35 protein-coding genes and 1 tRNA gene (1 of these 36 cut by a window edge) are annotated in these 40,813 nt (G+C 57.7%); 26 read left to right on the forward strand and 10 right to left on the reverse strand.

The window, feature by feature from the left end:
- Positions 1-927 carry the 5' portion of a 3-isopropylmalate dehydratase large subunit gene (gene leuC, locus WNY39_RS16300; RefSeq protein WP_342847220.1) on the reverse strand. The gene continues 471 nt to the left of window position 1, outside the view, so only the first 927 of its 1,398 coding nucleotides appear in the window; its start codon is at positions 925-927; its stop codon lies off the left edge, out of view.
- Positions 924-1,739, reverse strand: a complete 816-nt coding sequence (locus WNY39_RS16305; protein WP_342847222.1) for a GntR family transcriptional regulator — start codon at positions 1,737-1,739, stop codon at positions 924-926. Before WNY39_RS16305 ends, leuC begins: the two co-directional genes overlap by 4 nt.
- Positions 1,740-1,879: 140 nt before the next feature.
- On the opposite strand from WNY39_RS16305, the gene WNY39_RS16310 reads away from it, so the two are divergent.
- From WNY39_RS16310 to WNY39_RS16335, 6 genes are read left to right on the forward strand one after another with little or no spacing between them, the layout of a single operon-like run.
- On the forward strand, positions 1,880-2,446 hold the full coding sequence (locus WNY39_RS16310) for a tautomerase family protein (RefSeq protein ID WP_342847224.1): 567 nt from the start codon (positions 1,880-1,882) through the stop codon (positions 2,444-2,446).
- Positions 2,443-4,137 (forward strand): hydantoinase B/oxoprolinase family protein, encoded by a 1,695-nt coding sequence (locus WNY39_RS16315; protein WP_342847226.1) that lies wholly within the window; start codon positions 2,443-2,445, stop codon positions 4,135-4,137. The genes WNY39_RS16310 and WNY39_RS16315 overlap by 4 nt, the downstream gene beginning before the upstream one ends.
- Complete coding sequence (locus tag WNY39_RS16320) at positions 4,134-6,200, forward strand: hydantoinase/oxoprolinase family protein (protein ID WP_342847227.1); 2,067 nt, start codon at positions 4,134-4,136, stop codon at positions 6,198-6,200. The genes WNY39_RS16315 and WNY39_RS16320 overlap by 4 nt, the downstream gene beginning before the upstream one ends.
- A complete protein-coding gene (locus WNY39_RS16325; protein WP_342847229.1) occupies positions 6,197-6,799 on the forward strand; it encodes an isochorismatase family cysteine hydrolase in 603 nt (200 codons plus the stop codon). Before WNY39_RS16320 ends, WNY39_RS16325 begins: the two co-directional genes overlap by 4 nt.
- The gene (locus WNY39_RS16330) at positions 6,796-7,656 is read left to right on the forward strand and encodes an isocitrate lyase/phosphoenolpyruvate mutase family protein (RefSeq protein ID WP_342847231.1); all 861 of its coding nucleotides are present in this window, start codon (positions 6,796-6,798) and stop codon (positions 7,654-7,656) included. The genes WNY39_RS16325 and WNY39_RS16330 overlap by 4 nt, the downstream gene beginning before the upstream one ends.
- Positions 7,643-9,010 carry an FAD-binding protein gene (locus WNY39_RS16335; RefSeq protein WP_342847233.1) on the forward strand — a complete coding sequence of 456 codons (1,368 nt, stop codon included), beginning with the start codon at positions 7,643-7,645 and terminating at the stop codon, positions 9,008-9,010. Before WNY39_RS16330 ends, WNY39_RS16335 begins: the two co-directional genes overlap by 14 nt.
- On the opposite strand, the gene WNY39_RS16340 is transcribed toward WNY39_RS16335, so the two are convergent.
- Positions 9,007-10,101: a ParB N-terminal domain-containing protein gene (locus WNY39_RS16340; protein WP_342847235.1), complete on the reverse strand. Its 1,095-nt coding sequence runs from the start codon at positions 10,099-10,101 to the stop codon at positions 9,007-9,009. The two genes, WNY39_RS16335 and WNY39_RS16340, sit on opposite strands and share 4 nt — an antisense overlap.
- Positions 10,088-11,488: an AAA family ATPase gene (locus WNY39_RS16345; protein WP_342847236.1), complete on the reverse strand. Its 1,401-nt coding sequence runs from the start codon at positions 11,486-11,488 to the stop codon at positions 10,088-10,090. The genes WNY39_RS16340 and WNY39_RS16345 overlap by 14 nt, the downstream gene beginning before the upstream one ends.
- A gap of 528 nt (positions 11,489-12,016) precedes the next feature.
- Between WNY39_RS16345 and WNY39_RS16350 the strand changes: the two genes are divergently transcribed.
- From WNY39_RS16350 to WNY39_RS16375, 6 genes are all read left to right on the forward strand, one after another.
- Positions 12,017-13,198: a replication initiation protein gene (locus tag WNY39_RS16350; RefSeq protein ID WP_341235814.1), complete on the forward strand. Its 1,182-nt coding sequence runs from the start codon at positions 12,017-12,019 to the stop codon at positions 13,196-13,198.
- 42 nt (positions 13,199-13,240) lie between these two features.
- Positions 13,241-13,317, forward strand: a tRNA-Arg gene (locus WNY39_RS16355).
- A gap of 269 nt (positions 13,318-13,586) precedes the next feature.
- A complete protein-coding gene (locus tag WNY39_RS16360) occupies positions 13,587-15,224 on the forward strand; it encodes a glucan biosynthesis protein G (protein WP_342847239.1) in 1,638 nt (545 codons plus the stop codon).
- Complete coding sequence (locus tag WNY39_RS16365; protein WP_342847241.1) at positions 15,221-15,448, forward strand: hypothetical protein; 228 nt, start codon at positions 15,221-15,223, stop codon at positions 15,446-15,448. Before WNY39_RS16360 ends, WNY39_RS16365 begins: the two co-directional genes overlap by 4 nt.
- Entirely contained in the window at positions 15,449-17,257 is a 1,809-nt protein-coding gene (gene mdoH / locus WNY39_RS16370) for a glucans biosynthesis glucosyltransferase MdoH (RefSeq protein WP_342847243.1), read from the forward strand.
- Between the two features lie 13 nt (positions 17,258-17,270).
- Entirely contained in the window at positions 17,271-18,401 is a 1,131-nt protein-coding gene (locus WNY39_RS16375; protein ID WP_342847245.1) for an OpgC domain-containing protein, read from the forward strand.
- A 5-nt stretch (positions 18,402-18,406) separates the two neighbouring features.
- On the opposite strand, the gene WNY39_RS16380 is transcribed toward WNY39_RS16375, so the two are convergent.
- Positions 18,407-20,281 carry an FAD-binding monooxygenase gene (locus WNY39_RS16380; RefSeq protein ID WP_342847247.1) on the reverse strand — a complete coding sequence of 625 codons (1,875 nt, stop codon included), beginning with the start codon at positions 20,279-20,281 and terminating at the stop codon, positions 18,407-18,409.
- A gap of 93 nt (positions 20,282-20,374) precedes the next feature.
- On the opposite strand from WNY39_RS16380, the gene WNY39_RS16385 reads away from it, so the two are divergent.
- The 9 genes from WNY39_RS16385 (at position 20,375) to WNY39_RS16425 (ending at position 32,028) form a co-directional block, all read left to right on the forward strand.
- Positions 20,375-20,818 carry a MarR family transcriptional regulator gene (locus WNY39_RS16385; protein ID WP_342847249.1) on the forward strand — a complete coding sequence of 148 codons (444 nt, stop codon included), beginning with the start codon at positions 20,375-20,377 and terminating at the stop codon, positions 20,816-20,818.
- Between the two features lie 42 nt (positions 20,819-20,860).
- Positions 20,861-22,141, forward strand: a complete 1,281-nt coding sequence (locus tag WNY39_RS16390) for a flavin-dependent oxidoreductase (protein ID WP_342847251.1) — start codon at positions 20,861-20,863, stop codon at positions 22,139-22,141.
- A gap of 121 nt (positions 22,142-22,262) precedes the next feature.
- Positions 22,263-23,024 carry an SDR family NAD(P)-dependent oxidoreductase gene (locus WNY39_RS16395; protein ID WP_342847253.1) on the forward strand — a complete coding sequence of 254 codons (762 nt, stop codon included), beginning with the start codon at positions 22,263-22,265 and terminating at the stop codon, positions 23,022-23,024.
- A gap of 24 nt (positions 23,025-23,048) precedes the next feature.
- Positions 23,049-24,209: an acetyl-CoA C-acetyltransferase gene (locus WNY39_RS16400; RefSeq protein WP_342847255.1), complete on the forward strand. Its 1,161-nt coding sequence runs from the start codon at positions 23,049-23,051 to the stop codon at positions 24,207-24,209.
- Between the two features lie 105 nt (positions 24,210-24,314).
- Positions 24,315-25,292: a nitronate monooxygenase family protein gene (locus tag WNY39_RS16405; RefSeq protein WP_342847256.1), complete on the forward strand. Its 978-nt coding sequence runs from the start codon at positions 24,315-24,317 to the stop codon at positions 25,290-25,292.
- A gap of 91 nt (positions 25,293-25,383) precedes the next feature.
- Positions 25,384-26,949, forward strand: a complete 1,566-nt coding sequence (locus WNY39_RS16410; RefSeq protein ID WP_342847258.1) for a gamma-glutamyltransferase family protein — start codon at positions 25,384-25,386, stop codon at positions 26,947-26,949.
- Positions 26,950-26,957: 8 nt separating this feature from the next.
- Entirely contained in the window at positions 26,958-28,229 is a 1,272-nt protein-coding gene (locus WNY39_RS16415) for a glycerate kinase (RefSeq protein WP_342847260.1), read from the forward strand.
- Positions 28,230-28,484: 255 nt separating this feature from the next.
- Positions 28,485-31,577 (forward strand): CHASE domain-containing protein, encoded by a 3,093-nt coding sequence (locus tag WNY39_RS16420; RefSeq protein ID WP_342847262.1) that lies wholly within the window; start codon positions 28,485-28,487, stop codon positions 31,575-31,577.
- Positions 31,578-31,662: 85 nt separating this feature from the next.
- Positions 31,663-32,028: a response regulator gene (locus WNY39_RS16425; protein WP_341235832.1), complete on the forward strand. Its 366-nt coding sequence runs from the start codon at positions 31,663-31,665 to the stop codon at positions 32,026-32,028.
- Positions 32,029-32,037: 9 nt separating this feature from the next.
- On the opposite strand, the gene WNY39_RS16430 is transcribed toward WNY39_RS16425, so the two are convergent.
- Positions 32,038-32,358, reverse strand: coding sequence for a phosphorelay protein (locus WNY39_RS16430; RefSeq protein WP_342847264.1), 321 nt, complete (start codon positions 32,356-32,358; stop codon positions 32,038-32,040).
- Between the two features lie 56 nt (positions 32,359-32,414).
- Entirely contained in the window at positions 32,415-33,398 is a 984-nt protein-coding gene (locus tag WNY39_RS16435) for a response regulator (RefSeq protein WP_342847266.1), read from the reverse strand.
- A 169-nt stretch (positions 33,399-33,567) separates the two neighbouring features.
- Between WNY39_RS16435 and WNY39_RS16440 the strand changes: the two genes are divergently transcribed.
- The 3 genes from WNY39_RS16440 to WNY39_RS16450 all read left to right on the forward strand — a co-directional run bounded on the left by WNY39_RS16440 (position 33,568) and on the right by WNY39_RS16450 (position 36,424).
- Positions 33,568-34,554 carry an aldose epimerase family protein gene (locus WNY39_RS16440; RefSeq protein WP_342847268.1) on the forward strand — a complete coding sequence of 329 codons (987 nt, stop codon included), beginning with the start codon at positions 33,568-33,570 and terminating at the stop codon, positions 34,552-34,554.
- A gap of 131 nt (positions 34,555-34,685) precedes the next feature.
- On the forward strand, positions 34,686-35,159 hold the full coding sequence (locus WNY39_RS16445) for a MarR family transcriptional regulator (RefSeq protein WP_342847270.1): 474 nt from the start codon (positions 34,686-34,688) through the stop codon (positions 35,157-35,159).
- Positions 35,156-36,424, forward strand: a complete 1,269-nt coding sequence (locus WNY39_RS16450) for a multidrug effflux MFS transporter (protein WP_342847272.1) — start codon at positions 35,156-35,158, stop codon at positions 36,422-36,424. The genes WNY39_RS16445 and WNY39_RS16450 overlap by 4 nt, the downstream gene beginning before the upstream one ends.
- A gap of 75 nt (positions 36,425-36,499) precedes the next feature.
- Here the strand turns inward: WNY39_RS16450 and WNY39_RS16455 are convergent, their stop codons facing one another.
- From WNY39_RS16455 to WNY39_RS16465, 3 genes are read right to left on the reverse strand one after another with little or no spacing between them, the layout of a single operon-like run.
- Entirely contained in the window at positions 36,500-36,970 is a 471-nt protein-coding gene (locus tag WNY39_RS16455; RefSeq protein WP_341235750.1) for a MaoC family dehydratase, read from the reverse strand.
- 12 nt (positions 36,971-36,982) lie between these two features.
- A complete protein-coding gene (locus WNY39_RS16460; RefSeq protein ID WP_342847275.1) occupies positions 36,983-37,987 on the reverse strand; it encodes an NADP-dependent oxidoreductase in 1,005 nt (334 codons plus the stop codon).
- An 18-nt stretch (positions 37,988-38,005) separates the two neighbouring features.
- Positions 38,006-39,004, reverse strand: a complete 999-nt coding sequence (locus tag WNY39_RS16465; RefSeq protein ID WP_342847277.1) for an NADPH:quinone oxidoreductase family protein — start codon at positions 39,002-39,004, stop codon at positions 38,006-38,008.
- Between the two features lie 127 nt (positions 39,005-39,131).
- On the opposite strand from WNY39_RS16465, the gene WNY39_RS16470 reads away from it, so the two are divergent.
- Complete coding sequence (locus WNY39_RS16470; protein WP_342847279.1) at positions 39,132-40,307, forward strand: acyl-CoA dehydrogenase family protein; 1,176 nt, start codon at positions 39,132-39,134, stop codon at positions 40,305-40,307.
- 3 nt (positions 40,308-40,310) lie between these two features.
- The coding region (locus WNY39_RS16475) for an acyl-CoA dehydrogenase family protein (protein WP_342847281.1) at positions 40,311-40,813 on the forward strand (503 nt) is incomplete at its 3' end.

Genomic DNA, 40,813 nt, shown 5'->3' on the forward strand with positions numbered 1-40,813 from the left:
ACCAAGCTGGTCGGGGTCAGGCACATGGCCGGTAATAGGCAATGCATCCTCCGGCGATGTACCCCAGGTCACCGTCGGCACAACATCCGCTGCATCAAACGTCACCTCTTGATCAAAGGCGGCATCCGCATCTGTTTTCAGCTGGGTCCAATCGGCCACCGCCTGATCCCATGCCGCCCCTTTGGGTGCGAAATTACGCCCCTTCAAATAATCTAAAGTCACCTGATCCGGCGCAACCAGCCCCAAACGGGCACCGCCTTCGATGCTCAGGTTGCACAGGGTCAGACGCCCGTCCATGCTCAACCCCTCGACCGCAGCACCGGCATATTCAATCGCATGCCCCCGCGCGCCATTGGTCCCCAGCTGGGCGATCCAGTGCAGCGCCAGATCCTTGGCCGACACCCCCAAGCCCAAGGCACCGTTAAACGTAATGCGCATCGTCTTGGGCCGCTTCTGCCAGATCGTCTGGGTGGCCAGAATATGCGCCACCTCGGTCGCGCCCACCCCAAAGGCAAGCGAGCCAAACGCACCATGGGTCGATGTGTGGCTATCCCCGCAATTGATCAGCAAACCGGGCAGCGTTAGACCCTGTTCCGGTCCGATCACATGCACGATCCCCTGCCCCGGATCACGCAGATCAAACAAGCGCACCCCATGCGCCCGCGTATTGCGCCCCTGCATGTCGATCATCCGCGTAATATCCGGTGCCACCGCCCCCGCACGGGTCGGGGCATAGTGATCAACCACGCCAAACGTCAGCTCGGGAAACGCAACCTTCTTGCCGCGACCGTCCAGCTTGGCAAAGGCGTGATGCGATCCTTCGTGTACAAAATGCCGATCCACCCAAAGCAATGAAGTCCCATCTTCGCGCTGCATGATCTCATGCGCCGCCCAAAGCTTGGCCAACAAGGTTTGGGGCGTGGTCATTCCGCCGCCTCTTTACGGGCCGGCCTAATCACCGGCTCCCAATGGCGGGCCTTGCCATCGCCAACCCGTGTCAAATCCATCTCAAGCTTGAACATATCGGGGCGGTACAGCGCTGACAGGTATTCAACCCCGCGCCCCTCGGCGTCCTTCACCACGCGGTCCAGCGACAACAACGGCGCACCGACGCTCACACCCAGCACATCCGCCACATCGGGCGAGGCAAGTGTCGCACTCACCGTCTGATGCGCGGCGTCCACCTTGACGCCGGACCGCTCTAACAAGCGAAACAGCGGTGTCGTGGCCAATTCAGCCTCGGTATAGTTTTGCGCGATTTCCTCTGGCACCCATGTGGTCAGGTGGGAAAACGGCTCCCCCTCGACCAGACGCAGGCGCACGGCGGCTTGGACACGCGATTGCGCCGTCAAACCCAATGCGGTCGCCACCCCGCCCGGCGCAGCACCATAGCTGAACGACAACAGCCGCGCGGTGGTGTTCTGACCCATCTCAACCAGTTGCGGCATCAGCGCGTTGAAATCCGCCGCCATCGATGGAAATGCCTTGGGCGCACGCACCGTTGTCCCCGACCCCGCACGCCGTTCAATCAGCCCGTCACCTTCCAGCGCATCCAGTGCACGGCGTACGGTGACCCGCGACACATCCAGCGTCACCGCCAGCTTTTGCTCGCCCGGCAGCACCGCACCTGGGGCGTAAATACCGCGTGTGATCTCTTCGTGAAGGTGCAGATAGACACGCCGCGCCTTGCCCCCCTCAGGAAGCCCCCTGCCCTTCAAAGATGTGATTCCTTGCGCCATTGTCACCCTTTCAATTCAGTCCAACCCTAGCGACGGATTTTTCAAACGCAAGAAATCTATCTTACAAAACGCAAAATATTTGACCTATGCATATCAATTAATCTGTATTACAAAAAATACAGTTTGGCGAAGGAGACCCCATGCCCGTTATCGAACTTCATGTCATGCAAGGGTATAGCGACAGCGACAAATCCCGCCTCTGCGAGGCCCTGACCCATGCCGTTCGAATCGTGGTTCCCGCCCCGCCCGAGGCCGTCACCGTAATGATTCACGAGCTAGACCCCGCCGGGTACATGCGCGGCGGCCAGCATCGCAAACCAGCGCCTGCGCTGCCCGATCCGGCGGCGATTGTGCGGGAGTATCTATCCGCTATGGAAGCGCGCGACATCGACAAGGCCAGCGGCATGCTGGGGGCCGGATTTACCATGGTATTTCCCGGCACCGACCCCATGACCAACCTGGAACAGCTGATCGACTGGGCCGCACCCCGCTATAAATTCGTCACCAAAACCTACGAAGGGTTCGACGCGCTGCAAACGCCGGGCGACGCCGCCGTGGTGTATTGCCGTGGCACGTTATCGGGCGAATGGCCCGACGGGACGCCCTTTGACGGTATTCGGTTTATTGACCGGTTCGAATTAACCGATGGCCACCTCACAAGGCAGGACGTCTGGAACGACATTGCAGAGACAAAGGCAAACCCATGACCCAAGATATCGACCCGATCACCCTAGCCGTTCTGGCCGGACGGATGGAACAGATCGCAGACGAAATGGACGCAACCCTGTTTCGCGCCGCCTTTAACCCGATTATCGCCGAAGCACATGATGCCTCGCACGGCCTGTATCACGCTGTGTCCGGCGATACGTTGGTACAGGGCAAATCGGGGCTGCCGATCTTTGTCGGGGTCATGTCCTTTGCCGTAAAGGCCGTGATCGACAAGGCGGCCGAGAATGGCGATCTGGAAGACGGCGATATCTATATCTTTAACGATGCTCATCTTGGCGGCACCCATCTTAGCGATATGCGCCTTGTTAGACCCTATTTTCACGACGGAAAGCTGTTTTGCTACCTCGCCTCTGTCGGCCACTGGCACGACGTGGGCGGTGCGGTGCCCGGCAACTATAACCCTGCCGCGACCGATGCCTTTCAAGAGGCGTTTGTTCTCCCCCCCGTGCGTCTGGCCAAGGCGGGAACCATCCAGACCGACATCATCGATATCCTGATGCGCAACACCCGCCTGCCCCAATCTGCCCAAGGTGATTTGAACGGCCAGCTTGGCGCGCTTGATCTGGGCGTTAAACGTCTGGATGAACTGCTAGCCGAATATGGTGCCGACACGGTCCGCGCCGCCCTCGACGCACTTGGCGACCGGGCCGAGGTTCTGATGCGCTCAGAGCTGACAGACCTGCCAGATGGCCGTTGGGAGGCCGAGGATTTCCTCGATAACGATGGCATTACCGATACCCCCCTCAAGATCAAAGTAGCACTCGAGATCAGTGGCGATACTATGACGCTGGATTTCGCAGGCACCGCGGACCGCTGCGCAGGGCCCGTGAATATCGCGCTGCCCACCGCCGTTGCCACCGCCTATGTCGCGATTAAACATATCTTTCCCAGCCTGCCCGCCAATGCTGGCGTCATGCGCCCGATTGATGTGAAAATCCCTGATGGCTCGCTGCTCTCTGCCCCCTTCCCTGCCCCCGTCGGTGGCTATACCGAAACTATTTTGCGTATGATCGACGTGATTTTCGCCGCCGCCTCAAACGCGGCACCTGACCGCGTGGTGGCCAACGCCTATGGCACGATCAACGCGCTTTCAATCTCGGGCAAGCGCGCGAATGGGCAACCTTGGGTAATGTTCAGCTTTTATGGCGGCGGTCATGGCGGGTCGATTGAAACCGACGGGTTGAACCACGGCAATGCGCCCATTTCCACGGCAACAATCCCCCCGATGGAGATTCTGGAGGCCGCATACCCCGTGATGTTCAAGCAATGGGCCCTGCGCCCAGACAGCGCCGGTGCCGGAACGCACCGCGGCGGCATGGGGGCCACCTACGAGATTGAAGTGCTTGAGGAATCCGCGACCGCCTTTCTGTTTGGGGAACGCGGCCGCTTTGCCCCCAAGGGGGCGGCGGGCGGCGGCGATGCGGCCATGAACGTGTTTGCCTATGAACAGGCCGACGGGTGGCACACTCCGCCCATGGCCTCGAAAATGGTCGGCATCAAACTGCAACGCGGCCAATCCGTGCGGCTCGATACGCCCGGCGGGGGCGGTTATGGCCCCGCTGCGGGCCGTGCCCCAGCCGATGTTGCGCGTGACGTCGCGGGCGGGCTGCTTACCGACACTTACGCCACAGAAACCTACGGCCCCGCTTGGAAAGAGATCTCGCTATGACCAGTACAAACCGCATGATCGGCGTCGATGTTGGCGGCACATTCACCGATATTTTCGTGCTGGACGAAGCGACCGGCATTGCCGAGGTCGCCAAAGTACCCACCACGCGCCCCGATCAATCCGGCGGCTTCCTCAGCGGGATCAGCCAGCGCGTTGATGATCTATCCACCGTTTCGGTCGTCGTTCACGGCACCACCGCCGGCACCAACGCCCTGCTCGAACGCAAAGGTGCCAAAATCGGCGTCATCACCACCATGGGCCTGCGCGACGTGCTGGAAATGCGCCGCCGTGACCGGCCCCGCACATGGGGCTTGCGCGGTGATTTCACCCCCGTGGTGGATCGCGCCCTTCGGCTCGAGGTGCCTGAACGCACCCTTGCAGATGGCACCATCCGGACGCCCGTTGATCTGGACGCCGTGCGTCAGTCGGCACAGCAGCTGATCGACGACGGTTGCCTTGCCTGTGCGATCCTGTTCGCAAACAGCTATGCCAATGCCGAAAATGAGCGTCTCGCCGTCGAAGCGGTACGCGAGATGTGGCCAAACGCACATGTCTCCGCCTCCTCCGAGATTTTGCCAGAAATTCGCGAATTTGAACGGTTCTCCACCACGGCGCTGAATGCCTACCTCCAGCCCGAGGTTTCAGGCTATTTGGCTAGGTTAGAGACTGCTTTGAAAGCAGGCGGCTTTGCTGGTGAGTTCATGATCGTCCAGTCAAACGGCGGCGTCATGGATGTGGATACCGCCGCAAAACTGCCCGTGCGCACCGCGCTGTCCGGCCCTGCGGCGGGGGTGATCGCGGCAGGCTACATCGCCCAGGCGGCAGGGTATGCCGATGTGATCACCGGCGACATGGGCGGCACGTCATTTGACGTCAGCCTGATCGCCAAAGGTCAGTCAATGCTGTCGCCCCAAACCTCGATCGACTTCGGGATGGTTGTTCGCTCACCCATGATCGAGATTACCACCATCGGTGCCGGTGGCGGGTCCATCGCATGGGTCGACAAGGGTGGTTTGCTGAACATCGGCCCCGAAAGCGCGGGTTCAACCCCCGGCCCCGTCGCCTATGGCCAAGGCAATACCCGCCCGACCGTCACAGACGCCAACGTGGTTTTGGGCCGGATTGACCCCGATAACCCCATCGGCGGCAAACTCGACCGTCTGGATGTCGAAGCCGCTAAGGAAGCCATTCTAGAACATGTCGGCAAGCCCCTGAACCTTGATGCCCTTCAAGCCGCCGAAGCGATCTTGCGCGTCGCCAACAGCCGGATGGCCGGGGCGCTGCGACTAGTCTCTATTGAACGGGGTTTCGACCCTAAACGCTTTGCCTTCATGCCCTTTGGTGGCGGCGGTGCCCTGCATTCCGGCGCGATGATGAACGAGGTCGGGTTGGCCAGATCCATCGTGCCCCGCTATCCCGGCGTGACCTCTGCCATGGGCTGCGTGATTGCGGATATGCGGCAGGATTTCGTGCAAACCATTAACGCCACGCTGTCGGGTATCGACCTCCCCAGCCTTACCGGATTTATGCAAGCGCATGTGGACAGCGGCCTTGCCACCCTAGATGCGGCCCGCACCCATTTTGAGGGGCGCGATACCGAATTTACCCTTGATATGGCCTATCTCGGGCAGACGCACACGGTGTCGGTCCCCCTGCCCGTCTCGCTGACCGACGGCACGGTCACGCCGCCCACGGAACAAGACATCGCCGCCGCCTTTGATACCGCGTACCGCGCGACCTATGGCAGGTTGCTTGAAAACGGCACCAGACGGGTCATCAATCTGCGCTCCGCCATCACCGGTCGCCGCCCGCGGTTTGATCTGGCCACGCTCGCCCCCAAGGGCGGCAGTGTTGAGGCCGCGTTCAAAGGGGTGCGTCAGGTGCATTTTGGGGATAGCTGGTATGAAACAAAGCTGTACAATCGATTGGAGCTGCCGGTGGGCGCGGAAATCGCGGGCCCTGCCATCCTTGAACAGCCCGATACAACCGTGCTGATTGAACCCGGTCTGGTGGGCAAAGTTGACGCTTACGGGAACACATTGATCGAAAGGGCCCCTGCATGACCCCCTCATCAACTGCATTGCTGACCATCGATCTGCAGAACGACTTTTTGCACCCCGACGGGGCGTACGGTCGTGCCGGTCAGGGGGCTGAAAGCATCCTAGCCCTGCCCGACCGTATTGCGCCGCTAAAACAGACTCTAACCCGCGCCGGAGGGACATATATTTCGGCCCAGTTCACGCTGGTCCCCGGCCGCAATGATGAACCCTTGATCGCCGCGCATCTGAAAAAGCTGCGCCCGTTCCTGACCAAGGGCGATTTCGCGCCGGGCAAGTTTGGCCATGCCTTGGTTGATACCCTCGCCCCCGCTGACTTCACCATCGAAAAGGTCGCTTATTCCGCCTTTTACCAAACCCGTCTGGAATACATCCTGCGCGCGATGAAGATTGATACGTTGATTATTGGCGGCATCGTCACAAATGGCGGCGTGGCCAGCACGGTCCGCGACGCCCATCTGCGCGACATTCACACGGTTCTTTTGTCCGATGGCTGCGCTGCATTTAACGAAGATGTGCATGAGGCAACGCTAAAATCGCTTGGTTCAGTGACGGAAGTCATGACATGCGCCGGTGCCATGGAAATGATTGGAAAAGCGACATGACCCTTCGCAAACGTCTGGCCGCCTCTGATATTCTGATCGCGCCGGGCGTCTATGACGGTCTGACCGCGGCCCTTGCCACCGATGCGGGGTTCGAGGCGCTGTATCTGTCTGGTGCTGCTGTCGCCTATACCCGATTGGGGCGGCCCGATATCGGGCTTAGCACCGCATCGGAAATGACCGATACGATGGCACTGATTGCTGATCGCACAGATTTGCCCGTTATCATGGACGCCGACACCGGTTTCGGCAACGCCCTGAACGCCCGCCGCACCATGCAAAGCTATGAACGGGCCGGCGCATCTGCCCTGCAAGTCGAAGATCAGACCTACCCCAAGAAATGCGGGCATTTATCTGATAAGTCATTGATTAAAAAAGATGAAATGTGCGGAAAGATCGCTGCCATGGCAGATGCACGCCGTCACGACACGCTGATCATCGCCCGCACGGATGCCATTGCCGTCGAAGGGTTCGATGCCGCGATTGACCGCGCCGGCAGCTATATTGATGCTGGTGCCGATGTCTTGTTTATCGAGGCCCCGCGCGACAGTTCAGAACTGTCAAAGATCGCGGATACGTTCAAGGGTCGGGTGCCGCTGCTGGTCAATATGGTCGAAGGCGGTGCAACCCCCATATCGTCGGCAACGACGCTGCAGGACATGGGTTTTGATATCGTCATCTTCCCCGGTGGCATCGTCCGTGCCTTGGCCAAAACCGCGCAAGATTACTATGTCAGCCTGAAAAAGGCAGGCTCTAATAAGCCGTTTTCGGACAGAATGCATGATTTCGATGGCTTGAACGCGGCGATTGGTACACCTGAAATGCTTGCCTTGGGAAAGAAATTCGATGGCAACGCCTGACGTCACCGCGCCACCGGACAGCTTTGACCTCGAGGTTCAAACGCTCATCATCGGCGCAGGCGCATGTGGCTTGGTCGCGGCCCTTGCCGCCCATGAGGCGTGCCAAGACGTTTTGCTGATCGAAGCGGACGCCGTGCCCTCTGGCTCAACAGCGCTCAGCGCGGGGCTCATCCCCGCACCGGGAACCCGCTTTCAAAGCGACGCAGATATCGACGACACCCCCGATCTGTTTGCACAGGACATCCAAGCCAAGGCGCATGGCGAGAATGATGACGATCTGGTGCAGGTCATGGCCGATACGGCCGGACCGGTGATTGACTGGCTGGCGGATACCCACGCCCTGCCCTTCTCGCTGGTCACTGATTTTGACTACCCCGGCCACAGCCGTCGACGCATGCATGGCCTGCCCTCACGCTCTGGCAGAGAGTTGATCGACGCGTTGCGCACCCGTGTCGAAGCGCTAGATATCCCCCTGATCTGCGACCGCCGTGCGACGCGGCTGTTCGCCCAAGGATCGTGGCTTGCAGGCGCGCAGCTGACCCTGCCGGATGGCGGCACCGAAACGGTCGGTTGTGATCGCCTGATCCTTGCCTGCAACGGTTTTGGCGGCAATCGCGCGATGGTATCCGAACATATGGCCGAGATCGACAACGCCGTTTGGTTTGGCCACGACGGTAACCGGGGCGAGGCCGTGCAATGGGGCGACGCATTGGGGGCCAAAACGCGCCATCTAGGGGCCTATCAAGGCCACGGCAACGTCGCCCACCCCCATGGCATCCTGATCACCTGGGCCACCGTTACAGAGGGCGGTGTGCAGGTCAACGCCCAAGGCAACCGGTTCTGGAACGAAGCGCAAGGCTATTCCGAGGCTGCGCGGGCCGTATTGGCCCAACCGGACGGCATCGCATGGGTCATATTTGATGCGCGGATCGCCGACATTGCCCGCCAGTTCGAGGATTTCAAGAACGCCGAAAGCCAAGGTGCCGTGTTTCGCGACGAAACCCTCGTTGGCTTGGCACGCAAAACCGGGTTGCCATCGGATGCGTTGCGCAATGCTATCTCCGACATCCCCACCGATGGCCGTGACGCTTTTGGCCGCCAATGGGGCACCCCTGCCCTTTCCCCACCATTCTGTGCGGTCAGGGTGACAGGCGCGCTGTTCCATACGCAGGGCGGGCTTGAGGTTGACCCCAGCACGGCAAAGGTGCGCATGACCTCAGGCGGTACATTCGACAACCTGTATGCCGCTGGTGGGGCCGCTTGCGGCGTATCTGGCAAGGGCGACAGCGGCTATCTGTCTGGCAACGGCCTGCTGGCGGCCGTCACCTTGGGCTTTATCGCAGGGCGCGGTTAACCTTTTTCCAACTTCTCGCGAATGTCCTGCATGATCGCTTCGATCATGTCTGTCGACGTGCCCTTGCCACTGATCCGAATAAGAAACCCCTTATCGTCCAGCTCGCGTTTCAGGGTCACGCCCGTCGTGGTTGTCAGCGTGTCGTTGCCCTTCCAACCGGGCGCAGCCGGCGTGGCTTTAGGCCGCCCCCCGCGGTTGGTGTTGGGGGCTTCGCTTTGATATTCCAGCAACACTTTTTCGATCAGCGCCCATTCGCTTTTGGCATCACCGCCCTGCCCCGCGCCCAGCACGTCGCGCAAGCGCGCTTCGGCACCGGCGCGCAGACCGGCGGCCAAACGCAAGCCGTCTTTCTCGCGCATGTTTTCTGGAAACTCCAGCATATCGCCCAGCTCTTCAAAGATCATGGCGAAGGACCGGATCTTGCTCCGCTTGGCCTTTGACGCTGCCGCGAACATCTGCGCAACGGCGTCTTCGGTCGAGGCAAACGCGCCCTGCTGCGCGGCGATTGCTGCGATTCGCCCGCGCTCGTAATGGCTAAGATCCTGGCGGATTTCGTTTTCTTCCACCATCGCCACAAACGCGCCGCCCATCTGATTGGGGTCACGCAGAACGGCCTTGATCGCCTTGAACCGCCCGTCGCCTGTGCGGGCATAGAGGTTCTGTTGGGCGATCAGGCGACGGTAGCCAGACAGCAGCCCGTATTGCCGACCAGACGGCGCGCTCTTGAGGCTATACACCTCGATCGGCATCCGCAGGCCGTTGGCGCTGATCGAATGCTCAAGCTCGTCCATCGCCTCTTGGTCCAGCACGGTTCTGTCGCGCTGCATCGATAGCGGTTCAATCGCGTCGATTGGTATCTCAAAGATAATCAGACCGGCTGCATCGGCGTCGCGAAACCGCTGCGCCTCGGCGCTGTCGCGGGCACGGGCAGCGCGTTCTTCGGTCGTGCCAGCCTCGTAAGCGTCAGCGGTGTCTGCGGCGACCTGCGCGATGGGTGCAGCAGCGCGGGTAGGGGTTTCGCGGCGAAACTCCTCTTCGATACGATTCATATCATCCGCAGATGGGGCTTCTAACTTTCTACGCTTCGCCATTGCTTGCATCCTCTTGTTTCAGCGCCTGCAAATCACGCCACCACGTTCCCAAAACAACCTCTTTCACCTCGGCCCAGGTGCGGTCGAATGTCTCTCGGCCCCGCACATAGGTATCACGGTTGAACTCGCGATAATCGGCCTCGTAAATGCCGTTAACCTGTTCGCCGGCTTGGCCGACCATGGCCGTGACCTCTTGGCGGTAGGTGGTCATAAAGTCGCCGAAATAGGCCTGAATGACATTGGCCAGATCGGTCTGCTGGCCTGCGTCAAAGCGGGTGATCAGCGCGCGCACGGCGTCCCATTCGAACTTCATCTCTGACAGGCCTTCCTGACGGCGAATGCGGTTTTCGCCTTCCTCGATACTGGCAAAGGTCGAATAGAGCATGTCAAAAAACCGGCCCGTGGAATCAAATTCAAGGAAGGACGCACCAAGAGGGACCAACAAAATATCGGCAGCCGCCAAGGCGTTGATGGTCAGATATCCGAGGGCAGGGGGCGTATCGATGAAAATCAGATCGTAGTCATCCAGCGCCCCTTCGGAGGATAGCGCGTTGGTCAGGGCATCCCAGAGTGGCCATGATTTCACCTGCATGCGCCAGACGGGCACCTGAAACTCCGCCCAATACAGGTTCAGCTGCGCGCCGATCAGATCGATATTCGGCCAATGCGTCGACTGGATGAGGTTTCGCGGCGAAACCTTGAGGCTTTCGGTGAGGGTTTCGTCTAGAGGCAGCTCTGGCGCGCCGCGGGCTTGGCGGACAGCATTTTCGGCTTGTAAGTGGCGGGCAAAATCCTTGGCGAGCAGGGGGAAAGCGGTGGACCATTCATCAGGCACCTCACCACCCATGATGGATGTCAGCGACCCCTGGCTGTCCAAATCGATGACCAGAACCCGATAGCCGTCGAGGGCCGCAGACATTGCCAAATGCGCGCAGGTGGATGTCTTGCCGACACCGCCTTTGAAATTCGCGACTGAAATGATCTTGGCCGGTAGTCCTTCGGGCCGCCAAGATTTATACTGCTTGTTTGACGCCCCCTCGGTCGCGAAATGCTCGCGAAGCTGCAAGACCTCTTCGAGGGTGAACCACTTTGATCCGGCTTCGCCGCTGCCTTGAGGAAGGTCTGGATGCGCCTTCAGGACGCGGCGCAGATGGGCAGGGGCCACGTCCAGAAGATAGCGGCATATCTCCCATTTTGAAAACTTGCGAAGACGCTTTTTGCCATCGGGGGCATAACCACGACGGGCCAAATCATCCCGCCCCTTGCTGGCGAATGCAGCGGCTTTCGCGAATCGTGCGGTATCGATAGGATCAGAAAGACGGGCGGCTGCCGCTTCTGGATCGATATTGAAATACGAAGGTGTCGGTGCTTTGGGAGTTGATGACATATATCCTCGGCCATGTACGCGAAACAAGTGAGTATCCGCTTATCTATCGCACATCATAGCCCTTATGTGAATCTGAATCCGATGATTTCTGGAATGCCTAAGAAATTATACCAAAAGAACAGCACATATAGTGTAAGAGTCTTTAGTCTCTTTAAGATGTTTGCGGCAGATATTCTGATGTAAATCAATAATTTACGTGAATATCGGTGCCTGAATACGGGATCAAAGGTACCTTTAAACAGGGCTAAGGGTACCTGAATACGGGGGAATAGGCGCCGATTCGCAGGAAGAGGGGTGCCGATCTGCGGTAGTGTCAGGATTAGGGTCTAATTTGTCCTGATTAGGGTCTGTTCGCGAAATTCGCATTTCGACCGATCCCGTAAATTGGCACCTTTAACAGCGCCACTGTCCGGCTGAAGCTGCACCACTAAAGGCACCCATAGCCGTATTGCTTTGAGGTGCCTTTTAACGCAAACTAGCCCTGAGGCAACAGATCGGACCCGAATCCGACAGCCAAAGGGCAGAGCGATGAAGCGACAGGACATTGATATACCCAAAGACCGGCTGACCGGCGCGCTGCGGCGCGGGTCGGTGAAAAAGCACGTGGCGGCGATCCATGTGTCGGGAAAGCTGACATTGCTGCAACGCAAGCTTAGCAATGTTTTGCTGCTGAACGCCTATGACACCCTGACCAGCCAACAGGTGCATATGATCGATGCGCGCACCTTGTGCCTGATGATCGGGTATAATTCGAATGACATGGATACGTTGAAACAATCCCTGCGCGGGCTAGCCGAGACGGTTGCCGAATGGGATATGCTGGATGAAAAGGGCCAGCAGGAATGGGGCGTGTCAAGCTTGCTAAGCTATGCCAAGCTTAAGGGCGGTGTCTGTGAATATGCGTATTCCCCTGCATTAGCGTCGAAACTGAACGACCCCAAAGTTTTTGCGCTTATCAATTTGAACATCCAGCGGCGGTTCACCAGCGGTCACGCGCTGGCGCTGTACGAAAACTGCTATCGCTTTGTGCGCACGGGCAGCACCGGTTGGTGGTCGCTTGATCTGTTTCGCAGGTTGATGGGGGTCGAGGACAGCGCCTATTACGCGGTCTATAAACAGCTGAACGCCAAGATCATCAAACCGGCGGTGGCCGAGGTGAACAAAACCTCGAACATCGTTGTGGTGCCGGAAATTCGCAAACGGGGCCGCGCTGTCACGGATATCAGGTTCAAGATTTCCGAGAACCCGCAACTGGCCATTCTGGATCTGGACGATGGCGAAGGCGTGCGTAAATCGGATGTGTACAGCCGGTTGCTGGCGTTGGGGGTCAGCGACCGCTTGGCGCGCCAATGGATTGCACATCACGGCGAGGATCACGTCGGCGAAAAAATAACCTATGTGGCGGGGCAGGGGGGGGTGCAAAACCCTGTCGGCTATCTGGCCGCCGCCCTGCGCGACGATTTCACGACCGAGCCCGCGCCCACGAAACCGACCAGCGCCCGTGCCAAACTGTTGGAGCGGGTGCGTGATCTGGTGGCGGCGCGCACGCCCACGCAGCGCGATGCGGACCGACGGCTGTTTATGTCGATGATCGACAGCGCAGATGCGCGCGCAGACTTTGAACGCCACGGCTGGATGTCGGCCCTGAACACCGCCGCAATCAGGGCATTTTGGCAAGACCTGCACCCAGATGCGTTTGATGATATTTAGCTTTGATCATCCGCCTCAAAATAGGTATGAGCATTTCACAGCGGTCCCGTAGCTCAACTGGATAGAGCACCTGACTTCTAATCAGGGGGTTGGGGGTTCGAGTCCTCCCGGGATCGCCAGTTTCAATTTCAGACCACCGCGACCGGATAACGTTGCACGTTTCCCCGCGAGTTTAACCTCGGTGGTGTGGATACTTGCCCATACGTGCCGAAACTCGCCTGTTCAGACAGGGCGGATTTGCGAAAACTCGCTTGTTCTCAATCGGTTCTGCATATTTCTGTGGCGGCGCATCGAAACCGGACATAATGGATCATCTAACATGGATTTGTCCTGCGACTGAGTCGTTTGGGCTTGGGCCATCTTTCTTTAACTAAGTTATTGGGTTTCAATGTTAAATAATCCTGGATCCCCTAAGCAGGATCTGTTCCCTCTGACCCGCCGCAGCCTCTTGGGCGCGCTTGGCAGTTCTGTCGCTGTCATTGCGTTGTCGCGCGGTGCAATGGCGCAGGATATCGTGGCGGCCGAGACTGAGGAGGCTGTTGAACCAACAGCGCCTGCCGGTCCGCAACCGTTCTCGTTTGAATGGCTCGACACGCAGATGAAACGGGCGTCTGAGGCTGAGTATGTGCCAACCGGTGACGCGCCAGAGGTCATCGACAATCTTGATTATGATGATTACCGCAAAATCCAGTTCGACCCAAAACGGTCGCGGTGGCAGGATGATGGTGTGTTGTTCCGTTTGCACGCCTTTCACCCCGGGTGGCTCTACAAGCAAACTGTCGCCATTCACGAGGTCGTGGACGGGATGCAAACGCCGATGGGCTTTTCCACGGATGATTTCCTGTATTACGAAGACCTTGCCCCACGGGTGCCGCAGCATGCGCAATTGCCGGGCGTCGCCGGGTTTCGCCTAAATACGCCGCTGAACCGGGCCGATATGTTTGATGAGCTGATCGCCTTTGTCGGCGCATCGTATTTCCGCGCTTTGGCGCGGGATAGCAGCTATGGCCTGTCGGCGCGGGGCCTTGCGATCAACACAGGGCTTGGCCGCGAAGAGGAATTTCCACGGTTCACCGAATTCTGGCTGGAACGCCCGAAGGCGGGGCAGGAAAACGTCGTGGTCTATGCCGCGCTTGATAGCCCGTCTTGCACGGGGGCGTACCGCTTTGTCATCCGCCCGGGTGCTGAAACAACCATCGACGTCACGGCAAAACTGCATTTCCGCAAGGATGTGGAACAATTGGGCGTGGCCGCGCTGACATCGATGTTCCTGTTTGATGAAAAGAACAGCGACACATTCGACGATTACCGCCCCCAGGTCCATGACAGCAATGCGCTGATGGTCGTGCGCACCGATGGTGATGTCTTGTGGCGGCCCCTGAATAATCCGCCGCGTCTGGCCAGCACCTATCTGAACGAACCGAACCTCAAATCCTTTGGCCTGATCCAGCGCGACCGTGATTTCACCGAGTACCAAGACGCTGGCGCGCAGTATCAAGACCGCCCGTCCGTTTTGGTCGAACCAAAGGGCGAGTGGGGTGCAGGCGCAATACGGCTGGTTGAGATTCCGTCCGACCTTGAAGGCAATGACAACATCGTCAGCTTTTGGGTGCCGTCGGAAAAACCGCGCGCTGGCGAAAGCCGGGAATATTCATATCGCTTGCGGTGGGGCACGCTTGGCACCAACCGTGACGGCGACCGCGCGTGGATCGTGAACACGCTGGCGGGGCAGGGCGGGACGTCGGGCGTATCCGGTGCCAAAGCATCGCTGCGCAAGTTTGTGATCGATTTTGACGGTGGTCTGATGGCCGATCTGCCGGCGGATGCCGAGATGGAGCCTGTCGTGACCCTGTCGCACGGTAAAATCCAGCACATTGCCCTGTCCAAGATCGAAAACACCACCAAATGGCGGCTTGTGATCGATGTTGATGGCGGAAATGAACGTCTTGTGGAACTGGTTGCCCATGTCGCGGGTTTTGGTCGGAAGCTGACCGAAACATGGATTTATCAATGGATGCGCGCATGAGTACCCAGAGTGCTATGAATTCACGATCCGACCCCTCTGCGTTTGAAATCCGCAAAGCGGCTATTTTGCGCGATGGTGCCTTGCCGGATGCCCCGCTGGCGATGCCACGGCAGGTGATTGAACTGCCGCGCGTCACCGTTGTTGATAGCGCCGAACGCGGGTTGCGGCGGGTGATGTCTGTCATCGCGCACAGCTTTGGCTTTGTGGCGCGTGGCCGCTCGTAAATGAACGCTAAACCCTTTTCGGGCCGCGTGCTTTCGGCGCGTGTCTTTGCATTGGTGATGAGCATTGGCCTTGGCGCTGGTGCCGCCGCGCTGTTTTTGCAGTTCGGTTCGGCGGATGGCTATCAACTGGTCGACGGGGTGCGCGCCGCGTTGGTGTTTATCACGACGTTTTGGCTGGCTTGGGGTGCGATGCAATCGGTCGAGGGGTTGATCGCGATGCGCCGACCCGCCGCGCCGATGACAACGCCGATTACCACCCGCACCGCGATCCTAATGCCTGTCTATAACGAAGACCCCGGCGCGGTTTTCGCCCGCGTGGCGGCGATGGATGATGCCATCGCGCGGCTTGGGCTGACGGATCATTTTGATTTCGCGATCCTGTCAGATACCCAAGACGCTGCTGTGGCGGCTGAGGAGGAACGTTGGTTCGTTCATCTGTGGGAAGACCGCCAGCAAGACGCCCGCAAAGCTGACGGCAAAGCACAACGGTTTTTCTATCGGCGCCGCCATCGCAACACGGGGCGCAAAGCTGGCAATATTCAGGATTTCTTTGAAACATCCGGGGCGAAGTACGATTTTGCGCTGATCCTGGATGCGGACAGTTTGATGGAGGGGGCGACCATTGCGGAAATGGTGCGCCGGATGCAGGCCGCGCCAGAACTGGGGCTGTTGCAGACCTTGCCACGGATTATTGGCGCGCAGTCCCGTTTTGGCCGTGCGATGCAGTTTGCGGCCGGGTTTTATTCGCCGGTATTTGCCCAAGGGCAGGCCGCGATGCAGGGGGCCACAGGGGCGTTTTGGGGGCATAACGCCTTGGTTCGTGTGCGCGCCTTTGCCGAAAGCTGCGCATTGCCCGAACTGTCTGGCCCACCCCCTTTTGGCGGCCATATCCTAAGCCATGATTATGTCGAGGCCGCCCTTTTAGCGCGTGCGGGTTGGGTGGTGCGCGTTGATCCCGATCTTGAAGGCTCCTTTGAAGAAGGGCCGGAAAATATGATCGACTTTGCCAAGCGTGACCGGCGTTGGTGTCAGGGGAATCTGCAACATATCCGCGTGATTTCTGCGCCGGGGTTGAAAGCCTGGTCGCGGTTTGCGCTGTTCCAAGGGATCCTAAGCTATATTGCGCCGCTGTTCTGGATGATGTTCTTGGCGTCAAATCTATACGCCACAGCAACCGCGCCAGAGCCTGATTTTTTCCCTGAACCCTTTCAATTGTTTCCGGTTTTCCCGTCGGATCAAACCTCAAAAGCTGTCGGTGTTGCGGTTGGGGTGTTTGGTTTGCTGGTCCTTCCCAAGGTGTTGATCCTGTTGGACGCGGCCCTGCGCGGGCGGGTTTTGCAATTTGGTGGGGCGCTGACCGCCCTGCGGGGAATGCTGCGGGAATTGGTGATGTCGTCGATCAATGCGCCGATCATGCTGATGTGGCAAACCCGCGCTGTGCTTCAGGTGCTAAGCGGGCGTGATGGCGGTTGGCCCGCGCAAACCCGCGGCGACGGGCGGCTGACCCTGTCCGAGGCCTTTGCCGCCGGGTGGTGGATACAGCTTTGGGGGATCGCGGTCATTTTCCTGACCTATAGTTTTGCCGCTAACCTGCTGCTTTGGGTGTTGCCGATTGGCATCCCGCTGCTGCTGGCCCCTGTGATGATCTGGTTCACATCGCAGCCCTCGGACGGGGTGGTTTTTGCCACACCAGAGGAGCTGTCCCTGCCGCGTGTCATTGCGGATCATCATCGGATCATGGGCCACTGGGCGCAAACCCCGATTTCATTCGCGTCGCCCGGTGCGATTACCGCGCCTGTTCCAGCCTGAAGTGACTGTATCTATGCCCCCAGCCAGCCACCCTGTGTCCGCGCGCGACCCGCGTCTTGATTTCTTTCGGGGCTTGGCGCTGGTGATGATTTTCATCAACCATGTGCCGGGCAACCCGCTTGAGGTTTTTACCAACCGCAACTTCGGCTTTTCTGATGCGGCCGAAGGGTTTGTATTTATGTCCGGCATGGCGGCAGGCTTGGCCTATCCGATGGCATTTGTGCGTCTGCCGCTGTGGCGCGCCGTGGCAAAATGCTGGGGCCGTGCGTGGACGCTGTATTCGGTGCATCTGGTCATCACGATGATCAGCTTGGCGATTATGATGGGTGCCGCATACTGGTTCGGTGCAGATAAGATGTGGGGCATCAACAATGTTGCCCCGTGGATCGAGGCACCTGTTCAGGCCACCATCGGCATTGCCACCTTGGGGCATCAGTTCGGGTATCTGAACATCCTGCCGATGTATGCGGCGCTGTTGATAATGACGCCGGTCATGATCTTGGTCGCGCAACGCAATATGTGGGTCATGCTGGGCGGGTCGTTTCTGCTGTGGATTGTCACAGGCGAAACCCGGCTGAATATCCCTGCGTTTCCCAACCCGGGCGGGTGGTTTTTTAACCCGTTTGCGTGGCAGTTTCTGTTCGCGATTGGTCTGGCCACCGGGATGCGGCTGAAATCTGGCAGGCGGCTTGTACCTAATGTTGCGTGGGCGAAATGGCTGTCGCTGGCGTTTTTGATCTTTGTTCTGGCGTGGATGAAAATCGATATCGTTCAGTTCTACGGTCGGGCCGGGCTGTCGTTCCTGCGCGACCACGGGTTTCCCTTCTACATCACCAGCTTCGACAAAACCTTCCTCGCCGCGCCGCGTTTGTTGCATCTTTTGGCGTTGGTCTATTTCCTGTCCACGCAAACTTGGGTGCTGCGCCTGTCGGCGAGCCGTTGGGTCTGGCCCGTTGAATTGATGGGGCGGTTTGGGCTGGCTTGTTTCGCGCTCGGGACCGTGTTGTCTATTCTAGGGCAGTCGATCAAAGCGGCGTTGATTTATGATCCATGGATTTTTGACATGGGGTTCGTTTTCGTGGGGCTCGCGCTGCAAATGGGGTTTGTGCGGATCAAATGGCAATTGGCACAAAAACCCAGCTAAGGCACCTACGCCGTCAGAACCCTTTCAAAGAATTCCGACAACTCGCCATGAGCGTCCAAGGGCAGGATTTCAGCGATATATTGATCGGGTCGCACGATCACGATGCATCCCTTTGCCCGGTCGATTTCGCGCAGGTCGAAGATATCGGATGACGGATCAGCGCTGAATATCTTTTCATAATCGGTCAGGTGATGTTTGCCCTTTCGGGGCAGCAGCAGCGGGGGCAGATTGCGCAGGTCGAGATTGCGGTGCGGGGTTTGATAAATGGCCCGCAAATCAATAACGGAATCGATGTCAGCCCCATCGGGTGTCATTTTGACGATGGGGGAGAGTTTCGACCCTAAATCGCGACATAGGGCCTGCAGATTGTCGTCTTCTCCGGCGAAGGCCAGAATACGCCAGCGGCCATCCGCCTTTAACATATGCCCCAGATGCACCGGTTTTGCATCTGCAACGCGGATCACGGGTGCCGAATGAAAACGCATACCCACAACTAGACCTTTTGCCAGATGTTGGTGCCGCGCGTCGCCGATCAGTGCGGAGGGGCCATAATGCACGGAGGTTCCGGCGGTAAAGCGGCCCTGCTTTTGGAAATAGCGCTGAAATTCTGCGGGATCGACTGTATCCTGCCCGGTGTCCTGTGCGGTCTTGGGCCGCGCGCTGAACATCTTGGCAAAGGCTCGATCGAAATCGATCAACTCCTGCGCGATGGCCTGACGCTCCGCCGAATAGCTGTGCAAAAGTGAAGGGGCAGATTGCCCGCGCAACACTGCCGCCAGTTTCCAGCCCAGATTAAACGCATCGCCCATCGAGACATTCATGCCTTGCCCGGCTTTGGGGCTGTGGGTGTGACCGGCGTCGCCCGCGATAAACACCCGCGGGTCCATGCCATCGTCAGCATCATCAAACTGGTCGCACAGGCGTTGGCCGATTTCGTAGACGGACCACCACGCGATTTCTTTTACCTCCAGCGTATAGGGGGCCATGATCCGCTGGGCGGCGGCGATCAACTGGGGTGCGGTGATGTTTTTCTGCGAGACGCGTTCATCTGGGTTCAGCTTGTCCAGCTCGATATAGAGGCGCACCAGATAGCCGCCCTCGCGCGGGATGATCAGAACGGAGCCTTCGGTCGCGGAATGGATCACGGATTTCAGCCGGATGTCGGGAAAGTCGGTTTCGACCAGCACATCCATAACGCCCCACGCCTGATTGGCGGCATCGCCAGACAGATCCAGCCCAATCGCGCGGCGCACCCCACTGCGCGCGCCGTCGCAGCCGATGACATATCGGGCGTTGATCGTCTCAATAACGTGGGCTTTGCCATCGGGCATATGTTCGACGGTCACGGTGACGGGGTATTCCGCGTCATCATCGCGGGTCAGGCTGATGAATTTGCGATCATAATGCGGTTCCAACCGTCGGGGGCCTTGGCGCATCACATCAAGATAGAAATCATGCACCCGCGCTTGGCTTAGGATCACATGGGGCATTTCCGACAGCCCGTCTTCGGTGTCTTGGATACGGCCACTGCGGGCGATGTGATCGGGCTGCGCGGGGTCAGGCTTCCAGAACGTTGTTTCATTCACCCAATAGGCTTCGCGCAGGACCCGTTCGGAAAACCCAAAGGCCTCGAACATCTCGACCGAGCGGCAGGCAATGCCATCGGCCTGACCCATCTGTAGCGGGCCGGATTTCTGGTCGATGATGCAGGTCGATATATCACCAAAGGTAGACAGCTGCGCGGCAAGGGTCAGCCCGGCAGGGCCGCAACCAACAATCAACACGTCGACCTGCGCAGGGGGCGCGGGCGGATGGCCGGTGCCGATGGGGCGCGAGATGTCGGGGCTGCCGGTGCGAAAGCCATTTAGGTGGTACTGCATCTTGCCCCTCCAGTTTAATAAGTACACTTACTATAAGGGGTCTTTCATGATCACGTCAATATGGTAAGTATACATATCAATTAGAGGTGACACATGCCCTTAACCGCCATGCCCGGCCATCTGATCCGGCGGCTGCACCAGCTTTCGACCGCCACTTTTTCCGAAGGGATGAAAGCTGCGGGTATCGATATGACATCAGTGCAGTTTGCGGCCTTGCAGACGATTCACGACACGCCCGGCATCGATCAGGCCCGCCTTGCGCATCACATCGCCTATGATCGGGCGACCATCGGCGGCGTCGTTGACCGGCTTGAGCGTAAAGGCTGGGTCACCCGCAGCATTAACCCCGAGGATAAACGCGCGCGGCAGGTCGCGTTGACGGGGCGGGGGAGGGCGATTTTGCAAAAGGCCGCGCCGATTATCAGCGCGTTGCAGGGGGATATCCTGAGCGAGCTATCGGATGCCGAGCGTGCGCAGTTTATCGCATTGGCGAGCAAGGCAGTTGGCGTCGAGGGCGGGTTTGACCCGTCGCGGTGATCTGCTAACACATCTTAAATTTTTCCAAAGGCGGTAAGTATTATGTCCCAACCCCATGTCTTGATCGCTGGCGGTGGCATTGGTGGGCTGGCTCTTGCCCTGACGCTTGATCAGATTGGCGTGCGCTGCACGGTGTTTGAATCGGTGCGTGAATTGAAGCCCTTGGGCGTCGGGATCAATATCCAGCCAAACGCCGTGCGGGAATTGTTTGATATGGGCATCACCGCCGCCGATCTGGATCAGGTCGGATTGCCGGCGCGCGAATGGGCCTTGGTCGGGCAGCAGGGGCAGGAAATATACGCCGAGCCGCGCGGGACCGAAGCGGGCTATAGCTGGCCGCAATACGCCGCGCATCGGGGCAAGCTGCATATGCTGATGTATGACACGCTGATTGAACGCGCTGGCGGCGATGCTGTGCAATTGGGGGCTAAGGTCACCGGGTACACGCAAAATGACGACGGTACAGTCAGTGCGCAGATCGCCCACGCCGATGGCCGCGAGAGCGTTGAAACGGGCACGTTGCTGATTGGCGCAGATGGTATTCATTCGGCGATCCGCGCGCAGATGCACCCCGATCAGCCGCCGATCCATTGGGGCGGGGCATTGATGTGGCGCGGCACGACGCGGGCGAAACCCAGCCGGACGGGATCGTCCTTTATCGGGCTGGGCACGCATCTGCAACGGATGGTGATCTATCCGATTTCGCAGTTGGATGATCAGGGCTATGCCGATATCAACTGGATCGCGGAAGTCACGTTCGACGAGACTGAAGACCGCAAAAGCGGCTGGTACAAGCCCGCCAAGGTTTCGGATTTCATCCATCATTTCGAGGGCTGGACCTATGATTGGCTCGATGTGCCCGCGTTGTTGAACGGCGCCGAGATTGCCTATGAAAACCCGATGATCGACCGTGATCCAGTTGACACTTGGGTCGATGGACCCGTGGCGTTGATGGGGGATGCCGCCCATGCGATGTATCCGACTGGGTCAAACGGGGCCAGCCAGGCGATCATCGATGCCCGCACAATCGGGGCGCTGATGCTGGAACATGGTGTGACACCCGCCGCGTTGAAAGCATATGATGACGCGCTGTGCGGCCCTGTGTCAGAGCTGATCCTGCGCAACCGTGGGGCAGGGCCGTTTGGCCTGTTGAACATGGTGAATGATCGCTGCGGAGGTGAGTTTACCAACATCAATGATGTGGTCCCGGAGGAAGAGCGCAACGCCTTTATGGCGCGGTATAAAGCCGCTGCCGGTTTCGCGATTGAACAGTTGAACAATGCGCCGCCAACGATTGCCCAAGGGGCCAAGGTAGCCCAGTAAGCGGGCTACGTATTATTCTGCATCTTTCCGGCTTTTCGATTGAATTCCCCCGCGCCCCGCGCAACATTCCCGTGAAATTCAATATCGGGGGCGGCGCAGGCTGCCAGGGGGAAGACAGACTATGGAACTTCAAGGACAAGCGGCAATTGTAACCGGCGGCGCATCTGGTTTGGGCGGTGCGACAGCTGAAATGCTGGCCAAGGCCGGTGCCAAGGTCGCGATCTTTGACATGAACGCCGAGATGGGAGAGGCCAAAGCCGCCGAAATCGGCGGCACCTTTTTCAAGGTGAATGTGACGGATGAAAACGCCGTGGCGACTGCGATTGCAGATGCCGAAGGTGTGCATGGCAAGGCGCGTATCTTGGTGAACTGTGCGGGCATCGGACCACCGGCCAAGGTTGTCAGCCGCGAAGGCGACGCGCTGCCGCTGGAAAGCTTTGCCGGTGTCATCAACGTCAACCTTTTGGGGTCGTTCAACGTCTTGTCGAAATTCGCAGCAGCGTTGCACAAGGCCGACCCCATCGGGGAAGAGCGCGGCGTGATCATCAACACCGCATCGGTTGCAGCGTTTGACGGGCAGATCGGGCAAGCCGCCTATGCCGCGTCCAAGGGTGGTATTGTGGGCATGACCCTGCCGATTGCCCGCGAACTGGCGCGCTATGGCATCCGCGTAATGACAATCGCGCCGGGCCTGTTCCTGACGCCGCTGCTGGCCAGCCTGCCTGAAGAGGCGCAAACGTCGCTGGGCGCACAAGTGCCGTTCCCCAGCCGGTTGGGTGACCCGTCGGAATACGCCAAGATGGTTGGCGCAATCATTGATAATCCGATGCTGAACGGGGAAACGATCCGCCTTGATGGCGCGATCCGTATGGCACCGAAGTAACGATCTTTCTGGGAGGGGAAAACCATGGCTGACGCATATATCGTTGAAACAGTTCGCACCGCTGGCGGGCGACGCGGGGGTGCCCTGCGGGACTGGCATCCGGCAAATCTGGGGGCCGAAGTGTTGAACGCGCTGGTTGCGCGCAGTGGCATTGACGTGGCGGTCATCGACGATGTGATCATGGGCTGTGTGACCCAAGCGGGGGAGCAATCCTTCGCCTTTGGGCGCAACTGTGTGCTGGCGTCAAACCTACCGCAATCGGTGCCTGCCGTGACGATCGACCGGCAATGCGGCAGTTCGCAACAAGCCGTGCAATTTGCGGCCCAAGCGGTGATGTCGGGTACGCAAGATGTGGTCGTGGCCATGGGTGTTGAAAGCATGACGCGCGTGCCGATGATGTCGAACGTGACCTTGCACGCCAAGGCGGGTCTGGGCGAGGGGCCTTTTAGCGACCGTATCGCGGAACGTTATGGCACCAAGAACTTTAGCCAGTTTATCGGGGCCGAGATGGTCGCGCAAAAGCATGGGTTTAACCGCGAAGAGCTGGACAGCTTTGCCTTGGAAAGCCACCGCCGGGCAACGGCGGCCAGCAACGCAGGCGCGTTTGACGCTGAAATCGTGCCGCTGGCCGTCGAAGGCGGCATGCACACCCGCGACGAGGGCATTCGTGATGATGCAACGTTAGAGACTATTTCAAACGTAAAACTGCTGGACCCGAACGGTATGATCTCGGCCGCGAATGCGTCGCAGATTTGCGATGGTGCGGCAGGCGTGTTGGTCGTGTCCGAGGCGGCTTTGAAAAAATACAACCTGACGCCCAAGGCGCGGATCGTGAATTTGACGGTGACGGCGGGTGATCCGGTTATCATGCTGGAAGAACCACTGCCCGCCACGGACCGTGCATTGGAACGCGCAGGCATGAAGATCGGCGATATTGATCTGTTCGAGGTGAACGAAGCCTTTGCGCCGATCCCGATGGCATGGCTCAGGCATACGGGGGCTGATCCTGAAAAGCTGAACGTAAATGGCGGGGCTATTGCGCTTGGCCATCCGTTGGGTGCGTCAGGGGCGCGGCTGATGACGACGCTGGTGCACAGCCTGCATGCGCAGGGAAAGAAATACGGGTTGCAAACCATGTGCGAGGGTGGCGGTATCGCCAATGTCACGATCATCGAGGCCGTTTAGACGAAATGATGCGCTTGGGGGATAAGGGACGCAACGTTTGTCATTCCCTAAGCAGCCAAGCCCTGACAAGTTGCAGGCAAAAGAACGCTTCCCGGAGGAACCCCCATGACGCTACCCGCAATTTTCGACAATCTGCGCATTCCGCTGATTGGCAGCCCGCTGTTTATCATCTCGAACCCCGACTTGGTCATCGCGCAATGTAAGGCCGGGATCGTCGGTAGTTTTCCGGCGCTCAACGCCCGCGAAGCCGAAGGCGAACCGGTCGAGCTGGACCGCTGGTTGACCCGCATCAAAGAGGAACTGGACCGCCACAACCAAGCAAACCCCGACAATCCGGCAGCCCCCTATGCGGTGAACCAGATCGTGCATAAATCGAACGCGCGGCTGGAACGCGATGTCGAAATTTGCGTGAAGCACGAGGTGCCTTTGTGGATCACGTCGCTGGGTGCGCAAAACTGGCTGAACGATGCCGCGCATGGTGCGGGCGGCGTGGTGTTGCACGATGTGATCAACAACCGCTTTGCGCATAAAGCAATTGAAAAAGGGGCCGATGGCCTGATCGCTGTGGCGGCCGGGGCAGGGGGGCATGCGGGCGCGTTGTCCCCGCTGGCCTTGATCCAGGAAATTCGCGAATGGTTTGATGGGCCGTTGTTCTTGTCAGGGGCTATCGCAAGTGGTGCCAGCTTGCTGGCGGCGCAGGCCATGGGCGCTGATGGTGGCTATGCCGGGTCTGCGTTTATCGCGACCAAGGAAGCCAATGCAGATGAACGCTACAAACAGATGATCGCGGATTCAGGCGCATCGGATATCGTCTATTCCGATCTGTTCACCGGCGTCTGGGGCAACTACCTCAAGCCGTCGATTGAGGCGCAGGGCATGGACCCCAACAACCTTGAGCGGTCGGACCCGTCGAATATGAATTTCGGGACCGACCGTGAAAAACCCAAAAGCTGGAAAGAGATTTGGGGCGCGGGTCAGGGCATTGGCGCTGTTAAATCAGTGGTCCCGGCAGCCGAGTTGGTTGAACGTTTTGCGACTGAATACGCAGCGGCGCGCCAGCGGTTGATTGATCAGACTGCATAAGTTGGGTGCGGGAAACCGCATCATTTCTGAACGACCATAATATGCGATTTATCTGCTTGCGTCCGGCTTAATTCCGGTCGCAGGATAGGGTATGAAATTTGATACACCCTATGATATTCGCCGCGGTCCTTTGCTGGCCCGTAATGTGGTCGCAACATCGCAACCTTTGGCCGCGCAAGCCGGGCTTTCGATGTTGTATAAGGGCGGAAACGCCATTGATGCCGCCCTCGCTGCGGCGATTGCGCTGACGGTTGTTGAGCCGTCGGGCAATGGCCTTGGCAGTGACGCCTTCGCGATTTTGTGGGATGGCGATGCGCTGCACGGATTAAACGCGTCGGGCAGATCGCCAGCGGGATTGACCGCGACCAAAGTGACCGAACGCGGCTGGGGCAGTGTTACGGTGCCGGGGGCGGTATCGGGCTGGGTTGCGCTGTCTGAACGGTTCGGGGCGTTGCCGTTTGAAACCCTGTTTGGCCCTGCAATAGACTATGCGGAAAACGGGTTCCCCGTGTCGCCAATCATCGCACGGCTTTGGGAAATTGCGGGCAAGGCTTTGGGCCAGCAACCGGGGTTCGCCGATTGCTTTTTGCCCAATGGCCGCGCGCCGAAAGCTGGCGAGATTTTTCGCAACCCCGCGCAGGCGAAATCGTTGAAGCTGATTGCCGAAACCAAAGGTGCGGCTTTCTATACCGGTGTGCTGGCTGAGCAGATCGTTGCGGATGCAGCGCGCCACGGGTCGGCCTTGGCGATGTCTGATTTGGCTGATCATAGCCCCGATTGGTGCGGCACCTTGAGCCAAGATTACGCTGGCGTGGCCTTGCATGAAATTCCACCAAATGGGCAGGGCATCGCGGCGCTAAGCGCGCTTGGTATTCTGGGTCATTTCGATCTTGCAAGCCACGCCCCCGACAGCCCGCAAGCGCTGCATTTGCAGATCGAAGCGATCAAGCTGGGCCTTGCCGACGCCGAAGCGTTTGTCGCCGATCCCGCTCATATGGATGTTACGCCAAGCGAGATGTTGAACCCCGCGTATTTGGCGCGGCGGGCGGCAGAGATTGACCCTGACAAGGCGAAAGTCGCTGTTGAAGGCGCGCCAAAGCATGGCGGCACCGTTTATATCACGGCGGCGGATGCATCAGGCAAAATGGTGTCCTTGATCCAGTCGAACTACATGGGCTTTGGATCGGGCGTTGTTGTGCCTGATACAGGGATTAGTCTGCAAAACCGTGGCGCGGGGTTTGTCGAAACCCCCGGTCACGCGAACCAGATCGGGCCAAGCAAGCGGCCGTTCCAAACAATTATCCCCGGCTTTGTCATGCAAGACGGTGCCCCCCTGATGAGCTTTGGCGTCATGGGCGGACCGATGCAGGCGCAGGGGCATGTGCAAATGGTGACGCGGATGATGGTGCATGGGCAATCGCCCCAAGCCGCCAGTGATGCGCCGCGCTGGCGCTTTGTTGCGGGGGTTGAGGTGGCGGTGGAAAGCACCATGCCAGATGAAACCGTCGCAGCGTTGGAAAGCATGGGCCACAAGATCACGCGCGAGGCACCTGATAATGCCTTTGGCTTTGGCGGTGCGCAGCTGATTGCGCGGCAGGGTGACGGGTATGTCGCCGGGTCTGACCACCGCAAAGACGGTTGCGCGGTGGGGTTCTAGGTAAAGCGATGGCAACGATCACCCCAGAAACGCTGTTGCGCGACTTGTTCGATGTTGCCGTCGAAGTAGCCGACCCGATGCAAAGTCTGGCGCGGTTTTTGCCGCCGCGCCCTGCGGGGCGGGTTGTGGTGATCGGGGCGGGCAAAGCCAGCGCGCGCATGGCCGAAGCGGTCGAGGCCGAATGGGGCCCTTGCGAGGGGCTGGTGATCACCCGTTACGGATACGCGCGGCCCTGTCAGGGGATCGAGATCGTCGAAGCCGCACATCCTGTGCCCGATCAGGCGGGGGTTACGGCCACGCAACGTATGATTGCGTTGCTAGAGGGCTTGGGCGAGGGTGATTTTGTCTTGGCGTTGATCTCAGGCGGCGCGTCGGCTTTGTTGGTGGCACCTTTGGGTGACATAACGCTGGTCGAGAAACAGGAGGTCAACCAAAGTCTGTTGGCATCCGGCGCGCCGATCCAGAAGATGAACGTGGTGCGCAAGCATCTTTCCCGCGTCAAAGGCGGGCAGCTTGCTGCGGCGGCATACCCTGCGCAGATGCTGGCCTTGATGATTTCCGACGTGCCGGGCGACGATATGGCGATGATCGGATCGGGTCCGACGGTGGGTGATACCAGCACGGTCGCTGATGCGCGGGCCATCTTGGACAAGTGGGATATCTCGGTGCCGCCTTCTGTCAGTGCCGCGCTTGCGCAAGGATCACAGGTGGTCGCGCCCGGGGACCCGCGACTGTCGCGGGTGACGAACCAGATTTACGCAGCACCCAAGCAATCGCTGGATGCCGCCGAGAAGCACGCCCGTTCGATTGGATTAAATGTTGTCCGGCTGGACAATGATCTGGAAGGCGAGGCGCGCGATGTCGCCCAAGAGCACGCACAACTTGCCCGTGTAACACAGGCCAAGCTGAAGGCAGGTGATCCGCCTGTCGTGATGCTGTCGGGTGGTGAGCTTACTGTAACGCGGCGCGGCGACGGTATCGGCGGCCCGAACGCCGAGTATTGCCTCGCATTGGCTTTGGCTTTGGACGGTGCGCCAAATATCTGGGCGCTGTCCTGTGATACGGACGGTGTTGACGGCGCGGATGAGGTTGCGGGCGCATGTATTGGGCCAAGCACCCTTGGCAACGCCAAAACTGTTCCCGTTGACCCTGTTAACGCATTGAAAAACAACGATGCACACGCGTTTTTCAAACAAGTTGGCAGCCAGATTGTGACCGGTCCGACCCTGACAAACGTTAACGATTTCAGAGCGATTTTGGTGTATCCTGAGGCTTCATAAGCTTGCGGGGTATCTTTATGGCTCTCATTGTTTCATCATTTGCAACAATATCTTGCGATTCAGGGGCTTTTGGGTTGTTTGAGAGTTTAGCACAACCTATAACTGCATAACGTTCGCCTTGCTTCACCGGGCTGCGAGCGCTGTGGGTGCTGACACAAGATCAAATGGGTTAAGTGGTTGTTTAAACGTCTCGATATAATTTTGGTGGTCTTGTGTGTTTTGGTAACCTTCGGGGTCTTCGCCGAGAGTTCACGGATGAGCAAAGCGGCTGCCAATGCGGAATTTCAACGCATTACTGATGTCGCTCTTCAGGCGTTAAGAACGCGGGTGGACATCTATCTCCAAAGCCTTAATGGCGCGGCGGGCATGATGCAGGCATCAGAAAACACCGAAGTCGATGATTTCGAGATGTTTGCCAGCAGTCTGGATTTGGCAGAAACCCTGCCGGGGATAAACGGAATTGGCTTTATCGAACCTGTACCTGCGGACGAGGTGCCGGAATTTGTCGCCGGCATGCGCGCAGCGGGTGTCGAGAATTTTACCGTCCATCCGGAAACGGAAAGCGACGTAAAATATATCATTAAGTATATTGCGCCGACCGACATCAACGTGGAGGCGGTCGGCCTAGATATCAGTTTTGAGCAAGGTCGCCGCGAGGCCGCCAACCGTGCCCGCGAAACAGGATTACCCCAGTTAACGCCGCGTATTCTTTTGGTGCAGGATGACACGGCGCAACCCGGTTTTCTTTTGTTGCGGCCATATTTTGACGCTGACGATTTTAAAGGTTGGGTCTATGCGCCTTTTGTCGGGCGTAACCTGTTGGAGGGATTGAATCCTCAGCAGGGACGGCTGTTTGAATTCCAAGTTTATGATGGAAACGCAATTGACGACGATGCTTTGATTTATAGCACGCATGAACATGAACACATGGATCGGCTTTATACCGCCGACTATACGGTGGATATGTTCGGCCGCCAATGGACGCTTCACTATCACAGCACGGCCCTATTCAACGGCGTTCATGCGACGCGCGGGCCATTTTTCATTCTGATTGGCGGGTTGTTGCTTTCTATGATGTTGGCGTTCGCGATGCGTGCATTGCGAATGCGTAACGAAAGTCTGGCCGAGGTCGCCAAATTGCGGGCGAAAAAAATCAACGCCCGCGAGGAAGAAAACCGGTCTTTGGTCGAGAATACGGTCGTCGCTGTGATGATTTTGGACGAGGATCGCAAGATCGTGTTTGCCAACCATGCGGCGACAAACTGCTTTGATGGCAAGCGCGAGGGGCTGAACGGCCTTTGTTTTTCCGATTTTGTGACCGAGCTTTCGGAAGATGACGCGCATCAAAGTTATAACGCTTTGGGTCACACGCTGACCGGGCGGGAATTGTTTCTTGATCTGCATACAAACGGCTGGGTCACGTCGTCTGGCAAACGCCGGACCACCGTGATCTTGCGTGATGTCACCACGGATGTCGAAATAGCGGATGAGTTGGTGGTCACCAAACAGCGCTTTGACGCGGCCTTGTCGGGCTCGCAAATCGGCGTGTTTGAGATTGACCTTAAGACCGGCACGTCGGTCGTCTCGCATACGTGGCGCGACATCATGGATATCGACCAAGAGATCGACAACCCTCAAGAAGTGTTCATGGAGCGGATCCACCCGGATGATATGACGCTGCTGCTAGAGGCCGATCGCAGGTGTATCCGGGGTGAAACAATCCGGTCGATCGCTGAATATCGCGTGGCATTTGGCGACAACTGGCGCTGGATGAGATCGGATGCGGTCGTGGTTCAGCGCGACGAGGACGGCAAAGCCCTGCGCATGGTTGGCACACAAACTGACGTGACCGAACTGCGTCATTCCCGCAATGCGCTTGAGGCAAGCGAGAAGCGGTTCCGCGTTGTGCTTGAGGCGGCACCGGTGGGCATGGCGACGCTTAACAGCGGCGGCTTTTTCATTGGTGTGAACCCAGCCCTGACCGAGCTGACAGGCTATTCTGATATTGAGATGCTCAAGGATTTCAACTTGGACCGGATCATCCCCAAAGAGGATATGGACCGGATGATCGCTGCGGTACTAAGTACCGTGCACGCGGGCACCCAGGATGTGTATCGCGAGGAGTTCAGGATCCTTCACAAAAACGGTGGACACCGGTGGGGCTTGTTCAACATCACGTGGAACTATGACAAAAACATAGGGTCTTATGTGTATATCGCCCAGGTCGTCGATATCACCGACAAAAAGAAGATCGAGCAGATCAAAAGCGAATTCGTTTCAACCGTCAGCCACGAATTGCGCACGCCGCTTACGTCTATCAAGGGCGCGTTGGGCCTGATTGAAATGGCCGCGCGTGACAAGCTGCCTGCATCGGCCTTGCGGTTGGTGCAGATCGCGCAATCGAATTCGGACAGGTTGACCGATATCGTGAATGATATTCTGGACCTTGAAAAGATCTCCTCGGGCGAGATTAGCTTTAACATGGTCGAGGTCGAACTGTGCGAATTGGTCCGGTCTGCCCAAAGCGAAATGATGCCGTTTGCCGTCACGCATAAGACCAAGCTCGAACTGATCTTGCCTGATGAAGAACTGTATGTCGTCGCGGATTCAGGACGGATGATGCAGGTCATGGCCAACCTGATTTCGAATGCGTGCAAGTATTCTTATGATGATACTGATGTGACGGTGACGGTCGAAAAACTGGATGAGGTTGCGATTGTCTACGTTCAGAATATCGGGGCAGGGGTGCCTGAATCGTTCAAAGGGCGCATTTTCCAACGGTTCTCGCAGGCGGATGGATCGGACACACGTGCCAAAGGCGGGACCGGTCTGGGCCTGAACATCACTCGAGAGATTGTCTGGCGGCAAGGCGGCGAAATCGGCTTTGAAAGCAAACCCGACGGCCCGACTGTGTTCTGGTTCACCTGCCCGATTGCACAGGCGTCCGAGGTACAAACACCCGCGCTGCAGCGGTCGTCGCGCCCTGAGCCCGGCAAACGGCTAAAGGTTTTGCATCTCGAGGATGACGAAGATTTCGCCGAAGTCATCCGCGCCGGGATTAGCGCCTATGCCGATGTGCATAACGTGACCCGGATCAGGAATACCCGCAGCTTGCTAACTGGCGAGACGTGGGACGTGATCATTCTGGATTGGACCGTACCGGACGGGGACGCGTCAATTTTGCTGGATGAAATTATCGAGAAACAACCAAATGCGCGTATTGTTGTGCTGACGTCAGACGGCATACGCGCAAAAGATGAGCGCGTTTGCGAGCATATTGTGAAATCTCATGCTGACATGGATCGCATTATCGATTGCGTAATTAATTTTGCCGAAAACGGGGCATAATTCAATGAAACCTTGGGCTTAGACTTTGCCAGGTGGCTGGGTCCAACCCTAGAGAATAGATGATTTTTTACTTGGGAGGGTAATGGTGATTAAAATTCTTCACGTTGAGGATGACGAGTCGATCCGCGAAATCGTGGATCTCGCGCTAGAAATGGCGGGCGGTTTTGAAGTTGTCCAATGTGACAGCGGTGAAGCCGCCCTGGCGCGGGCAAACGACTATATTCCTGATGTTTTACTGCTTGATATGATGATGCCCGGATTGACCGGCCGTCAGACATTGGAGCTGTTGCGCGAACGGCCGGAGTTTGCCGAAATTCCGGCGATCTTTATGACCGCGCGGGCACAGCCAAACGAGATGGACGAGTTACGGCAGATTGGTGCGGTCGACGTGATCAGCAAACCGTTTGATCCGATCACATTGGGCGACCAGATCAAAGCAGTGCTTGATTAAAGGGGTGGGTTAAGAGGGCTCAACCGTTGTTTCCGGTTGGGCATCAAGTACCGTTTGGCAAAGCTGTACAAAGCTATCCAAGTGAAAGAACAAGGGACCGGGACAAATGGCAAGGTCCGCGTCGGGGCCGTTCAGATGCTCATCAATCTCGGTCTCGATGCTACGCGCTTCGTTTCCTAGGTCCTCAAAACCAAGAGAGCCGGCAGTGCCGGCGATCTGATGCAGCAATGTGCGTGCGCTTACCAACGCACCGTTAACTTCTTCCAGCTCATGGCTTTCCCAAGCAACCAGCGTGTATTCTGCAATTGAAATCTGTCGCGTCTTCAGCATCTCAAGAAACCGACTTCGGATACGATCGATCCCTGGGAGTTTAAGCTTTTGATGCATCATGCAGTCAGACCAATTTGCCACGCATTTTTATGCGCATCCTCATGGGCAGCAACAGACTCTTCCGACGAGGCATGCGCTGCGGAAATCGCGTCCATAACGGTCGCGCTTGTTTTCCACATTAACCTAATCGCCTCACCGGCGCAAACCCGCGGTTCGATCCGCTGACCTTGATTGTCAAACAGTTCTGTCTTGGCGAGGGTGAGGTTAACACTTAGGGCGAGCGCCTTAATATCTGGCTGCCAGCCGCTTTCTGTGATGCAAACAAAAGTGCCGTTTCCTGCGTAGGACATCAGGAACTGGCCATCGCCAAGGGTGTCCGAAATGATTTCGGCAACATCTGTCAGCACCGAATAGAATTCAAACGGCGACATCGTGGCGTGATATTGGGCGATCCCGCGAATTGTAAACGCAAAGGCGGTCGAACCGAACAGATCATTCCGGCTGAGCTGCCGGATATAGTTTTCGAACGCCATGAAATCGATCAGGTTGTCGATTTCATAGATTGCGACCGGTTCAAAAAGATCGATTGGCGGTGTGCCCTTACCCTGGTTTGGGTTCACTTTTTGAGCGGCGAAAATTTTGGTTGTGCGCGCTTCGCGCTCGGCAAAGGCACGTTCAACAAGTGCCAGCCGCGCCTTGAGTTCGAACATCTCAAAGGGTTTGGTCACATAGTCGGTGGCACCTGCAGCAAAGGCGGCATCAATATAATCTTTTTCCGACATCGCGGTGAGCATCAGAATGGGCGTATCGACATAATTATCAAGCGCGCGAATTTTGCCAGCAAGGGCGATGCCATCGGTTCCGGGCATTTGGATATCCAGCAAGAAGCAATCGAAAGGCGCGCGTGCATTTGCCTTGATCACTTCAATAGCTTCATCGGCACAAGAGGCCATAACCAGCTTGTGTTCCGTCATTGTCTCGATGAAATGCGCAAGCAGTTCAAGGATGATTGGATCGTCATCAACCGCAAGAATTTTCATTTAACTAGCCCCACTAAATATAACAAGCAAAGCAACACTGCCCCGCCAAACGTGTTAACAACCTGTAAGGGAAACGTGTCAAAATATGGGCAATATTTATACTTTATCAGGGAATCTATGTGTATGCGCATAATTTTTGGCAGGCCGGGGCAGAAAGACGGGCGACGTAATGGTCTATAATTTCAGCTTAAACCCCTATGGTACACAGGTAAAAGCGTGCGAATTACGCGCAGGCGGCGCTGTCGCGCGGGTTTTATCCTGGGGTGCCACAGTTCAGGATTACAGGGTGGCGGGCATAGATCACAGCCTGATCTTGGGTGGCGAAACGATTGATTCGTATTTTGATCAAATGCACTATTTCGGCGCCGTTGTCGGGCCTGTTGCCAACCGTATTGCCGGTGGCCGCATGCAGATAAACGGCCAGTCTTTTGACTTGGACAAGAATGAAAACGGTCAGACGACGCTGCATAGCGGTTGCGCGGGCTTTAGTGATCGGAACTGGTCCCTTAGCCAAGTCTCTGACAACGCATGCGAATTAACGCTGGAACATCCTGATGGTTTGGGCGGTTTTCCCGGCAATATCCGCGCGACTGTTATCTACCGTTTGACCGCTTCGGGGGCGTTGGAGGTTGAGATTTCAGGGCAGGCGGATGCGGACATTTTCTTTAGCCCAGCGTTTCATGGATATTGGAATTTGTCCGGCGGGAACGACCTGTCGGATCATCTGCTGACCGTGCCCGCAGATACATATTTACCCGTGGATGCTGAGCAGATCCCTATCGGCCAAGCTGTGCCGGTGGATGGCACTGCATTTGATTATCGCAAACCACGTCATATTGGTCCGGTGCTGGATCATAACTTCTGTCTTGGCTCTTCTGACACGCCGCTGCAAACCGCTTGTCGGGTAGAGGCATCAGGGGTTGTATTGGACGTTCAGACCGATCAACCGGGCGTCCAGATTTATAACGGATGTCATATAGATACAGCGCCTTTCAACGGGCATCTTGGCAAACCATATGGCCCTTGCGCAGGGTTGGCGATTGAACCGCAGTTCTGGCCGGATACGCCCAATCAACCCAGCTTTCCCTCAAGCTTGCTAAGAGCGGGGGAGCGTTTTATCAGCCGGTCCCGTTTTGAAATTTCGGATTTACGCTAACGGGATAGGCCGCGCGGTGTTGAACGCTGCGTTGTTTTCTAATTGTTAACGATAAAATTTGACAGGGAAGGCACCGATGCTAATTCTGATATATAGTAAGGCAAACTTACAAACAGAATAATGGACCCCTAATGCGTAAGACGATTGATACCGATAGTTTTGGCTTTTTGTTTAATGATATTGCGCGGATCACCCGTGGCGTTTTTGCCCGAGAAATCGAAGCGAGCCAGCTATCAGTTACAGCAGCCGAGGCCCGCGTTCTGGCGCATATGGCCCGCTGCGGCCCGACGCGCCAGCATCTGTTGGCCGAAAGCCTAGGTATGACCCCGATGAGCCTGACCGGTTTTCTTGACCGGCTCGAAGGGGACGGGCTGGTCGCGCGGGAGGCAGATCCGAAAGACCGCCGTGCCAAGATCGTGACGCTTACCCCAAAGGCCGCAGATACGTTGTCGCAAATTGCGCAGGCAGGGGAGCGGACGGAACAACTGATTTCCAGCGGGCTTTGCCCTAACGATTGGAAGGCTTTCCTTGAGACAGCACGCAAGCTGCGCGCCAATATTGACGGGCCGCGTGTTGCCGTTTCGAAACCGGACGACAGGGCATGACCACGCCCTTAATGACAGAACGCAGGGTCAGTATTATTGGCGCGATGCTGGTGGCGATTGGGCCTGTTTCCATGGCCTTATACACCCCCGCCATGACCGAACTGGTGCGCCATTTCGGGTCAACTGAATCCGTAATCAAGCTGACCCTGACCTTGTACTTCGGGGGGTTCGCCTGTGCGCAGCTGGTGGCGGGGCCGCTATCAGATGCATTGGGCCGGCGTCCGGTTACCATTGCTTTCATGGGTCTGTACTGCGTTGCTAGTCTGGCGGCGATGTTGTCCCCGTCGGTCGAGGTTTTGATGGCTGCGCGTTTTGTCCAAGGTCTTGGCGCGTCGGTGGGGGTCGCGATTTCACGGGCGTTGGTGCGCGATCTGTTCACCGATGATCAGTCGTCGCGCATCATGAATTTGATCGGTATTATTCTGGCGCTTGGGCCTGCGTTGGCCCCCACAATCGGCGGTCTGATGTTGCCCTTGTTTGGCTGGCGTTCGATCTTTTTGTTAATGACGCTGTTCGGCATCGGTATCATTGCGGTGGTAATTTTTGCGCTGAAAGAAACCGTTGTTCCTGACCGATCGCGCCTGAATTTTCCAGCACTTGGGCGCACTTACAAGATGCTCTTGACGAACAAGCACTTCATTTCTGCGTCATTGGTTATGGGCGGTGCATTGGGTGCGATTTACGCGCAGGCGACGTTTCTGCCGTTCATCTTGATGAATGAGGTAGGCCTGTCCCCCGCGCAATTCGGGGCGTCGATGTTGGCGCAATCGGGCAGCTTTTTTGCGGCGTCGCTGATCTGCCGCAAGCTGATGAGACGATACGGCGCGAACGCATTGGTGGCCCCGGGCCTTATGTTCGTCGCCTTGGGCAGCGTGGGGACGTTGACGCTGCTGATGTGGGCGCCCAGCTTTCTGCATGTGATGATTCCGGTGGGGGTTTATTCCTTTGGGATTGCATTTGTGATGCCGGCCATGTCGACAGCCGCCCTTGCCCCTTTCGGGCGTGCCGCGGGGTCTGCTGCATCTTTGCTGGGGTTCATTCAGATGGGGTCGGGTCTGCTTATGGGGTCGCTGGGTGCTTTGATGGGGAATGCCGTGATTGCGATGGGCACGCTGATCCCGATCATGGGGCTGACGGCGTGTCTGTCGTTTGTATGGTATCGCAAGCTTGGCCCCGCTGCTGCGAAACCTTTGCCCGATCAGGCGCGCGGTCAATGTGGGCCGTTGACTGCCCAATCCACCCCGGTGACGGCCCCTGACAAATAGGCAAAGTGCCTATGCGTCAGAAATGCAAAAGGCCGCCCCATACAAGGCGGCCTTTGTTGCGAAAAGCGAAACGATCTAGTCCTTGAAAACGGCCAGCCCCAGCCATTCGCAGATCAGGGCAGGGGTTTCCTCGCCCTCAATCTCGACCGTGAGCAGGTTTTCCCGCAGCATGTCGGTTGCGTTGCGCGCTGTGACTTTTTGCAAGGTAAACCGCCCACGCAGGCGCGATCCGGCAGGGACGGGCCGCAAAAACCGCAGCTTGTTCATCCCATAATTGATGCCCATCACCTGACCGGGCATCATGTTAAAGCAGTCATAGGCAAAGCGGCTGGCCAGCGACAATGTCAGAAAACCATGGGCAATCGTGCCGCCAAACGGGGTTTCAGCGGCGGCGCGTTCGGGATCAATGTGGATCCATTGCATGTCATGGGTGGTCTTTGCGAATTGGTCGATCATTTCCTGATCCACGGTGATCCAATCGGACACCCCAACTTCGGTTCCGATCAGGGTTTCGCTGTGCTCAACCGCCTTTTTCAGTGCAGACATGGTGGCTTCCTCCTATGCTGGATCAGCGGCAACGCGCACCATACGCTTGCCCTTGTTTTCGCCCGCTAACAGGCCAATCAACGCCTGTGGCGCGTTTTCAAGGCCGTCAACGATGTCTTCGGTCACCTTGATCTGGCCGTTTGCGACCCAAGTCTGCAACGCGCGCAGGGCCTTGGCATCGTCATGGGTCCAGTCCATCACGATGAACCCTTCCATGCGCAGACGTTTTACAACGACAAGACCGGGAAGATTGCGCGGGCCGGTAGGTGTTTTGGTGTCGTATTGGCTGATCGCGCCACAGCAAACGATACGGCCCTTTTCGTTCATGCTGAACAATGCGGTTTCCAACACGGTGCCGCCGACATTGTCGAAATACACGTCCACACCGTCAGGGCAGGCCGCGCGCAATGCTTTGGACAGACCCGGTGCGCGGTAATCAATGCAGTCGTCAAAGCCGAGCTCTTCTTTGACCCATTTGCATTTTTCGGCACCACCCGCGATGCCGACAACACGGCACCCAAGCGCCTTGGCGATCTGGCCGACATAGCCGCCAACTGAACCCGCCGCTGCCGATACCAACACGGTTTCGCCCGCAATGGGTTGGCCAACTGAGATCAGCCCGTGAAACGCGGTTTTGCCTGCGATGCCATAGACTGACATCAGGTTGGACAGTTCGGGTACCTTGGGCAGCTTTTCGCATTTGCGTGCCTCGGCGACGATGTAATTTGACCAAGTTGCGTCGGCCGCGACGATATCGCCAACGGCCAGACGGTCCGACTTGGTCTCGGTGACTTCGCAGATTGCATATGTCGGCATGGGGTCACCGGCATTCACGGCGGCGCGGTACGTCGCGCCCTTCATCCAAGACCGGTTCGCCGCGTCGATGGACATCAAAATGACCTTGAGCACCACCTGACCGTCGCCCGCAGTCGGCATATCGGTTGTGGTTTCTTTGAAATGTGCGGGCGTCAGCGCATCGGTCGGCAGCTCGGCAATAACGATTTGTCGGTTAGTCATGTTACTTTCCTTTCAGGCTCACGCGACGTCGAGCACGACTTTGCCCAGAACCTTGCGATCCTGCATGAGGGTCAACGCATCAGCGGCCTGTTCCAGTGGGAAGCGGGCAGAGATGCGCGGTTTGATTTGACCGTTTGCGTACATCCGGAACAGATCAGCCATGTTTTCGGCATGGGCTTGCGGTTCGCGGGCGGTGTGCGCGCCCCAAAAGACGCCAACGATCTGGCATCCCTTGAGCAGCGTCAGGTTCAGCGGAATTTTCGGGATACCAGCGGGGAAACCGACAACCAGATAGCGGCCTTTCCATGCCAGCGCGCGCACGGCAGGTTCAGCATAAGCACCACCAACCGCGTCATAGACGACATCAACACCATCGCCGCCTGCCAGCTTTTTGATCTCGTTCGAGAACTCTTTTTGCGTGGCGCGGTCGTCCATATCGCGGCTGTAGACGATTGTTTCGTCTGCACCCAAATCACGACAGAACTGCGCCTTCTCCTCAGACGACACGGCGGCGATCACTTTCGCACCGGCGGCCTTGCCCAATTCAATCGCGGCGGCACCCACGCCGCCCGCAGCGCCAAGGATCAACAAGGATTCGCCTGCCTTGATTTCAGCGCGGTTTTTCAGCGCGTGATGCGAGGTGCCGTAGGTCAGCACCAAACATGACGCTTCGTCATATGGCATCGCATCGGGGATTTTCATGACCCGACCCGCGTCAATACACATGTCGGTGGCAAAGCCGCCAAAGCCGGTCATCGCCAGAACACGGTCGCCAACAGCAACGTTTGTGACACCTTCACCAACCGCGTCGATATCGCCTGCAACCTCGCCACCGGGGGCAAAGGGGCGGGGGGGCTTCATCTGGTAAAGGTCCTGAATAATCAATGTGTCAGGGAAATTCAGGCCAGCAGCACGGACGCGAATGCGGACCTCGCCCTTTTTGGGTTCGGGCTGTGGCAGCTCTGTCAGCTCCAGAGTTTCAGGGCCACCGGGGGCGGTGCTTAGCATGGCTTTCATTTCGACATTCCTCCTCAAGAATTTGCAAAGCAATAGGCGCGTTCAGAAACTGTCTTGTCAATCGAATTTCGAAATGCAATTTTGCAGTGCGGAATTGTTATCCGCAAAATCGAGGGGGGAGAATACGATGCAGTCCAATCAGGAACTGGAGGGTTTCCGAGTTGAACTGCGCGATTGGCTGGAGGCAAATTGCCCGGCCGAAATGCGCGGTGGCGAAGCCAGTGAAGCATCCATTTGTTGGGGTGGCAAGAATTTCGAGTTTGAATCAGACGCGCAACGCGACTGGATGGAACGCGCTGCATCTAAAGGGTACACTGTCCCCACATGGCCGGTTGAATATGGCGGTGCCGGGTTAAACCGCGCCCAGGAAAAGATTTTCAAAGAAGAGATGGACCGTATCGGTGCCCGCAGTCCGCTGGACAGCTTTGGCATCTGGATGCTTGGGCCAGCCTTGCTGCACTTTGGGTCGCACGAACAAAAACTGCATTACTTGCCCCCGATTGCACGCGGTGAAATCCGCTGGTGCCAAGGCTATTCCGAGCCGGGCGCCGGGTCTGATCTGGCCAGCGTTCAGACCAAAGGCGAAGACAAGGGCGACCACTGGCTGGTGAACGGCCAGAAAATCTGGACCTCTTACGCCGACAAAGCCGACTGGATCTTTGCGCTGATCCGCACCGACCGCGACGCGCCCAAGCACAAAGGCATCTCGTTCCTGCTGATCAACATGGAAGACGCGGGCGTTGAAACCCGCCCGATCAAACTGATCTCGGGCGCGTCGGTATTTTGCGAAACCTTCTTTACCGATGTGAAGGTGCCGAAACACCAGATTGTTGGTACCGAAAACCGCGGCTGGGACGTGGCAAAATACCTACTGACCCACGAACGCGAGATGATCTCGGGCGGCGGTCAGGGTCTGTCTGGCGGGCGTGCTTTGGGCGCGGTGCTGAATGAATCCCTTGGCGAAGGTCAGGAAATGGAAACCACCCTGCGCGCCGACGCGATGCGCTGCGAGGTGGATGCACTGTCCATCGGGTTGACGTTGGAGCGTTACAAAGACCAAGCCGAAGCCGGAACGGGCGCAGGTGATGCATCGGCGATGCTGAAATACATGGGCACAGAATTGAACAAGCAGCGCCACGAATTGCTGATGGCTGCGGGTGGGTCTGATGCGTTGGAATGGGACGGTCCTTTGGGCAACCGCCCTGCGGATTGGCTGCGCACCAAAGCGAATTCCATCGAAGGCGGCACGTCCGAGGTGATGCTAAGCATCGTATCGCGCCGCGTTCTTGGGCTGGGGGCATAAATCATGGCAAATCTGGTAATGACCGAAGACGAAACCATGCTGGCTGATGCCGCGCGCGGTTTTCTGGATAAATCCGCCCCCGTCAAAGCGTTTCGTGATCTGCGGGATGCGGGCAAAACCCATGACGCGAAGATGTGGAAAGAAATGGCTGACATGGGCTGGGCCGGTGTGCTGGTCCCTGAATCCGCCGGTGGGTCCGACATGGGCCATGCTGCTGCGGGCGTTCTGGCGCATGAGATGGGCAAAACATTGGTCGTCAGCCCGTTTTTGTCGACCGCTGTGATTGCCGCAACGGCGCTGCGCAATGTCAGCGATGCGCGGGCAGAAAAGGCACTTGCCACAATTGCGACGGGCGATGTGACCTATGCGCTTGCTGTTGATGAGACGTCAAAGTTCAACCCCGAAGCAACGTCTATGACGGCGACGCGCGAGGGGAATGGTTTCCGCCTAAGCGGTAAGAAAACATTCGTCGTCGATGGCGCATTGGCGGATCGTTTGCTGGTGCT

It is taken from the genome of Sulfitobacter sp. AS59, assembly GCF_038899995.1.
GTDB lineage: Bacteria > Pseudomonadota > Alphaproteobacteria > Rhodobacterales > Rhodobacteraceae > Sulfitobacter.

What these genes read in the sequence shown, in the direction of transcription:
- WNY39_RS16340 (WP_342847235.1), bottom strand. Translation starts at nt 10,101, where the DNA reads ATGGCGAAGCGTAGAAAGTTAGAAGCCCCATCTGCGGATGATATGAAT.
- WNY39_RS16465 (WP_342847277.1), bottom strand. Translation starts at nt 39,004, where the DNA reads ATGAAAGCCATGCTAAGCACCGCCCCCGGTGGCCCTGAAACTCTGGAG.
- WNY39_RS16450 (WP_342847272.1), top strand. Translation starts at nt 35,156, where the DNA reads ATGACCACGCCCTTAATGACAGAACGCAGGGTCAGTATTATTGGCGCG.
- WNY39_RS16375 (WP_342847245.1), top strand. Translation starts at nt 17,271, where the DNA reads ATGCCCCCAGCCAGCCACCCTGTGTCCGCGCGCGACCCGCGTCTTGAT.
- WNY39_RS16440 (WP_342847268.1), top strand. Translation starts at nt 33,568, where the DNA reads ATGGTCTATAATTTCAGCTTAAACCCCTATGGTACACAGGTAAAAGCG.
- WNY39_RS16460 (WP_342847275.1), bottom strand. Translation starts at nt 37,987, where the DNA reads ATGACTAACCGACAAATCGTTATTGCCGAGCTGCCGACCGATGCGCTG.
- WNY39_RS16420 (WP_342847262.1), top strand. Translation starts at nt 28,485, where the DNA reads ATGAGCAAAGCGGCTGCCAATGCGGAATTTCAACGCATTACTGATGTC.
- WNY39_RS16455 (WP_341235750.1), bottom strand. Translation starts at nt 36,970, where the DNA reads ATGTCTGCACTGAAAAAGGCGGTTGAGCACAGCGAAACCCTGATCGGA.
- WNY39_RS16360 (WP_342847239.1), top strand. Translation starts at nt 13,587, where the DNA reads ATGTTAAATAATCCTGGATCCCCTAAGCAGGATCTGTTCCCTCTGACC.
- WNY39_RS16415 (WP_342847260.1), top strand. Translation starts at nt 26,958, where the DNA reads ATGGCAACGATCACCCCAGAAACGCTGTTGCGCGACTTGTTCGATGTT.
- WNY39_RS16430 (WP_342847264.1), bottom strand. Translation starts at nt 32,358, where the DNA reads ATGCTGAAGACGCGACAGATTTCAATTGCAGAATACACGCTGGTTGCT.
- WNY39_RS16315 (WP_342847226.1), top strand. Translation starts at nt 2,443, where the DNA reads ATGACCCAAGATATCGACCCGATCACCCTAGCCGTTCTGGCCGGACGG.
- WNY39_RS16400 (WP_342847255.1), top strand. Translation starts at nt 23,049, where the DNA reads ATGGCTGACGCATATATCGTTGAAACAGTTCGCACCGCTGGCGGGCGA.
- WNY39_RS16435 (WP_342847266.1), bottom strand. Translation starts at nt 33,398, where the DNA reads ATGAAAATTCTTGCGGTTGATGACGATCCAATCATCCTTGAACTGCTT.
- WNY39_RS16365 (WP_342847241.1), top strand. Translation starts at nt 15,221, where the DNA reads ATGAGTACCCAGAGTGCTATGAATTCACGATCCGACCCCTCTGCGTTT.
- WNY39_RS16310 (WP_342847224.1), top strand. Translation starts at nt 1,880, where the DNA reads ATGCCCGTTATCGAACTTCATGTCATGCAAGGGTATAGCGACAGCGAC.
- WNY39_RS16320 (WP_342847227.1), top strand. Translation starts at nt 4,134, where the DNA reads ATGACCAGTACAAACCGCATGATCGGCGTCGATGTTGGCGGCACATTC.
- WNY39_RS16405 (WP_342847256.1), top strand. Translation starts at nt 24,315, where the DNA reads ATGACGCTACCCGCAATTTTCGACAATCTGCGCATTCCGCTGATTGGC.
- WNY39_RS16330 (WP_342847231.1), top strand. Translation starts at nt 6,796, where the DNA reads ATGACCCTTCGCAAACGTCTGGCCGCCTCTGATATTCTGATCGCGCCG.
- WNY39_RS16325 (WP_342847229.1), top strand. Translation starts at nt 6,197, where the DNA reads ATGACCCCCTCATCAACTGCATTGCTGACCATCGATCTGCAGAACGAC.
- WNY39_RS16385 (WP_342847249.1), top strand. Translation starts at nt 20,375, where the DNA reads ATGCCCTTAACCGCCATGCCCGGCCATCTGATCCGGCGGCTGCACCAG.
- WNY39_RS16410 (WP_342847258.1), top strand. Translation starts at nt 25,384, where the DNA reads ATGAAATTTGATACACCCTATGATATTCGCCGCGGTCCTTTGCTGGCC.
- WNY39_RS16305 (WP_342847222.1), bottom strand. Translation starts at nt 1,739, where the DNA reads ATGGCGCAAGGAATCACATCTTTGAAGGGCAGGGGGCTTCCTGAGGGG.
- mdoH (WP_342847243.1), top strand. Translation starts at nt 15,449, where the DNA reads ATGAACGCTAAACCCTTTTCGGGCCGCGTGCTTTCGGCGCGTGTCTTT.
- WNY39_RS16470 (WP_342847279.1), top strand. Translation starts at nt 39,132, where the DNA reads ATGCAGTCCAATCAGGAACTGGAGGGTTTCCGAGTTGAACTGCGCGAT.
- WNY39_RS16350 (WP_341235814.1), top strand. Translation starts at nt 12,017, where the DNA reads ATGAAGCGACAGGACATTGATATACCCAAAGACCGGCTGACCGGCGCG.
- WNY39_RS16345 (WP_342847236.1), bottom strand. Translation starts at nt 11,488, where the DNA reads ATGTCATCAACTCCCAAAGCACCGACACCTTCGTATTTCAATATCGAT.
- WNY39_RS16335 (WP_342847233.1), top strand. Translation starts at nt 7,643, where the DNA reads ATGGCAACGCCTGACGTCACCGCGCCACCGGACAGCTTTGACCTCGAG.
- WNY39_RS16445 (WP_342847270.1), top strand. Translation starts at nt 34,686, where the DNA reads ATGCGTAAGACGATTGATACCGATAGTTTTGGCTTTTTGTTTAATGAT.
- WNY39_RS16390 (WP_342847251.1), top strand. Translation starts at nt 20,861, where the DNA reads ATGTCCCAACCCCATGTCTTGATCGCTGGCGGTGGCATTGGTGGGCTG.
- WNY39_RS16380 (WP_342847247.1), bottom strand. Translation starts at nt 20,281, where the DNA reads ATGCAGTACCACCTAAATGGCTTTCGCACCGGCAGCCCCGACATCTCG.
- WNY39_RS16395 (WP_342847253.1), top strand. Translation starts at nt 22,263, where the DNA reads ATGGAACTTCAAGGACAAGCGGCAATTGTAACCGGCGGCGCATCTGGT.